Annotated in this window: 49 protein-coding genes and 2 pseudogenes (2 of these 51 only partly in view); 17 read left to right on the forward strand and 34 right to left on the reverse strand. The window is 47.4% G+C overall.

The genetic code is table 11. The features are described from left to right. Positions 1 to 172: the beginning of a signal recognition particle-docking protein FtsY gene (gene ftsY / locus CAP50_RS08345; RefSeq protein ID WP_241900723.1), read on the reverse strand. The gene continues 884 nt to the left of window position 1, outside the view; 172 of the gene's 1,056 nt are visible here — the first part of the coding sequence; it begins with the start codon at positions 170 to 172; its stop codon lies off the left edge, out of view. A gap of 725 nt (positions 173 to 897) precedes the next feature. On the opposite strand from ftsY, the gene CAP50_RS12725 reads away from it, so the two are divergent. The 3 genes from CAP50_RS12725 (at position 898) to CAP50_RS08355 (ending at position 4,283) form a co-directional block, all read left to right on the forward strand. Further along, entirely contained in the window at positions 898 to 1,059 is a 162-nt protein-coding gene (locus CAP50_RS12725) for a hypothetical protein (protein WP_172953096.1), read from the forward strand. A gap of 87 nt (positions 1,060 to 1,146) precedes the next feature. Then, a complete protein-coding gene (locus CAP50_RS08350; RefSeq protein WP_100749700.1) occupies positions 1,147 to 2,709 on the forward strand; it encodes a M16 family metallopeptidase in 1,563 nt (520 codons plus the stop codon). A gap of 47 nt (positions 2,710 to 2,756) precedes the next feature. Then, positions 2,757 to 4,283, forward strand: coding sequence for a M16 family metallopeptidase (locus CAP50_RS08355; RefSeq protein ID WP_241900715.1), 1,527 nt, complete (start codon positions 2,757 to 2,759; stop codon positions 4,281 to 4,283). 114 nt (positions 4,284 to 4,397) lie between these two features. Here the strand turns inward: CAP50_RS08355 and CAP50_RS08360 are convergent, their stop codons facing one another. Both CAP50_RS08360 and CAP50_RS08365 read right to left on the reverse strand, forming a co-directional pair. Next, positions 4,398 to 4,949 (reverse strand): hypothetical protein, encoded by a 552-nt coding sequence (locus CAP50_RS08360; RefSeq protein WP_153045437.1) that lies wholly within the window; start codon positions 4,947 to 4,949, stop codon positions 4,398 to 4,400. Positions 4,950 to 5,172: 223 nt separating this feature from the next. Then, the gene (locus CAP50_RS08365; RefSeq protein ID WP_241900716.1) at positions 5,173 to 6,063 is read right to left on the reverse strand and encodes a D-Ala-D-Ala carboxypeptidase family metallohydrolase; all 891 of its coding nucleotides are present in this window, start codon (positions 6,061 to 6,063) and stop codon (positions 5,173 to 5,175) included. A gap of 312 nt (positions 6,064 to 6,375) precedes the next feature. Here CAP50_RS08365 and rodA point away from each other — a divergent pair, with 312 nt between their 5' ends. Together rodA and CAP50_RS08375 are read left to right on the forward strand one after the other, a co-directional pair. Then, entirely contained in the window at positions 6,376 to 7,518 is a 1,143-nt protein-coding gene (gene rodA, locus CAP50_RS08370) for a rod shape-determining protein RodA (RefSeq protein ID WP_100749704.1), read from the forward strand. Between the two features lie 612 nt (positions 7,519 to 8,130). Beyond that, on the forward strand, positions 8,131 to 8,745 hold the full coding sequence (locus CAP50_RS08375) for a septal ring lytic transglycosylase RlpA family protein (RefSeq protein WP_075100948.1): 615 nt from the start codon (positions 8,131 to 8,133) through the stop codon (positions 8,743 to 8,745). Positions 8,746 to 8,856: 111 nt separating this feature from the next. On the opposite strand, the gene radA is transcribed toward CAP50_RS08375, so the two are convergent. The 13 genes and pseudogenes from radA to CAP50_RS08440 form a co-directional block, all read right to left on the reverse strand. Further along, complete coding sequence (radA, locus tag CAP50_RS08380; RefSeq protein ID WP_100749705.1) at positions 8,857 to 10,296, reverse strand: DNA repair protein RadA; 1,440 nt, start codon at positions 10,294 to 10,296, stop codon at positions 8,857 to 8,859. Positions 10,297 to 10,389: 93 nt separating this feature from the next. Continuing rightward, positions 10,390 to 11,169: an LPS export ABC transporter ATP-binding protein gene (lptB, locus tag CAP50_RS08385; RefSeq protein ID WP_100749706.1), complete on the reverse strand. Its 780-nt coding sequence runs from the start codon at positions 11,167 to 11,169 to the stop codon at positions 10,390 to 10,392. 54 nt (positions 11,170 to 11,223) lie between these two features. Further along, complete coding sequence (gene lptA, locus CAP50_RS08390; protein ID WP_100749759.1) at positions 11,224 to 11,751, reverse strand: lipopolysaccharide transport periplasmic protein LptA; 528 nt, start codon at positions 11,749 to 11,751, stop codon at positions 11,224 to 11,226. A 78-nt stretch (positions 11,752 to 11,829) separates the two neighbouring features. Continuing rightward, positions 11,830 to 12,411: an LPS export ABC transporter periplasmic protein LptC gene (gene lptC / locus CAP50_RS08395; protein WP_075100951.1), complete on the reverse strand. Its 582-nt coding sequence runs from the start codon at positions 12,409 to 12,411 to the stop codon at positions 11,830 to 11,832. Next, positions 12,408 to 12,974, reverse strand: coding sequence for a KdsC family phosphatase (locus CAP50_RS08400; RefSeq protein ID WP_100749707.1), 567 nt, complete (start codon positions 12,972 to 12,974; stop codon positions 12,408 to 12,410). The genes lptC and CAP50_RS08400 overlap by 4 nt, the downstream gene beginning before the upstream one ends. 141 nt (positions 12,975 to 13,115) lie before the next feature. After that, positions 13,116 to 13,766 (reverse strand): annotated as a pseudogene (locus CAP50_RS08405) (IS1595 family transposase). Positions 13,767 to 13,810: 44 nt separating this feature from the next. Next, positions 13,811 to 14,803 (reverse strand): KpsF/GutQ family sugar-phosphate isomerase, encoded by a 993-nt coding sequence (locus CAP50_RS08410; RefSeq protein WP_100749708.1) that lies wholly within the window; start codon positions 14,801 to 14,803, stop codon positions 13,811 to 13,813. A gap of 213 nt (positions 14,804 to 15,016) precedes the next feature. Next, positions 15,017 to 15,511 (reverse strand): RNA chaperone Hfq, encoded by a 495-nt coding sequence (gene hfq / locus CAP50_RS08415; RefSeq protein WP_075100954.1) that lies wholly within the window; start codon positions 15,509 to 15,511, stop codon positions 15,017 to 15,019. 373 nt (positions 15,512 to 15,884) lie between these two features. After that, complete coding sequence (gene miaA / locus CAP50_RS08420) at positions 15,885 to 17,036, reverse strand: tRNA (adenosine(37)-N6)-dimethylallyltransferase MiaA (protein WP_100749709.1); 1,152 nt, start codon at positions 17,034 to 17,036, stop codon at positions 15,885 to 15,887. A gap of 172 nt (positions 17,037 to 17,208) precedes the next feature. Beyond that, positions 17,209 to 19,131 (reverse strand): DNA mismatch repair endonuclease MutL, encoded by a 1,923-nt coding sequence (mutL, locus tag CAP50_RS08425; RefSeq protein WP_100749710.1) that lies wholly within the window; start codon positions 19,129 to 19,131, stop codon positions 17,209 to 17,211. Between the two features lie 45 nt (positions 19,132 to 19,176). Further along, entirely contained in the window at positions 19,177 to 19,707 is a 531-nt protein-coding gene (tsaE, locus tag CAP50_RS08430; protein WP_100749711.1) for a tRNA (adenosine(37)-N6)-threonylcarbamoyltransferase complex ATPase subunit type 1 TsaE, read from the reverse strand. Continuing rightward, on the reverse strand, positions 19,697 to 20,311 hold the full coding sequence (locus tag CAP50_RS08435; RefSeq protein ID WP_100749712.1) for a 6-pyruvoyl trahydropterin synthase family protein: 615 nt from the start codon (positions 20,309 to 20,311) through the stop codon (positions 19,697 to 19,699). The genes tsaE and CAP50_RS08435 overlap by 11 nt, the downstream gene beginning before the upstream one ends. 185 nt (positions 20,312 to 20,496) lie before the next feature. After that, a pseudogene (locus tag CAP50_RS08440) lies at positions 20,497 to 21,603 on the reverse strand (RNA-guided endonuclease InsQ/TnpB family protein). Positions 21,604 to 21,829: 226 nt separating this feature from the next. Between CAP50_RS08440 and CAP50_RS12755 the strand changes: the two are divergent. Together CAP50_RS12755 and htpX are read left to right on the forward strand one after the other, a co-directional pair. Continuing rightward, positions 21,830 to 22,060 carry a transposase gene (locus CAP50_RS12755; RefSeq protein WP_198411601.1) on the forward strand — a complete coding sequence of 77 codons (231 nt, stop codon included), beginning with the start codon at positions 21,830 to 21,832 and terminating at the stop codon, positions 22,058 to 22,060. 115 nt (positions 22,061 to 22,175) lie between these two features. Next, entirely contained in the window at positions 22,176 to 23,090 is a 915-nt protein-coding gene (gene htpX, locus CAP50_RS08450; RefSeq protein ID WP_100749713.1) for a protease HtpX, read from the forward strand. 125 nt (positions 23,091 to 23,215) lie between these two features. Here the strand turns inward: htpX and CAP50_RS08455 are convergent, their stop codons facing one another. Together CAP50_RS08455 and CAP50_RS08460 are read right to left on the reverse strand one after the other, a co-directional pair. Then, positions 23,216 to 24,487, reverse strand: a complete 1,272-nt coding sequence (locus CAP50_RS08455; protein ID WP_100749714.1) for a saccharopine dehydrogenase family protein — start codon at positions 24,485 to 24,487, stop codon at positions 23,216 to 23,218. A 282-nt stretch (positions 24,488 to 24,769) separates the two neighbouring features. Then, the gene (locus CAP50_RS08460; RefSeq protein ID WP_100749715.1) at positions 24,770 to 25,984 is read right to left on the reverse strand and encodes a carboxynorspermidine decarboxylase; all 1,215 of its coding nucleotides are present in this window, start codon (positions 25,982 to 25,984) and stop codon (positions 24,770 to 24,772) included. Between the two features lie 90 nt (positions 25,985 to 26,074). Between CAP50_RS08460 and CAP50_RS08465 the strand changes: the two genes are divergently transcribed. After that, on the forward strand, positions 26,075 to 26,740 hold the full coding sequence (locus CAP50_RS08465; RefSeq protein WP_100749716.1) for a DUF924 family protein: 666 nt from the start codon (positions 26,075 to 26,077) through the stop codon (positions 26,738 to 26,740). Between the two features lie 84 nt (positions 26,741 to 26,824). Here the strand turns inward: CAP50_RS08465 and CAP50_RS08470 are convergent, their stop codons facing one another. The 3 genes from CAP50_RS08470 to lpxB form a co-directional block, all read right to left on the reverse strand. Continuing rightward, positions 26,825 to 26,992: a hypothetical protein gene (locus CAP50_RS08470; protein ID WP_193833360.1), complete on the reverse strand. Its 168-nt coding sequence runs from the start codon at positions 26,990 to 26,992 to the stop codon at positions 26,825 to 26,827. Positions 26,993 to 27,149: 157 nt separating this feature from the next. Next, on the reverse strand, positions 27,150 to 28,001 hold the full coding sequence (locus tag CAP50_RS08475) for a ribonuclease HII (RefSeq protein WP_100749717.1): 852 nt from the start codon (positions 27,999 to 28,001) through the stop codon (positions 27,150 to 27,152). Positions 28,002 to 28,127: 126 nt separating this feature from the next. After that, positions 28,128 to 29,459, reverse strand: a complete 1,332-nt coding sequence (lpxB, locus tag CAP50_RS08480) for a lipid-A-disaccharide synthase (RefSeq protein ID WP_241900717.1) — start codon at positions 29,457 to 29,459, stop codon at positions 28,128 to 28,130. A gap of 326 nt (positions 29,460 to 29,785) precedes the next feature. Between lpxB and CAP50_RS08485 the strand changes: the two genes are divergently transcribed. Further along, on the forward strand, positions 29,786 to 30,868 hold the full coding sequence (locus CAP50_RS08485; protein ID WP_100749718.1) for a 3-deoxy-7-phosphoheptulonate synthase: 1,083 nt from the start codon (positions 29,786 to 29,788) through the stop codon (positions 30,866 to 30,868). A 157-nt stretch (positions 30,869 to 31,025) separates the two neighbouring features. Here CAP50_RS08485 and pepN read toward each other — a convergent pair whose 3' ends face one another. Further along, positions 31,026 to 33,668: an aminopeptidase N gene (gene pepN / locus CAP50_RS08490; protein WP_100749719.1), complete on the reverse strand. Its 2,643-nt coding sequence runs from the start codon at positions 33,666 to 33,668 to the stop codon at positions 31,026 to 31,028. A gap of 526 nt (positions 33,669 to 34,194) precedes the next feature. On the opposite strand from pepN, the gene CAP50_RS08495 reads away from it, so the two are divergent. From CAP50_RS08495 to CAP50_RS08505, 3 genes are all read left to right on the forward strand, one after another. Then, the gene (locus tag CAP50_RS08495; RefSeq protein ID WP_100749720.1) at positions 34,195 to 34,863 is read left to right on the forward strand and encodes a DUF6231 family protein; all 669 of its coding nucleotides are present in this window, start codon (positions 34,195 to 34,197) and stop codon (positions 34,861 to 34,863) included. 203 nt (positions 34,864 to 35,066) lie between these two features. Next, a complete protein-coding gene (gene pal, locus CAP50_RS08500) occupies positions 35,067 to 35,585 on the forward strand; it encodes a peptidoglycan-associated lipoprotein Pal (protein WP_100749721.1) in 519 nt (172 codons plus the stop codon). A 116-nt stretch (positions 35,586 to 35,701) separates the two neighbouring features. After that, complete coding sequence (locus tag CAP50_RS08505; RefSeq protein WP_100749722.1) at positions 35,702 to 36,469, forward strand: 4'-phosphopantetheinyl transferase family protein; 768 nt, start codon at positions 35,702 to 35,704, stop codon at positions 36,467 to 36,469. 152 nt (positions 36,470 to 36,621) lie between these two features. Here the strand turns inward: CAP50_RS08505 and CAP50_RS08510 are convergent, their stop codons facing one another. Then, entirely contained in the window at positions 36,622 to 37,506 is an 885-nt protein-coding gene (locus CAP50_RS08510; protein ID WP_100749723.1) for a hypothetical protein, read from the reverse strand. Positions 37,507 to 38,101: 595 nt separating this feature from the next. Between CAP50_RS08510 and CAP50_RS08515 the strand changes: the two genes are divergently transcribed. Next, on the forward strand, positions 38,102 to 38,860 hold the full coding sequence (locus tag CAP50_RS08515) for an IclR family transcriptional regulator (protein WP_100749724.1): 759 nt from the start codon (positions 38,102 to 38,104) through the stop codon (positions 38,858 to 38,860). A 185-nt stretch (positions 38,861 to 39,045) separates the two neighbouring features. On the opposite strand, the gene mmsB is transcribed toward CAP50_RS08515, so the two are convergent. From mmsB to CAP50_RS08555, 8 genes are all read right to left on the reverse strand, one after another. Next, positions 39,046 to 39,999, reverse strand: coding sequence for a 3-hydroxyisobutyrate dehydrogenase (gene mmsB, locus CAP50_RS08520; protein ID WP_100749725.1), 954 nt, complete (start codon positions 39,997 to 39,999; stop codon positions 39,046 to 39,048). A gap of 90 nt (positions 40,000 to 40,089) precedes the next feature. Further along, positions 40,090 to 41,358, reverse strand: coding sequence for an enoyl-CoA hydratase/isomerase family protein (locus CAP50_RS08525; protein WP_100749726.1), 1,269 nt, complete (start codon positions 41,356 to 41,358; stop codon positions 40,090 to 40,092). Positions 41,359 to 41,419: 61 nt separating this feature from the next. Next, positions 41,420 to 42,202: an enoyl-CoA hydratase gene (locus CAP50_RS08530; protein WP_100749727.1), complete on the reverse strand. Its 783-nt coding sequence runs from the start codon at positions 42,200 to 42,202 to the stop codon at positions 41,420 to 41,422. A gap of 66 nt (positions 42,203 to 42,268) precedes the next feature. Continuing rightward, on the reverse strand, positions 42,269 to 43,429 hold the full coding sequence (locus CAP50_RS08535) for an acyl-CoA dehydrogenase family protein (protein ID WP_100749728.1): 1,161 nt from the start codon (positions 43,427 to 43,429) through the stop codon (positions 42,269 to 42,271). A 222-nt stretch (positions 43,430 to 43,651) separates the two neighbouring features. Further along, entirely contained in the window at positions 43,652 to 45,136 is a 1,485-nt protein-coding gene (locus CAP50_RS08540) for a CoA-acylating methylmalonate-semialdehyde dehydrogenase (RefSeq protein ID WP_075100974.1), read from the reverse strand. 313 nt (positions 45,137 to 45,449) lie between these two features. Beyond that, on the reverse strand, positions 45,450 to 47,489 hold the full coding sequence (locus tag CAP50_RS08545; protein ID WP_241900718.1) for a propionate--CoA ligase: 2,040 nt from the start codon (positions 47,487 to 47,489) through the stop codon (positions 45,450 to 45,452). 230 nt (positions 47,490 to 47,719) lie between these two features. Beyond that, on the reverse strand, positions 47,720 to 49,390 hold the full coding sequence (locus tag CAP50_RS08550) for a fatty acid--CoA ligase (RefSeq protein WP_100749729.1): 1,671 nt from the start codon (positions 49,388 to 49,390) through the stop codon (positions 47,720 to 47,722). Between the two features lie 274 nt (positions 49,391 to 49,664). Then, a complete protein-coding gene (locus tag CAP50_RS08555) occupies positions 49,665 to 50,804 on the reverse strand; it encodes an MFS transporter (protein ID WP_274539912.1) in 1,140 nt (379 codons plus the stop codon). 606 nt (positions 50,805 to 51,410) lie between these two features. On the opposite strand from CAP50_RS08555, the gene CAP50_RS08560 reads away from it, so the two are divergent. Then, positions 51,411 to 52,157 (forward strand): hypothetical protein, encoded by a 747-nt coding sequence (locus tag CAP50_RS08560; protein ID WP_100749730.1) that lies wholly within the window; start codon positions 51,411 to 51,413, stop codon positions 52,155 to 52,157. A 283-nt stretch (positions 52,158 to 52,440) separates the two neighbouring features. Here CAP50_RS08560 and CAP50_RS08565 read toward each other — a convergent pair whose 3' ends face one another. Next, positions 52,441 to 52,959, reverse strand: a complete 519-nt coding sequence (locus CAP50_RS08565) for an RrF2 family transcriptional regulator (protein WP_075101039.1) — start codon at positions 52,957 to 52,959, stop codon at positions 52,441 to 52,443. Between the two features lie 71 nt (positions 52,960 to 53,030). After that, on the reverse strand, positions 53,031 to 54,284 hold the full coding sequence (locus CAP50_RS08570; RefSeq protein WP_100749731.1) for an NnrS family protein: 1,254 nt from the start codon (positions 54,282 to 54,284) through the stop codon (positions 53,031 to 53,033). 232 nt (positions 54,285 to 54,516) lie between these two features. On the opposite strand from CAP50_RS08570, the gene CAP50_RS08575 reads away from it, so the two are divergent. Then, a complete protein-coding gene (locus CAP50_RS08575) occupies positions 54,517 to 54,747 on the forward strand; it encodes a hypothetical protein (RefSeq protein WP_100749732.1) in 231 nt (76 codons plus the stop codon). Positions 54,748 to 54,863: 116 nt separating this feature from the next. Here the strand turns inward: CAP50_RS08575 and CAP50_RS08580 are convergent, their stop codons facing one another. Further along, positions 54,864 to 56,357, reverse strand: a complete 1,494-nt coding sequence (locus tag CAP50_RS08580) for an aldehyde dehydrogenase family protein (RefSeq protein ID WP_100749733.1) — start codon at positions 56,355 to 56,357, stop codon at positions 54,864 to 54,866. A gap of 308 nt (positions 56,358 to 56,665) precedes the next feature. Between CAP50_RS08580 and CAP50_RS08585 the strand changes: the two genes are divergently transcribed. Both CAP50_RS08585 and CAP50_RS08590 read left to right on the forward strand, forming a co-directional pair. Continuing rightward, positions 56,666 to 57,283 (forward strand): TetR/AcrR family transcriptional regulator, encoded by a 618-nt coding sequence (locus CAP50_RS08585; protein ID WP_100749734.1) that lies wholly within the window; start codon positions 56,666 to 56,668, stop codon positions 57,281 to 57,283. A 226-nt stretch (positions 57,284 to 57,509) separates the two neighbouring features. After that, positions 57,510 to 57,671 carry the start of an iron-containing alcohol dehydrogenase gene (locus tag CAP50_RS08590; protein WP_100749735.1) on the forward strand. 1,056 nt of this gene lie beyond the right edge of the window, so 162 of the gene's 1,218 nt are visible here — the first part of the coding sequence; the start codon lies at positions 57,510 to 57,512; its stop codon lies off the right edge, out of view.

Below are 57,671 nucleotides of genomic sequence, written 5' to 3' on the forward strand. Positions count from 1 at the left end.
TACGTGACTTACTTAGCCCCGTTTTCATACGGTTAAACCAGCTGCCTTTTTTCTTGTCTTCTACCTTTTTGTCTTCTGCCGCCTCTGCTGCTTCAGATGTAGGCTGACTGGCTGCTGACGTACGAGTCGCACTAACACTTTGGCTATCGCCTAGTTTTTCTTGCAATGGCATGGCCGGGATAGTGGAAACAGTACTGGGCTTAGGCTGCGGCGGTGCTGATACGGCGTGATCACTGGTGTTATTATCACTCTCTTTAGCATCATTGACCGCGTGCTCATCCGTTTCAGTATGCGTCGTCGATGTGTGACTGATGTCATTTTGCTCATCAAGCGTCACGATGGGCGCGCCTAAAGCGACATTATCTGCACTATCTGCCGCAGAGCCATTTGTAATCGCAGTTGTGTCCTTCTGCGCGGTGTGAGGCTCATCTTGATGTTCAGGCTCATCGATAATGGGCACCGATTGCGCTGGCAGACTGGGTAAGGTAATATCATCGTCATCTAAATCGTCTAGATCGCCATCTAGATTGATGACCACACGACTGCTATTATTTGGGTTGTTCATAAGCTTGCCCTAAAAGTTGTTGCTATCAATAATTTGATTATTTTAAATGGTTTGGTATGTAATCCGTTTTCGCTATCGACGAATCCCAGCGTGGCGGATTATTTTGGTCTAGTTTAGCATAATTACAAGTGCGCTCTGCCCTACCATATCGGACAATCGATAAATGCCTTGGGTATGAGGATTCAGGCGTGATGCCAAGTAAGTTTGGCTTAAGGTTTGGACACAAAAATCCGACCTTATATCTCCCAGACTTCGCCTACTCTACAGAGTCTTATTTAAAGATTGCCTTATCCAAACACAGTCATCTTTCATCATTATTTTTGGAAACAATTATGTCACTACATTCTTATCATAAACGCTTGAGCAAAAAAATCACCAGCATCGGTTCGGCATTATTATTGACGAGCATTGCCTTCTCGATGACTGGGTGTAGCACGACTCAAGAAATCAAGCCGACTGCCAGCGTCATGGTTGGGGCGCACAAGTCTATCTAACTGCGTGCTTTTTCGCCATGAATCATACGTCTGATTGATTGTTTTTGCCTGTTTATTTGCTGCCATTTTATATAAGTAGAAGCTACCATGTCACTGCCCTTTTTATCGTTTGTACCCTCTGCGCCTTTATCTGCTCTATCATTACGCATCGCGTGTGCGCTGGCGTTGGCAACAACCCTAAGTGCTTGCCAAACCAGTGCTATCAGCCCACCTTCATCAGCGGCGACACCGCTTAGCGAAGCGCAAAGCCAAGCAGGCCAAAAGACCGATAACGGCGCCCAACACGCTAATCGTTCTCAGAGTGCATCGGCCTTAAGTATGGACATGTCCGGCCGCCATGAGTACCAGTTAAAAAACGGTTTAAAAGTGGTGATTAGAGAAGACCACCGCGCTCCTGTCGTGATGACGCAGGTTTGGTATCGCGTTGGCTCAGCAGACGAGCCGGTCGATAAAGGGGGCATCTCGCACCTGCTTGAGCATATGATGTTTAAAGGCACAAGCGATGTATCAAGCGATGACTTTGAGCGCTTGATTGCCAAGTTTGGCGGGGTCAATAATGCCTTTACCAGCTACGACTACACCGGTTATTACGAGCTGTTCCCAGCCAACCGTTTTCCGCTAGCGCTTGAGCTAGAAGCTGACCGTATGAAAAACCTTATATTCAATGCAGATGAGTTTGCCAAAGAGCATCAGGTAGTGATGGAGGAGCGCCGTCAGCGTACTGATGACAACCCGCTTGCCAAAGCTTACGAATCATTTCGTTTGCTTGCGCTGCCTGATAGTCCAAAGGGCGAGTCGGTCATCGGCCCCATGGATGAGCTGGCGTCTATCACGTTGCCTGATTTAAAAGACTGGTACAAAACATGGTATGCACCAAACAACGCCACGTTAGTCATCGTCGGCGATGTACAGCCAAAAGATGTATTGACGCAGGTGCAGCGCTACTTTGGGCAGCTAGCGCCAAGTCATCTACCCAAACGCCCAGCCGTCAGACAACAAGGCTTTCGCAGCTACCAAAAAGTCGACTCTGAGCAAGCCGTACAAGTACCCGTTTTGCTGATGGGTTATAACGTCCCAAGCCTTGTGACTGTAGATAAAAACGATGAAAAACAAGCCTATGCGCTCTCGCTCGCTCAGGACGTCCTAGATGGTGGCCTCTCTGCCCGTCTAGAGAGCCGCTTGATACGTGAGCAGGGTCTACTGACCACAGTCGGCACGTCCTATGATCTGTTAGATCGCGGTGACGGGTTGTTTTTGATTCAGGCAACACCGCGCGAAGGCGTCAGCTTAGCACAAGCTCAGCAAGCCATTATCGATGAGATAGAAAAACTAAAAACCGACCCCATCGCCACCGATGAAATCAGTCGCGCTAAGACCAACACCGTCACAGGCCTTATCTACGCGCAAGATAGCATGGAGGGTCAAGCACGTATGATTGGCTCACTACAATCTATCGGGCTCGACGATCGGCTGCTGGCCGAGCTACCAAGCAAGCTTGACAACATCACAGTACAAGACATTCAGGCGGCGAGCAAAAAGTATCTGGTAAAAAACAACTTGACTGCGATGCATATCATACCGCCCAAAGAGACTGAGCGAGAAGAGTCCGTGCAAAAAAAGCTTGGACAACAAGACGCTACAGATAAATAAGCCTCAATCAGTCGCCTGCCAAATACATGATGAATAAGAAGAAAACCATGAGCCATACTAGTAATTTATTGCAAGTAATCAAAAGACCCTTCAGCTATAAACTGTCACAGCTTAGCAGCGGGGTATTATTGAGCCTGACCACACTGGTCATGCCAGCGCAAGCAGAGTCTACAGCCACAGAAGAAAATCGCAGTACTGCAATCGTCGATACCAGCGCGCCTATTGCCGCCTTATCTAAGCTCAGCAGTTTGGATAATGCTGCGCCTTTAACCGTCACTGTCCCAGCGATTGAGCAATTTACGACCAGCGCTGGTGTGCCCGTGCGCTTTGTCCAAACAACCGCGCTGCCCATCGTCGATATCGATCTACGCTTTAACGCCGGTAGCGCCCGCGATAGCAGCATACGCAAAGAAGGTTTTGGCATTGCCAATATGACCGCCACCATGCTGACACAAGGCGCCAAGCGCTTGGATGAAACAGCGTTTACACGAGCCGTTGAAACCTTAGGCATCAATCTGAGTAGCCGCGCCTACAAAGATATGTTTATTGTCTCGCTACGCAGCTTGTCAGATGATGCGCACTTATTGCCAGCTGCCGACTTGATGACGCAGATGCTCACCGAGCCTGCCTTCAATGATGAAGTATTGGCACGAAACAAAGCACGCTTGCTGGTCGGCCTACAGCAGCAAAAACAAGACCCAAGCAGCCTGGCGAGCATTGCGTTTAGTCAAGCACTATACGGCGATCATCCTTATGCGCACCCTTCAGTCGGTACCCTTGAAACCGTACCAAACATAGACAAGCAGCAGCTTATCGATTTTAAAAATCGCTATCTGGTCGCGGCCAATGCCTCTCTTGCTATCACGGGCAACCTAACCTTGGCGCAAGCGAAGAAACTGGCTGAGGACATTACCACCACGCTGCCCTCCGGTCAGCCTGCGCCTGAGCTTACCGAACCCAAGCCTCTTGCCCAAGCCAAGCATATTCATATCCCCTTTCCTAGCACACAAACCACAGTGCTAATGGGGCAACTGGGTAGCAAACGCGCAACCAACCCAAAAGAGCAGCAGCAGCAAACCAACTTTGCCATCGGTAATGACGTATTGGCAGGTGGTGATTTTAACGCTCGCCTGATGACTGAAATCAGACAAAACCTTGGCTACACCTACGGCATTTCAGGGGCTATGAATCCGATGCTGACACGCGGACCTTATCAGATTGGGTTTTCGACCCGCAATGATAAAGCGCGTGCAGCCATTGACGCAAGCTTAGCGGTTATTCAAGAGACTTTGGATAATGGTCTTACCCATGATGAGATACGTCTGACCAAAGACAACTTAAAAAACAGCTTTCCGATGAGCTTTGCCAGCAATGCAGGCATCAATGGTTTGCTGGGAATGATGAACTTTTATCAACTGCCAAACAGCTACCTAGACAATTATGTCAATCGTATCGATCAAGTACAGCTCGCTGACGTCAACCAGACCCTACGCGATACGTTGCAGCCTGATGATTTTTTGATTGTCACTGTCGGGCAGGTAGATCCTTGGCAAGACAAGCAGGCTAAAAAATAGCGCCAAACACCTCTCGGTGACAAAACCAACCGCCGTAAAAAATGGACGATACCACGTGGCATCGTCCATTTTTTATTTCATGTTTTGTGGCTTAGATTCTATGATTGAGCGCAATTAATGTACATCAGAGACAGTAACGGCAACATCATAAACCAGATTTTCAGGCTTATACGTCGCGCCATTGTAGCTTAAGCGAATCACATGCTTATCATAAGAGCCGACCTGATAATCACCGTTGGCGAAATTATGCAGTGTTGGGACGATAAGCAAAGCTTCTAGCTGACGATTGTCTGTTTGCACAGCAATCACTTGCCCCTCTCTTGCATACAAAAAATAATCGCAGTAATCATCGACCATGACTTCAGCGGTACGCTCGACTACCGGACTGCCTACCTTTGCTTGGATAAGCTTTGGGCAGACATCAGAGCGACCAGAGGCCAATCTGGCATAAGAGTTTCTGATATTATCTTTAATCTCTTGGGCATTTTGCTCAGCTTTGGCTTTATTGTCATTCATGACCGTTTCGTCTGCCCCTGCCGAGCCGTTTTCAGAGAAGCTTTCTGAACTACAAGCACTGATGGCCAAAAGCAATAAAAAGCTGACACCAAAAAACGTTAAATGTATATTACTTGACTGCCAAAACCCTGTCTTCGATTTATCAATCATGGCAGTTACCACTGTGGTTATATACCGCTTTTTCATAAACTCCGCTTGTCATAAACGCCCGTTGTTACCTTATTTATCCAACAATATTTACCCAATAATATGGCATGATCAATCAATCAAGCATGCGCCACTTATCGCTATTGTATCAGAACTATTATAACGGCTTTGACCGAAATTTATTAGGCTCTGTGCCCCCTTAGGCAAAACGGTCGTTTTTCTTGAGCTAATAGCGACATGATGAGCTACTACTGGCATGATTAAAGCCCCATTTTCGGTAGCCGTCGGTATCTAGGTGAATCGCCCCTGTGGCATATAGCCCTAACCCAAAGTTGTGCGCTTCTCCTTGATAGTGCCAAAACTGACACAGGCCATCTTGCATGGTGCTCAGTCGCCACAGATCGTCTTGGTATTCTGGCACCCAAATATCTATGGCGCTTGCATTCATGTGTTTACTACTCGCAGCACCGCCGGCACACTCATTGAGCCCGGGGCTGCGATATACCGACCGTATTTCACTGGTGGCAGGCAATACACCTTGATGCTTGAGCTCGCTATACAATCGCAACGTCGGTACGATATTTGCCCACAGCTCTTGCGGTGGCAACTGGTAGGGCTCATAGCCACACTTGCTCCAGCTGCGTGCTGTGGTGAGTAGCTGCGACAAAGGCGGTACGTTTTGGGCGCCAACGCGGGCGCTGAGATAACGCTGATAATCAGCCACTTGACGGGCGCGGTAGCTGTTGCTATTGAGCCATGCATGAAAATCCATACTAGAAAAATCACGATAGGCATTATCATAAGTATTGCGCGCGGTGTTATAGCGATTGTTGGGGGACGTATAGCTAGGTGGACGCTGCTTGATATTGACACGCTTGTTTTCTTGTATGGACAAGCTCGACTCAAAATCACGCTGTTTTTGAGCAATCAAGCTTTGCATACTGTCGCCCGATACGGCATTCGCGCCGCTGAGCATGGTCACGCCCGGACTATGATTAGAGTCACTGTTATTAACATAAGCATTTGCCGTACTGTTGCCGTGTCTGACTTGAATACGGCGCTCACTATCGTCACTTATAATAACGGCATGGGTGGTGATACTGCTGGCACCTAGCATGAGAGCCAGCATAGGCTGATAAATTTGCCTATAGAGAGATTTTTTTGTATGAGTCATCGCAAGAAACTGCCGCTAAAAACGTTTTGTCGATACTATCAAATTTTCAGCAAGCAGGCTAAACTATCGCTTCTAAATAGAGGTCAAAAATTTACAAATAACACTTATGCTTAATAGTTTTATAATTACGTGACTTTATTGCTTATGTGTTACCTTATATACGGTAGGCTATCGATACTAAGACAACATCGTTAGGTTTGATGTCTTATTTTTGGCTCCCCCATTTTTTATACCAATTGTCAGCCCCACTTGCCTATGTCTTCTAACCCGCAATACCGTTTTTCACGTCAAAGCCATCATTTAGGCCAAGGTCATGCACCGACGCTGTGGCAACGTATTCATATCGACCCCTGGCTGACCCTCTTGTTATTGACGGTCTGCTGTATTGGCTTGACGATTTTGTACAGCGCCGCCGGTCAGGACGTGGACATGGTCATCCGTCAAGTGGTCAGTTATGGTGTGGCGTTTGCTGTGATGTTTACCATGGCGCAGATCCCTCCTAGCGTTTATCGAACCTTTACGCCCATCTTTTATGTCTTAGGGCTTATCTTATTGGTGTTGGTTGATATCATTGGTGAAGTTCGGATGGGTGCTCAGCGCTGGATTAATTTACCAGGGTTCGGTAGCGTGCAGCCCTCAGAGTTTATGAAGCTTGGGATGCCGATGATGTGTGCTTGGTTTTTGTCCAAGCGTGACCTGCCGCCCTCTTTTGCAAGCATTATCGTTACCTTAGCCTTGATTATGGTTCCGGTGCTGTTGATCGCCAAAGAGCCAGACCTAGGCACATCGTTGTTGGTCGCGGCCAGTGGGATTTTTGTGTTGTTTTTAGCTGGTCTGTCTTGGCGGCTGATTTCCGCGGCTGCCATTCTTGCCGTACCTTTTGTGGCCATTGCATGGAATTTTTTGTTGCACGATTATCAGCGGACGCGTGTCATGACACTGCTAAACCCAGAGGCAGATGTCCAAGGCGCTGGTTGGAACATCATACAGTCCAAAACCGCTATCGGTTCAGGCGGACTCACTGGTAAAGGCTACCTAGAAGGTACGCAGTCACATCTGCATTTTTTGCCAGAAGGTCATACAGACTTTATCATTGCTGCATTTTCAGAAGAGTTTGGCTTGCTTGGTGTGTTGCTGCTGATGTTTATTTACTGCTGCCTACTGGCACGGGCGTTATATATCGCTTTTACGCATCCTGATGTCTATAGCCGGCTGCTGGCTGGTGCCATCGCCATGTCGTTTTTTGTGTATATATTCGTCAACGTTGGCATGGTTGGCGGCTTATTACCCGTGGTTGGGGTGCCGTTGCCATTCATTAGTTATGGCGGTACAGCCATTGTCACCTTGATGGCAGGCTTTGGCCTACTGATGTCTATTCATACGCATAGACCAAGCTAAGACTACGTTCACCTATCGCATAATCCAACATTTTTCTTCAGGTATCCTTTAGTACCAACCCATAATTGGTTGGTACGGATAGATATTAATCCTTGTTTTTTACAAATAATTGCGTTACCCTCTTTTTATTGCCCTATGATACATAACCCGTACATAGGTGCTAAAAAACTTTGCATTCAATTATATTTTGGTTGTAGCTCAGCCGTATAGTTAGCGACTTGTAGATTGCAGGCTTGCAAAGACACTACTTAATTAACGGTTTAATAACAAAGTTACACTTAACACTTCTCAAACCCTTGATTAAGTTAGCAATGTGCCTTATATATTTGGCATCGTCTTTTCTCCTAAGATCGTTATCGTTTAAATCAAGTATGTATCGTTAACCATCCTTTGAGCGTTTCATAAGTAGCTAGGTTTGAAAACCACTTATGATAATGACATAAAATTAACGTATATCAATACCTAGAAAGCCTTTGGTTGTCATCAATATATATCGTGATGAGAAGGCTTTGGAGTGCTCGATACCACTGGATTGGTCCAACGTTATAGCGCTCCATCTAAACCTCACAAAGAATAGAGTTAGGTTTTGATATATAAGTTATCGAGGTATCTATGAATAAGCGTTTATCTGGTTTACTGACTGTGTCAGCTGTGTTGTTCGCTGGCTCTGCAGCGGCGACTCATGCAAACGCTGCTGAAGCAAAAACCAATCTTGCCATGATTTCGCAAGACAACGCCGCCCATATCGATCGCGTTTTAAGTGAGCTTAGCCGTCAGCATGACGGCGCATCAAGCTTGGTCAAGTCAGCACGCAAGCCAACATCGTTGGCACTGAGCAGCTCACTACTGGCCAGTGATACCACAGAAGTCAGCAACGACGAAGATGTATTAGAGCGTCTCACTGCCGTGGCTTCTAACTCTGTGAGCAAATTTAAACAAACAGGGCTTGCCTCCTGGTATGGTCGTAAGTTTCATGGGCGCAAAACAGCCAGCGGCGAAACTTTTGACATGAATGGTTTGACAGCTGCTCACCGTTCTCTACCTTTGAACTGCTATGTCAAAGTAACCAATAAAACCAATGGCAAAAGTGTCGTGGTTAAGGTGAACGACCGTGGCCCATTCCATGGCAACCGAGTATTAGACTTATCTTATGGCGCTGCTAAGCGTTTAGGTATCACCAATAAAGGTGTCGGTAACGTATCAATCGAGCGCGTTGCAGGACCCTAATACTGGTTTGATATTTAAAGCATAGCGCTAAAAAAGCACCCAACTTGAATAAGTTAGGTGCTTTTTTTATCTTAAAGGTCACTCATAGTGTCTGCTTGAGCAAGAATCCCCTCATAACTCAAAAGCGCTTTCGATGGCATCATCTAGACGCTCCACCGCGATGACGTTAATTCCTTTAAACTGCGCCGCGCCTTTTGCAGGCGCATTGGCCTTAGGAATAATAGCATGCTTAAAGCCATGCTTCATGGCTTCTTTGAGCCGTTCTTGTCCATTGGGTACGGGACGGATTTCACCTGAAAGCCCTACCTCACCAAACACCGCTAGCGAAGATGGCAAAGCGCGCTCCTTGATACTTGACGCGCACGCAAGTAATACCGCCAGATCAGAGCCTGTCTCTATCACTTTGACCCCGCCGACGACGTTGACATAAACGTCTTGACCGCTGGTATGGATGCCACCATGACGATGCATCACTGCCAGCAGCATCGATAAACGCTGAAAATCTAACCCCAATGCCATGCGCCTAGGCGATCCTTGTGAATCGTCCACCAATGCCTGCACCTCGACCAATAGCGGTCTTGTGCCTTCGCGGCTGACCATCACCACTGAGCCTGCGACAGGTTTGTCGTAACGGCTCAAAAAAATCGCTGAAGGATTCGCCACTTCTTTGAGGCCTAAATCTGTCATACCAAAGATACCCAGCTCGTTGACTGCGCCAAAACGGTTTTTGACTGCGCGAATCATCCGAAAACGAGAGTCTGACTGCCCCTCAAAGTACAGTACCGTATCGACCATGTGCTCAAGTACGCGCGGGCCTGCAAGGGTACCCTCTTTGGTCACATGACCGACCAAAAATAACGCGGTACCTGTCTGTTTGGCATAACGGGTCAACATCGCGGCTGACTCTCGAATCTGACTGACGCCGCCTGGTGCCGAGCTAATGGCGTCGGTATAGATGGTCTGAATAGAGTCAATAATCGCAATCGCCGGTTGCTCTTGGGTCAATGCGGCACAGATGGTCTCTACATTGGTCTCCGCCAAGACTCGCAATCTATCGGCTGGCAACTCTAAGCGTTTGGCACGCATAGCAACCTGAGCCAATGATTCTTCGCCCGTCACGTACAGTGCACTACCTGCCAACGAATCGGCGCGCGCCATATTGGTCGCTGTCTGCAAAAGAATGGTTGACTTGCCGATACCCGGATCACCACCGATCAACACCACTGAGCCTGCGACCAAGCCGCCACCTAGCACGCGATCGAACTCGCTAATACCTGTCGGCAAGCGTGTATCCAATGTGACGCTCACCGCATTGAGTGGCATCACCGCACTATGTGTCCCTGAGTAATTGCCGGTCGCAGCAGTATTGGCCGTACGAGGAGTGCTACGGCTGGCCGCAGATTTGGCCGCGCTTTTGTTATGATGCGGCATGCTGACATTTGGGGCTTCGACCAAACTATTCCATTCACTACAATCGCTACACTGCCCTGCCCATTTACCAAAATGCGCACCGCAGCTTTGACAAACATAACTGCTCTTATTTTTTGCCATAATTTATGAGCCTATTTTAGGTGTTTGATTGATAATCCCAATAAACTGAGTACCTAGCCCCTACCATGGTAAAAAGTATGAAAGATGGTTGGTTTATACTTGAAAGTCTTTACCCAAGTACACTGACTTCACCAACTCATTTTCTAGCACTTCACAAGATGTACCTTCAGCGATAATGGCACCTTCTGAGACGATATAGGCTTTTTCGCAGATGGCCAGTGTGTCTCGCACATTATGGTCAGTAATCAGGACGCCGATACCGCGATTTTTTAGGGTCAAAATCACGTCTTTGATATCGCCGACAGAGATAGGATCTACCCCAGCAAACGGCTCATCTAACAAAATAAACTTCGGGTCAGCCGCTAGAGCACGGGCAATCTCACAGCGGCGGCGCTCACCACCAGAGACGCTCATGCCCAAAGATTTGCGCACATGCTCTAAATGGAACTCTCCGATGAGTTTTTCAAGCTCTTGGCGCTGCTGAGCGGCACTTAGTTCTGTCCGCGTCTGTAAGATCGCCAAAATATTGTCTTCGATAGAGAGTTTGCGAAATATTGAAGCCTCTTGCGGCAGATACCCAATACCTGCCCGCGCACGCTCATGCATGGCGTATTTGGACAGATCCATCTTACCGAGTGTCACGCGGCCTTTGTCCATATTGACCAGCCCGACCACCATATAAAAACTGGTGGTTTTACCAGCACCGTTTGGGCCTAGCAGTCCCACCACTTGTCCTTGTTCGACAGAAAACGAGACGTCCTTGACTACCCAGCGCTTTCCGTAGCGCTTACCCAAGTTTTGCATAGACAGTCGGGTGCTTGAGACCGAGGCTTGCGGGGCGACTACAGGGTCAATACTTTGATTATCACTCATAACTTACTCATGTTTTGCAAAATTCAGGCACGATGACAAAAGCTGCTTTGCCGTCTAACGTATACCACTTTGGCTGCTATTGGCATTGGGCGGAAATACCAGCTCTACGCGCTGATTACCACCGGCAGTGGCCTCAACATCGCCGGCTTTTAGACTATAACGAATGACATTACCTGCAAAACTTGCGCCGTTTTGCACCAGTCTGGCATTACCAGTCAGCGTGATGATGCCAGTGACGGCATTATAATCAATCTTATTGGCTTGACCTTTTGCTAGGCCTTTTTCTCGTGTCACGATTTGCTGCATCGTCGCTGGTCGGCCGGTCGCCACCGCTGAGTTGATACTGCGCTGCTGAGATAGGTTGACCGTGATATTATCTGCGGTCATCTTAAAAGTCCCTTGAGTAATAATCACGTTGCCTGCATAGCTGGTGACCCCTGTACGCTCGCTATACGTGGCCTTGTCTGCCAATAGTTTGATCGGCTGGTTGGCATCTGATGGCAGAGCGTGGCTATAAAGCGGCAGCGCAACCAGCATGAGCATCGGTAGCGCGCGCAGCGTAGACAAAAATTTAGGTTTCATAAACATCACTCGTCTTATAATAGGTAGAAGGACTTGCAGCTAACTGGGCACTGTAAACAGCCACTTTAAATGGACTCTTTAAAACAGAGCCTTGTCCTGACGCTGAGCTGGCGTAAAGGCGACCGCTACTTGCCCAAATTCATAATCACCAGTCTCGAGATTGGCTGTCATAGTGGCCGCTTCAAAACGGTTTGCCCCTTGCTCAATCTTCACAGGTGCTTCGCTATACACTTGTCCTGATTTGGTATTGCCCTTTAGCGTACTGCCCGTCACCTTGATAGGCTCGACCTCTTTGTCCGGATTGCCTTCACTGATGAGGGTAAAACCGCCAGACAAGCTAAGCTCCCCTGTCTGCTGGCTGATAGCGGCACTCCCAGCCTCAATACGATAGCGCTGCTCGGCAGATGGTTCCCAGTTCATGGTAATACCGGACATTTCATCGAGATTGGTCACAGGGTTGTGGGTCAATGATTCGGCGGTCAGCTCGTATTCTGTCTCGCCTTGCTCGTTGGTCTGCACAGCCTTGATGTCCGTTGCTTCATAGTCGACATCGGTCGCTTCCATACTGACCGGCGGGGTTATCTCGCCTTGTTGCTGAAAAAACCAACCAGCGATACCAGCGATAATCAATGCCAGAACGATTAATACACGTGTATTCACAGTCCCTCATCCCCAGTTTGCGTTTGCTCAAGTGTATAGTGCGCTATAAAATCCTGATAGTGCCCATGGCCCTTTAAAATCAAATCGCATATCTCGCGTACCGCACCTGTACCACCCGCTCGCGTCGTCACCATGTCGCTGCGTTTGATAACCTCGGCATGAGCATTAGGGACAGTGGCGGCAAACCCTACGGTCTGCATCGCTTTGATGTCCGGTAAATCATCGCCCATATAGGCACAGTCTGCTGCTGTGATGTTGAGCGCAGGATCCAGCATCGCTAATAACTCAGTCAATGCAATCAGTTTATCATCACGACCTTGTACGACATAATCTACACCCATCTCACGGGCGCGCTTGTCGACCATAGGACTACTGCGCCCTGTGATAATGGCGGTCAAAATACCATAGCGCGCCAACGACTTGACGCCGACGCCATCTTGTACAGAAAAAGCCTTGGTCTCGGTGCCATTGGCATCATAAATGATTTGACCGTTTGATAAGATACCATCGACATCCATCACCAAAAGTTTGACTCTTCCTGCTTTTTTGATTAAGTCTTGCATGATATCTCTCTTTTATTATGTTATAGATAGTGATTAAACTGCATGCCCTTTAGCGGCTAATGAGCTTGGTTCTTGTTTAGTGGTGCTTTGTTTTACCCACTGCACTTTTCGCAATAAAAGTTATGGGGCTGTCCTAGATAACTAGTTCAAACCCTTTTTAACCCATTGTTTTAATTGTAGTAATTGGGACTTTGGGTCACTGTGATTAAAACGCCACTCACATTCCTTTAAATAGAGRTGAAAATGYTCTTTTGGAACYCCGTTAAACTTACGTAGATGCCGTTTAGCTTGGTTCCARAAGTTCTCTATACCATTRATGTGATTCTTGTCATTAACAAAGGTTTTGGAGTGGTTGATACGATAATGAGTAAACTCACTGACATCTAATGCGTTATAGCTTTTAAATGAGTCGGTATAAACAATGCTATCAGGCATCACTTTTTCTCTTATGATGGGGATCAAAGTATCTGCTTTAGCATTGGGTATAATACAAGCGTAGACCTTATCATTACGCTTTAATAGGCCAAACACGGGCACTTTGCTACCAGCACCTCACCCTCGCTTGCCTTTACGAGTTCCACCAAAGTATGATTCGTCTACTTCGATTTCGCCTTCAAATAGACCAGGGTCTTGACTGTTCTCGTAAATAAGCACTCGTAGCCTATGAAAGTAATAACTGGCTGTGGTTTTATTAACACCAACTAAGCTTGCTGCTGTTCTCGCGGTAGAACCGGCAACAAATAACTCGATTAGTCTGCTTTGTTTATACCAACTTAGTTTACTCTTTCTCATAGTGCTATCCTAAATATTTTTGCTTATCTAGGACAGCCCCAAAGTTATTTTACACCAGCCTTTAGTAGGTCATGCAAGGTAATGATGGCCTCTAAACGGTCTTGCTCATCGATGATAAGTAGCTGACTGATGCCGTTTTCGTTCATCACGCTTAGCGCATCCGATGCTCGCATGGTTTTACTGACACGGCGAGGATTACTGACCATCACCTCATGCATCGGTGTTTGTAAATCGATGCCTTTTTCTAAGCCGCGGCGCAAGTCCCCGTCAGTGAAGACGCCAACTACCCTGTCGCTATCATCAATCACCACCGTCATACCCAAACGCCCAGCTGACATCGTAAAGAGGGCATCTTGTAAAGGCGATTGCTGATGAATAAGCGGCAAGTCTTCAGACTTGGTATGCATCAAGTCTTCCACGCGCGTCAGTAGCTGACGACCAAGCGCGCCTGCTGGATGCGACAACGCAAAATCTTCTGAGGTAAAATTACGCGCATGTACCAACGCCACTGCCAACGCATCACCTAATGCCAACGTCGCTGTGGTACTAGAAGTCGGCGCTAAATTCAGCGGGCAAGCTTCTTGCGACTTGCCGAGTGTCAATACGATGTCCGCTGAACGGGGCAACATGCCACGCTTATCACGGCTGATACTGATCAGCGGAATCTCTAGACGCTTGACCACGGGAAGTAGCATCTTGATCTCATCTGACTCGCCAGAGTTGGAGATGGCAAGCAGCACATCACCTTTGACCAGCATCCCTAAGTCGCCATGCCCTGCCTCGCCTGGGTGCATAAAAAACGCAGGCGTACCAGTCGAGGCAAAGGTCGCCGCTATCTTGCGCCCGATCAGTCCCGACTTACCCATCCCCGTCACCACCACACGACCCTGACAGGCCAAAATAATATCGCAGGCTTGGGCAAATCGATCATCTATTTGCTCTGTCAACAATGCCAGCGCAGAAATTTCCGTATTGATGGCTTCAATAGCAGTGCTGATAAATTGCTCGTGGGTGAGATTGCTTTGGGTATTACTCATGGATCGGCTCTATTGTTATCATGAATCAATTCACTATTTTACTATACTATCGTCAATATTAATAATATCTTCAAACGTACTGAGAGGCGCGGGTATTAGAGTATAAACGCCCCTGTAAAACCATAAAAAATCATATAAAAAAAACCCACTATAAAGCAGGTTTTAATTCAATCAGTCATATCGCATCACGGCGTTTATCCTGTACTAAGCCGCCTAGCCGTTATCGTCGTGAGACCCTTCATCTGCAGGCGATTCAAAGCCGCGGTCTTGACCAAATCCACCGCGCTCAAACCCACGATCTTGACCAAAGCTACCACGCTCAAACCCGCGATCTTGGCCTTGACCAAAGCCGCCACGGTTAAAACCGCTACGACTCGAAGCAAACCCACGCTCTTCAAAACCGCCGACACCCGCAGGGTTGCCGCCTCGTTCAAACCCGCCGCCTTGATAACCAGTTGGACTAACGCCTTGTGTTTGACTACCCGTGCCAGTAGTGCCGCTACGTGGGTTGCGTGCTGGCACTACTGTCGAGATGGCATGCTTGTAAACCATCTGGCTGACCGTGTTTTTGAGCAGTACCACGTATTGATCAAACGATTCGATTTGACCTTGCAGCTTGATACCATTAACCAAAAAGATAGAGACAGGAATGCGATCTTTGCGCAGCGAATTCAAGAACGGATCTTGTAAAGTTTGTCCTTTTGACATGAAGTCTCTCCTAAATATTATATAATTATGTTTTGAGTGCCAATTATTTTAAGTGTGGCTTTCATTATAATGGCTGAAGATAGATACAATGATACGCTTTCATCAAACGCATCCAAATAAACACGCATGCTATGTGAGTCATTCTACTTTATCGCGAATACGCTTTTCTTGTGAATACGCTTTTATTGTGAATAATTAAGTAACCACTTGTTGTTTCACAAAGACTTTCTATAAACAAAGGTCAGTCAATGCCCATAAAAACCGCAATAACTAGGTAATTCCCACTAGTTTACTAGGTTTAAATTATACCAGTTATCTACATTATATTTTGAAACTAATTGTCATTATTTTTTACATATTGATAAAACATGCGTTAATACAAGTAATCTCTGACGTGGGCCATGGTATCAAATGTCTGTAGCGTGATTGGATGAACGGCTTGTCGATCGTTAGGATGGGCAAGCGAGTGTGTGCTATCGACCCACGTATCAGACAGGGTTGGCAGCTGCGTGAGCTTGCGTAGCCATGTGTATTGACGCTTTGCCAGCTGCCGAGTGGCATATAATGCCTTATTTTGCATTTGCTGACAAGCAAGCCGCTGCCGCTCACTGGTAGAGACAGCCACTTGATCTTGCGATGACGGGGTTAAAAAAGTATCATAAAACAGCGCTTTGTCTAAGTGGCTGTGCTCAAAGACTGGGTGCTCAATCTGGACGAGATACTCTAACACTTGCCGATAGCCAACGCAGCGCATCGAAGGCATGTTAGGCGTTAACGAATGACGCTCAAGCAGGCCTAGGACTTCAGCAACCAGCCCTTCTTGCCACATGATATCCAAGCGCTGCTCGATGCGCTGATGTAACCACGAGCGCTCTGGCATGACGGCCAGCGCATGCCATTGTTGGTCTGTATTGTGCGCGAGGGCTTGTTTGGGCTGCTGCTGCCAATCACTGATCGCTGTATCCGTTTGCAGATACACCTCGACCGCGCGAGTGATACGCTGCGTGTCAGTGGCATTGAGACGCCGATGACTGATCGGATCCACCTTTTCCAAATAGCCATACAGCGCGTCGATACCGTCCTCTTGCCGCCACTGCTCTACACGCAGGCGTACTGCCTCATCACTATCCGGCACAGGTGAGAGCCCATCTAGCAGCGCCATGTAATACATCATTGTACCGCCGACCAGTAGTGGTATTTTGCCGTTTTGATGACAGGCTTCAATCAGCCGCGCCACATCACTGACAAACTCCGCGACGCTATAGCTTTGCACAGGATCGATAATATCGACCAAATGATGCGGATAACGCGCCAGCTCCTTTGTTGTGGGCTTGGCGGTTCCGATATTCATTTCACGATATATCAGTGCTGAGTCCACTGATATTAGTTCATAGCGTCCTGTGTCGTATAGCTCATACGCTAGCGCGGTCTTGCCACTGGCGGTAGGCGCCATCAAACACACCACGCTGTTGTCCGCCAAATTGGGATTTAAGCGATAAGACGAGCTATCAGAGGAGAGTTGCATAAAACGACCTTTATAAATGATTTTTATATAAATTATGAACCAACGCCACACTAACTGCCTTACACATGCTAAAGCACAATGGCTAATCGCAGAGTATATGATAATTATTGTAGGGTTTTTATGATAAGGCTGACGGGTGATTGGCTATAGAAGACGGGTACTGGTGATATGGTTATGATACTGACGGCGCGGCGGCTGATAGCATCCATGCGATTAACCGACTGCCCGCTACCGAATAAATGGCATGGTTACTTAGCAAAGCCTGTAAGTCAGCCTTGAATGCTAACGCATCTGGCATCGACATCCGCTGCCCTATCTCGCTTAGTTGCTGATTGATATCAGTGGCAATACAAGCTTGATCTGTATAAGTACTATCCGTCCACCGATTGGGCGCAAACAGCAAGCTAAGCTGCGACTGCCATACGGCGGCACTGACAACCGAGCATTGACTTTGATGGTAAAACAGTAACCACGGCAATGTATCTTTATCTATAAATGTATCTATATTTGTAGCAGCAGATTCCATGAGTGGCTTGATACTATGTAAGCTGTCCAAATGGATGACCTCTAAACAGACGAGATCTAAGTAAAGCGTCTTTAACCCATACTCTGTAGAGGCCACCTGCGGCGCGGCATCCCTTGACTCACCCGGCGTCTTAGTCAACGTCTTAGTCGGGGCCTTGCCTACTGGCGTCACCGTTGCCGTGCTATCTGGGTTTTTGGATAGCTCATAGGGCTGCTGGTATTCACTGACTCGTCTGCTGGACTGCGGATACTGCAACCGTGATGAGCTATTGTGATGATCATTGGTGGCTACTGCAGATGACAGCCATCGCTCAGCATCTGACCTATTGTCTGAGCGGCTATTGGTAGCATTGTAATTTGCTGATCGCTTATCTTTTTTGTGAGTAGGCTCATCTGGCAGCTGCGCAGGCATAATGGGCTTTAGCTTAGCACGAACCGCATGATTGAGATGCGCCATGATGTTGTTTAAAGGACTGATCTTAATACGCTGTTTGGTCGGGTGTACATTGATATTGAGCCACTCGGCTGGCAACTCAAAATATAGCGCATAACCCAGACCTGCCAGCCGCGCGCTTTGAGCCAATTGACGCAGCTGATTGCTGATAATCGGCTCTTTGACCAAACGGCCATTGACGTAGAGCAGCTTTGGCATACTCTGTGCCGACGACACTTGTGTCTCGACACTGGGCCACAGCCAGCCATGGACACGGGCTCTATCACCCCACCCCATCCCAACATCAGACACGAAAGACTGCTGTAGTAGACCCGACAGATCAAGCATAATCTCAAGCGCATTGGTCGTCAAAGCAACCCCCAATGCTTGCTCTAGCCGTGATAACGATAACGGGTTTGGACTGTTTTGATGGGCATTAGCACTGCAGTTGGTCGCCCAATCTGCCGCCTGATTACGCTCGGTTGGCATTCCATGAGAGGTCATCGGGTTGGATGAGAGTAATAGTCGTTTTTTATTATCATGAAACAGGCTCAGTGCTACGTCTGCGCGAGCCAAAGCCACATCACGAACAATCGCCTCAATATGACCAAACTCCGTGGCAATAGATTTAAGATTGCTGCGCCGAGCCGGAACATTAAAGTACAAATCTTTGACCGTAATCGTCGTCCCACGATGATGCACCACGGGCGTGAGCGTCGGTACATCAGCCAGCACGCCTGCAACCTGTAACTGACGGCCGACGCCGCTATCGTCAGGGCTACTGGTCAAGGTTAAGCGAGAAACCGCCGCCGTCGCAGCCAATGCTTCCCCGCGAAACCCCAACGTCGTAATCCCTTGTAGATTGGCCACATCTGCAATCTTACTGGTCGCATGACGGGTAATCGCCATCACCATATCATCAGGATGAATGCCAGTACCGTTATCTATCACCTCGATCATGCCCATGCCGCCTTGGGTCACCCGTATCTCAATGTCGCTTGCGCCAGCATCAATGGCGTTTTCTAGCAACTCCTTTACCACGGCAGCCGGGCGCGTCACCACTTCACCTGCGGCCAATTGATTGACCAGCAGCGGTGGTAGTTTTTTGATACGGGTCTGAGGAGGAGTCTCTGGCATTTAAAAGGTATCGTTATGGCATTAAAAAAGCAAAGTAGACAAAAGCTAAATATGTAAAGCAGACAGATCTATGCCTTGCGCCTGCCCTACTCTGGATAGACGCAGCTCAACATGCCGATGCTCTGTGTCGTTATCACAGTCATCGCTGGTGGCTTGCGTGATGTCGATAAATACGCTGGGCGGCGGCAAGTAGCTGTCTGCTCGGCTGGCCCACTCTATAATAACCAGCGCGTTTGGCTCATCTAGATACTCATCAAAGCCGATAAAAGACAGCTCTTCTGGATCTTGTAGCCTATAAAGATCGGCGTGATAGACCGGTTTTATTGAGCCATCGCTTTGTGCAATAGTATACGGCTCTACCAATGTATAAGTCGGGCTTTTGACTGCGCCTGCATGACCAAGCGCTTGTAACCAGTAGCGGGTCAAGGTCGTCTTGCCCGCGCCCAAGTCACCTGCCAGCCACACACTACCACTTAGCGATAGCGCTGCTAACTGCGCCGCCAAACGCTGGGTGTCATCTTCTGTACGCAGCGTCAACGTTTTGGTGTTTTTGGCTGCTTCTGTATTACTCGACATCACGATTATCTGCCTGTACTTGCATGGTGACTGAAGGATTGGTAAAGCGCTCACCGCGGATGAGCTTGGCATAAAGCTCAGGATCATGCCATTCGCTTCGTACTTGCTCACTAAACTCAAAGTCTTCTAAAACAAGCTTACCCATTTGCACGTTTGCCACATCATCAGAAAAGCACTGAGCGTAACCTGTGGCTGTTTCGTGGGCTATCACCGAGTACACACTGACGTCTGCCTCGCCGTTTTGCATTTGCGTCTGCGCGAGGATTTCTTGCGCCCAAAGAAATATCACACGCGAAAACTGCTCAGCTGAGGGTGACACTGGCAAACTGATCCAGCGCGCGCTGAATTTTTTGCAAGCAGCGATATACTCAGGATCGTCTTTGTTCCAAAAACAAATGGCATGATCAAAGCTGTCAATGATGTCTTTGATCGAGGATTTTAATAAACCAAAATCATAGACCATCTGCCCGTGATCCAAACGCGTGGCCTCAAGTATCAGCTCAATCTGATAGCTATGACCATGAATAGAGTGTTTGCAACGCTCTGAGCTGCAGTTACGCACAATATGAGCGTTTTCAAATTTAAACAGTTTACGAATACGCATGATAATCAACCAAAAAAGTAAGCATCTTCGTGCCAACTATGAATACTATAAATCGTTTGCCGTGCTGACTTATCAGCCTGTGGCCCATTATAGCAAATCAAGATGACTCCGTAAGTAAGCACTGACGAATACATGCATTATTGCCTGCCATATTATATTTAGCAGGTTTTGACTTCCTCCCCTCCCTAAAGTGAGGGGATTCCTTCTGCAAGACGGTCAAGCCCGACCGCAAGGATGTTCTTGGCGGCATTGATATTTCTATCATGCCATGTGCCACACTCAGCACACCTCCATCCTCTGATTCCAAGACCTGCTCTACCTTTCGGACTACTATCGCTTATTTTGCGACAGTGCGAACAGGTTTGGGTAGTGTAACTCTCATTTACTATCTCAAGCTGACAACTTGCATACTTGCATTTATAGTCCAGTTGTCTTTTGAGTTCAAACCATCCTGCATCGTAAGTTGATTTAGCCAGTTTAGTTCTCTTATTTGTGAATGAGTGTGATTTAACATCACCAACCACAATTAAGGCGTTATCCTTAACAAGCTTGGTGGTGAATTTATGAATTGCATCTAATCTTGAATTTTTGATTTTAGCGTGTATTGCTGTGACACGCTGTTTGTTTTTCGCTCGTTGAGCTATTGCAAGCTTTTTAGCCCATTTTTGCGTTTGTTTGGTTGTCAGCTTGTCACCGTTTGAGGTGGTAGCAGACTCTTTTAAGCCTAAATCTATGCCTACACTACCTTTGCCGCTTATCTGCTTAGGAAAGTCTTTAACGGTGATGCAGGCATACCAACGATTGCGGCTGTCTTGCACTATCTCAAGCGTGTTGATTTGATATAGATTTAGGTTGTAGCTATCAAAGACATCTATGATTAGCTTTTGACCTTTAGAGAGCGATAGCTGAATGGTTGATTTAAGTGCTTTCTTTCCCGTTTGTCTGGTGTGCAGGTGTTTGATTGCTGACTTTTTAAAAGGAATCCAACCTAAACTTTTTCGCTTGGCACCGGGTCGGTTGGTTCGCCAATTTAGTTTGGCTTTTTTAAACTGCTTGCGAGATTTGGCATGAGTTTCGTTGATGGCTTGCAGAGTTTGTGAGTGTAAGCCTAATAGTTCGCCACTACCTTTGGTGTATTCACTAAGGTCGTAGGCACTAAAGAATTTACCTGTTCGCTTTAGGTGTTTGTAACTTAAGTCATTAACATAGTTCTACGCATAGTTAACACTCCCAGCGAGTTTGTTTAGCTGGTTTACGTGTTTGTCTTTAATGCGTAACTTGAGTGTTTTCATGAGGTTATAGTTAGCTGAATGTAAAACTGTTATGGATTTAAACGCGCTACTGGTATAAATTTTACTTGCGTGCTGCGTTCCCAGAGGCTGCGCAAAATTCATCCCAGTAGCACTATGACATTTTTAGAGTGTATCGACTATAGTTTATACTGATATTCTCTTTTATTCCATATTGGTCCACTTAGTAGAAAATGACTTAAGACGTGGTAGATACGTTGTCTTTAATTTGCATGTGCAGTTGCTCTTTGTCGCTAAGTATCGACGAGCAGTTTTCACCAAACAAGCTCTTGATGACCTTGAAGTTATCTTTGCTGATGTGTGCAACAAGTTTGAAGCCGAGCTTGTGGCGTTTGATGGTAAATTATCCGCCAGTATATCGAACAGCAAAATATGCCACACTAAACAGCTTTCTTTGCGTAAGCATAACTACTTAAGTTGCCTTATAGCCACCCCCTGAAGTGGGTGGTTTTACGGCAACGCTGGATAATTGTCTGCTGTTTGTTTTAGCTGTTATCGCAGTCGCAGGGTCGCGCCTAAGACTGTGGTCGAATTTTTATGAGGAAGTTAGCGTCATGATGCGTATTGGATTGTTTTTATTAACCAACTTAGCGGTGATCGTAGTATTTAGCATCGTGTTTGGGATTTTGTCCCGATTTTTTGGGGTTGGTGGCGTACATAGCGCAGGCGGGATAAACTATGCCAGCCTAGCCATTATGTGCGGTGTCTACGGCATGGTCGGGTCGATGGTGTCGCTATTTATCTCCAAATGGATGGCAAAAAGATCAACGGGAACGGTGGTCATTGAGGCACCAAGCAATGCCACTGAGCAATGGCTGATAGATACGGTCGCCAAACAAGCGCGCGCGGTCAATATCGATATGCCTGAAGTGGGTATTTTTAACAACTCGCAGCCCAATGCGTTTGCCACAGGCTGGAATAAAAATAAAGCGCTGGTTGCCGTCTCATCGGGTCTACTCCAGAGTATGACTGCAGATGAAGTAGAAGCGGTATTGGCGCATGAGATTGGTCATGTGGCCAATGGTGATATGGTCACACTTGCGCTCATTCAAGGGGTGATAAACGCCTTTGTGATGTTCTTTGCGCGTATTATCGGTAATTTCGTCGATCGCACTGTGTTTAAAAACGAAGGCGATGGCCCTGGTATTGGCTACTTTGTCACCAGTATTGTGATGGATATCTTGCTAGGATTTTTGGCATCTGCCATCGTGATGTGGTTCTCACGCCTGCGCGAGTTTCGTGCTGATGAGATGGGCGCCAAACTTGCCAGCCGTGACAAGATGATCCGCGCACTGGATGCCCTGCGTCCTGCTGAGCAGCGTCCAGACCAGATGCCTGAGAGCATGAAAGCCTTTGCTATCGCGTCTGGGCAGTCTACAGGCTTTAGTATTGCAAACCTTTTCCGCTCACACCCAACACTGGATGATCGTATTGCGGCGCTGAGAAAGTACAATCCTAGTGAAGCGTAAGCCATTGCTCTAAAACGACTGATAATAGTAGATATCAGTATCAGCGCTGCTATTATCTTGTAAAATCAAGCATAAAAAAAGCCTATCTTTAAAAGATAGGCTTTTTTATGACATAAACTTACTGACTAAATATCGAACTCTAATGCTCTATCACCATTGGAGTCTTGAATACGCGTTGGCAAGCCAATCTTATTGAGTAGATTGATAAATGGCTTGGCATCCAGCTCTTCGACATTGACCATCTTGCCCGCGTCCCATTCGCCAGTTGCGACGAGCATGGCAGCAGCGACAGGTGGTACGCCTGCGGTATAAGAGATACCTTGGCTACCAACTTCATTGTAGGCGTCTTTATGGTCTGAGACATTATAAATAAACACCTCAGTATCGACGCCATTGATCTTACCTTTAACCTTATCACCGATGCAAGTCTTGCCGGTATAATTTGGCGCAAGCGAGCTTGGGTCTGGTAATACTGCTTTGACCACCTTTAGCGGAATTACTTCTTGGCCTTCAGCGGTCGTGACTGGCTGCTCAGACAATAGACCTAGGTTTTGGAGCACGGTAAAGACATTGATATAGTGCTCGCCAAAGCCCATCCAAAAACGAATGTTTGGCACGTCTAGGTTGGCTGATAAAGAATGAATCTCGTCATGTCCACTCAAGTAGCTGTTTTGCTCGCCAACGACTGGCAAATCGTCGGTACGCTTGACTTCAAACATCTTATTCGACTGCCATTTGCTGTCCTGCCAAGAGTACACCGTACCGGTAAACTCACGGAAATTAATCTCAGGGTCGAAGTTGGTGGCAAAGTACTTACCGTGGCTACCCGCATTGATATCGATAATGTCGATATCGGTCACTGAACCTTTATCCATCATGTCATAGCCCAGACGCGCGTAGGCATTGACCATACCTGGATCAAACCCTGCACCCAAAATCGCCGTGATATTATTGTCGGCACAGCGCTGCTTACGCTTCCATTCGTAGTTGTCATACCATGGCGGCGTCTCACAAATCTTGCGTGGATCTTCATGGATAGCGGTGTCAATATAAGCCGCGCCCGTCTCAATACAAGCTTCTAACACCGTCATATTGATAAATGCCGAGCCGACATTGATTAGGATTTGAATACCGGTATCGTTGATAAGATCAACGACAGCCTGGCTGTCCATGGCATCGACTTGATGGGTATGCAAGACTGCCGCTTGCTTAAAGCTGCCTTTGTCCTCGACGCTTTTAGCGATAGCATCACACTTATCTTTGGTACGTGAAGCAATATGAATCTCGCCCAGCACATCGTTATGCATCGCACATTTATGCGCGACCACTTGCGCGACACCGCCTGCGCCAATGATGAGTACGTTTTTTTTACTAGCTTTGGTTTGATTTGTGTTCAATGAACAATCCTCCTTTGTGTCCCTGCCGATACCATCGATACTGGCTATGCAAAACAGAAACGAGTGAATGATATGCGTGAATTAAAAAGGAAGACCGAGGAAAACCCACGCACCCGTCGAACAAACCGCCCTTTTTGTAGGCGCTTTGTTCGACGGGATTATAACAATTTTTATTCGGTTGTCGATAAAAATAATGTAGAAAGAACCAATGAACTTTAAGTTTAAACCCTTACCTTTAAGTCTTTGTTTTTGATAACTTAACTTTAACAACGAAGCCTGCTACTAAGACAAGCTGGCTTTGTAATCTTGATAATCAAATTCGCGCTGCACATCAATACTGCCATCTAGACGTCGAATCACAATCGCTGGCATATTAACACCATTAAACCAGTTTTTCTTAACCATGGTATAGCCTGCCGCATTACCAAACGCAACGGTGTCGCCCACTTGCAGCTCATGCGCCAAAGCATACTCGCCAAAGATATCGCCTGCCAAACAGGAGCGTCCATAGATAATAGTATTGTCAACAGCCTCTTGTTGCGCCTGATCGACAGCCATCACCTCCACTGACTCTGCATTGACAGAAGTGATTGACGCAGACTCGCGATAAATCAGCAAATCAAGCATATGCGCCTCGATCGAGGCGTCGACGACGGCGAGGTTTTTGTCATTGTGCATGGTATCCAGCACTGTCGTAACCAGCGTGCCAGCGCCATGAATACTCGCCTCACCTGGCTCAAGATAGACTTGGACGCCGTATTTTTCACTAAAGCCTTTTAGTCTGTCGGCTAATTTTTCTAGCGGATAACTAGGTGCGATAAAGTGAATACCGCCGCCCAAACTCACCCACTCTAGCTGCGCTAAAATATCACCAAACCTGTCTTCGATATCAGCCAAGCTTGCGCTAAACGCCTCAAAGCAATCGTTTTCACAGTTGTTATGAATCATGACCCCTGTGATATCACCAAGCACCGCTGCAATCTTATCTTTATCATGCTCACCAAGACGGCTAAAAGGACGGGCAGGATCAGCGATGATAAACGACGAATTACTGGTTTTTGGGTTTAAGCGTAGCCCGACTGGAATGTCCTGTGCATGCGCTTTATCTTTAAAGGCATGCAACTGCGAGATGGAGTTAAAAATAATCTTGTCCGCGTAGCTTAATACTTCGTCAATTTCATCCAAGCTATAGGCGACACTATAGGCATGGGTTTCTTTTTTATCACTGTTATTGGCATCACGGTTATTACCAAAAGTCTCATAGCCCAAACGCACTTCATTGAGTGACGATGAAGTCGTACCATGCAAATAAGGCTGCATCACATCAAACACGCCCCACGTGGCAAAACACTTGAGCGCAAGCAAAGCCTTGGCACCAGACAACTCACACAGACGTGCGATAGTTTGCATATTGGCAACGATTGCCGCTTCATCAAGCAAATAATAAGGCGTAGGCGGTAATGAAGAAGTGGTTTTTTCAGGATTTTTAACATTCATAAGTGGTTACCTAATCGCTGCGGTTGGCATCATGACAGATATAAATAATTGCGCTATAGTAGACTAAATTCACTATAATTAGAATATCTTATGTCATTATCAACCGATTATTCCAGTGCAGCGAGCCAAGCCAATTTATCTCAGCTTGAACCAAAAAATATCAATTTAGCGCATCTTGATGCCGATGCGCGGGCGGTTTTAGACTTTTGGTTTGATAAAGACAATGAGGCGTATTGGTTTGAAAAAAACGATGCCTTTGATCAAAAAATAAGAGAAAAATTTGGTAAGATTTGGCAAGCCGCCAAACAAGGTGAATGTGTCACCTGGCGTATCGCCAACGCCGCAGCAGATAGCAACAGCTCCATCACTGCTCTAGCAGGACGCTTGGCTGAGATTATTGTGCTCGATCAGTTTTCGCGCAATCTGTGCCGCGGGCAAGCCAATGCCTTTGCACAAGATGGCATGGCACTGGTATTGGCGCAAGAAGCCATTCAACAACCACATTTCGATACCCTCCCCGCGCAGTGGCGAAAATTTATGATTATGCCATTTATGCACTCTGAATCTTTGATGATTCATGAGCGCTACTTGCCGCTCTTTGAGCAGTTAGATGACGCGATGACACTCGACTTTGAGCACCGTCATAAAGATATTATCGAGCAGTTTGGCCGCTATCCGCACCGTAACGACATATTGGACCGAGAGTCGACAGCGGCAGAAGAAGCCTTTTTAGAACAACCAAACTCATCGTTCTAAGTCTTTTCGCCTCTTAGAAGAAGGGCTGGATCAGCAATCTGATTCAGCCTTCCCTTTATGGCGCGGCGTTCGACAAAGCATCTCCTAGTAGTTCACTTCACCTGTGGTAAAACTAAACGACTGCTGCTGTAAGGTTTTATTATCAATCAACACCTCATAGCTGACACGATATTCAGTATTGCCATAGAGTCCACACTGCTGGCTTTGATCTTGCCGGCGTGCAATCTCACAGCTTTTTAAATCATCGGTCATTGGCAATGATAAAAATAAAAAAGCATACCTCATCAAATAAGTTCATTAAAGCTTACAAAACGTAAATTAATTACCTTAGAATCGCCTAAAAAACACTCGCTGTCAGTGCCATGGTTGAATGTGCAACACGCCCTAACATAACCAGCATAGTCGACGTTTAGCATTCGCTCTCCAGCGCCTTTCTTATAGGGGCAAAGCTGCGGCGATGCTCTGGTAACACGCCAAGCGTCGCAACGGCTGCCATATGAGCGCGCGTTGGATAGCCTTTGTGTTTAGCGATGCCATACTCAGGATACTGTGCATCTAATTCATACATGGCCTTATCACGGCTCACCTTTGCCAATATACTGGCCGCGGCGATACTGGTATGACGGCCATCGCCCTTGACCCATGCTTGACAGTCGAGCATAGCGGGCGCTATACCTGCCTTGGCAAGCTTACCACTGTCTAAATCAGGGCAGCGATTGCCATCAATTAGCACTTCGATAAAGCGATGACCGACAGCAGTTAAATGGGCGGCAACTGCTTGTAGCAGCTCCTCGGTACACAAACGCATACCGAGCATCGTCGCCTGCAAAATATTGATTTGGTCGATGACGGCGGCCGGTATCTCCGCGATGATATACCCGACCGCATACTGCTGCACCAAGGGATAAAGCCTGTCACGCTTTTTTTCACTCAACTGCTTGGAGTCGATCAATACAGACAGCGGGGTATCCTTTAGCGGCTGCGCTTCTATGAGCCCCGACCACGCGGCAGGTAATAGCGCCGCGGCGACATTGACAGAGCCTAGCAAAGGGCCGCGGCCAGCTTCATCGACACCTATTTGTAGTGGCAAGGCCGCGTCCTTTGTCGCCTGCCCATATTGGCTTTGTAGCTCCGAGGTATGTAGTTGACCAGACAAATGAATGGGCGCTGCTAGTTGAATATACTGCCCTTTGATATCGACTTGCTCAATACGTATATCAATTGGTATCAAAGGCTGGGCACTACTAGATGGGTTACTCATAACACTGTTATATCTTTTTTTGAGGGGTGAAAGTTGGACTTGGTGACATTGTCTTTAGCATTGTTCTTAGTATGGTTTTTAGCATTCTGTCATAACAATGCTGCCATACGGCACAGATGACATGTGTTATTGCTGATGGTTTTGCTTATACCATTGCTCGATGACGCTGTTTGCCGGCTCATGGTTGCTCTGCTGCTGTAATAGCTGTTTGGTGGTAAGCAGATCGCTCATTTGCTCGGCATAGGCGCGTGGCTGTAATAAACGCATCACCGTACGGCAGATATTGTCCCCACTCGCCTGCTCTTGTATCAGTTCAGGCACTATCGCGGCATCTGCTAGGATATTGGGCAACGCCACATAAGGCACTTTTACCAGACGCTTGGCGATCTGATAGGTCAGCTGATTTAACTGATAAATCACCACCATCGGTCGCTCAAGCAGCATCGCCTCTAGTGTCGCGGTGCCTGAGGCTAGCATCACCACATCGGCTGCTGCCATCGCTTGCTGACTAAAGGTTGGCTGACTATCATCGTAAACCACCACGATAGCGGCGCGCAGCTGTTCTGAGCGTTTATCGATGACATCTTGCACGATATATTGATGGTTTTGATCCACAGTAGGGATGATAAAACACAGTTTTGGGTCCAGTAATATCAATTTTTGAATACCATCGAGCATCAAAGGCAAGATGGCGGTAATCTCCCCGCGCCGCGACCCTGGCATCACGCAAATGAGCTGACTGACTTCATCAAAACGATCAATAAAAAACTGCTGCAAGCCATCATTATGCCAGACCAGCTCACTGCGGCGCTGATTGATAGGTGTCGCCATTAGCCCTTGATCTATGGTGCGTAACAGCGGATGACCGACACAGATTGCTGGGTGGTTATGACGCTCATAGACTGGTAGCTCAAACGGAAACAAGCACAGCACCAAATCGGTGGCTGCTTTGATATTATGGATACGCGACTCACGCCATGCCCAAATAGAGGGGCTGACATACTGAACACAAAACACCCCTTTGGGCTTTAGTTTTTTTGCGACCCGCAGATTAAAATCAGGCGCATCGATACCAATAAACCAGTCGATAGCAGCGTTTTGAAACGCTACTAATAACTCACGGCGTGCCTTTAGCAAATCTGGCAGTTGTGCCATGACCTCAACCAGACCCATGACAGCCAATCGCTCTAATGCAAAGATGCTTTGTAATCCTTGTGCTTGCATCTTAGCGCCGCCGACCCCGACCCAAACAATATCATCGCGCAGATTGTTCATCTGCTGCATAAAGTCGGCACCCAAGCTATCACCTGACACCTCGCCTGCGACAATACCGATGACCAGTGGGCCCGCGTTTGACTCAGGTACCAAAAGCTCAGCCGTGCTTTGACTTTTAAGCGTCTGTACCGCTGCGTCTGGCGTCACATCAAGGGAGTGGTTAAGGGTAGCAAAATCTGTCATGACAAGCTCTCGATATGAAGATGATAAAGGTACGATAAAAACAATTATAAAATATAACACATGTCAGTGGCCATAAGGCCTGATAACGCTAATAACGATGCTCATTGACGCTGCCATCATACGTGACGACGGCCAAAATAGCTAAATTGACTCACAAAAACCACGCGCCGCCTGTTTTTATATCCAACGCAGGCGTCACAATGATAACTGGATTTTGGCTTCCTCATTCCAGTTATCAGTTAATTAACTGTATGACTGCCCTTGTCAACCAGCGCTTTTGTCCGCATAATGAATATCCCTATAAATCAGCTAGACGATATATAACCATGACAACACCAGTTACCCATAATGCAGATATTGACGACGTGAATATTGAAAAATTCATTCCTTTGATCACTCCCGCTGAGCTAAAAGCTGAGCTGCCTTTGTCAGACAAAGCTTATAATACCGTCCTAAAAGGTCGCAACACTATCCAAGATATCTTGGACGGTAAAGACAAGCGCTTGTTTGTGGTCATCGGCCCCTGCTCTATTCACGATATTAAAGCCGCTCACGAATACGCCGATCGTTTGGCGGTATTGGCAAAAGAGATCGAAGATAGCATATTTGTGGTGATGCGTGTCTATTTTGAAAAACCCCGTACAACGGTGGGCTGGAAAGGCATGATCAATGACCCTGACATGAATGACAGCTTTGATATCGAAAAAGGCTTGCGTACGGCGCGTAAGCTTTTGTTAGACCTCAACGAAAAAGGCTTGCCGTGTGCCACCGAGGCCTTGGACCCAAATACGCCGCAATACATGCAGGATTTGATCAGCTGGTCAGCCATTGGTGCGCGCACCACTGAAAGCCAGACGCACCGTGAGATGAGCTCAGGTTTGTCTTGTCCAGTGGGCTTCAAAAACGGCACCGACGGCGGCATGACAGTCGCGGTCAACGCCATGCAAGCGGTCAAAGAAGGCCATAGTTTCTTAGGTCTATCAGCAGATGGCAAAGTCTCTATCATCAAATCAAAAGGCAACCCTTACGCTCACGTGGTATTGCGCGGTGGTAATGGCAAACCAAACTATGATGAAACGGCGGTAGCACAAGCCGAAAACGCACTGGCCAAAGGTAAAACCAATGGCAAAATCATGATTGACTCAAGCCATGCCAATTCAGGTAAAGACCCATATCTACAACCAATGGTCATCACGAACGTCGCCGAACAAATCCAAAACGGCAACAAATCCATCATCGGTATGATGATCGAAAGTCACCTTAAAGGCGGCAATCAAAAGCTGACGGCTGACTTAAGCCAGCTTGAGTATGGCAAATCTATCACCGACGGCTGCTTGGATTGGGACAGTACGGTCACAGCTCTATACAAGCTGCGTGATATGGTCAAAGACGTCTTGCCAAATCGCTAACTCTCAATGCAAAGAGCTATCGTCTAGCTAGCACGCCCAGCATTGATACTGTGATACGCTAAAAAAAGCCCGCCCGATACGCATATCGGGCGGGCTTTTTATGACTGTCTTTATTTAACTCTTTTTAATCTGATGACTTTTATTCAGCCATCCTATCCTACTCGCCTGTAGATCCAAGCACACTCTCTAAACTCTCAAGTACATGCTTAGACGATACCTGCTTTTGTAAATCAAGCAGCTGCTCATGCGCCATCTGACGGCGCGGCTCAGCCAAAGTGTTCCAGCGCGCCAGCACTTGTAATAAGCGCGATGCCAATACTGGATTGGCAGTATCCAGCTTTTTGATGACACCAGTATAGATATCCAGTCCATCAGCTGTCCAGAGTACGGTAGGCTGCGAGGCAAAGGCACCGACGACCGAGCGGACACGGTTGGGCGTATTCCAATCAAAGTCCTTGTGGGTAAGCAATGCAGTGATATCGTCAGGGGTGACCGTATCGGCAGACGCCTGCACACTAAACCACAAGTCAATGACCAAATCATTGTCTTGGAAGCGCTCATAAAAATCTGCTAGATAGTCATCAGCTTTTGCCAGTTGATGATTGACCATGACCTTTAACGCGCCAAAACGCTCTGTCATACAGCTGGCATTATCATACTGCCGCTGTGCCCATTCAGCAGCCCCAGCAACGTTGGCGGTCACTGTCATATCGAGTACCACATTACGCAGCGCACGTCTGCCGCGAGCATCGGCACTGTCTTGATACGCCTGTATGAGTAGCTGCTTATAAAGCTTTGCCCACTCATCTTTTAATACCAAAGCCAGCTGTTGATATAAACCTTCACGCTGCGCTTTGATCACCTCTGGGTCATAGTCCTGCGGAATGGCAGATGCCAGCTCCTGCGCGGATGGAATATCCAGTAAGCGTGCCGCCAGCATCGCATCCTCGGCGGCAAGCACAGGCAATGTCTGCGCCAGTGCATGCAGATAAATATCTGGGCTGCTTTTCTCGCTTTTGTTTTGTAGCAAGATACGATTGACCAGCATCTGCGTCACTTGCCAGCGGTTAAAACCATTGGTCTCGTGCTCAAGTAAAAACGCCAAATCAGCATCTTGATAAGCATAGTTGAGCTGCACAGGGGCACTAAAATCACGTAATAGCGATACCACAGGCTCGCTGGTCACATTTTCAAAGACGAAGGCTTGTGTTTGTTGATCAAGCAGCAACATACGCTCAGCGACGATATTGCCAGTATTTCGCTCAAACAGTGCCGTCGCTACAGGTATCGGCAGAGGCTTTGGCGCATCAAAACCTGCGACATGACGGTTTTTTTGACTCAACGTTATGGTCAACGTCTGCGTGTCGCTGTCATAGTCTTGATGACCTGTCACCACAGGCGTACCAGGCTGGCGATACCAGTCGATAAAGTCCTCAATTTTGCTATCGGTAATACTGAGCGCAGATAAGAAGTCCTCCACCGTCACCGCTTGCCCATCATAACGGCGAAAATACTCATCTGTCCCTTTTCGGAAGTTGACTGGCCCTAGCGTATTGGCAATCATACGCACGATTTCAGCGCCTTTTTCATAGACAGTCGTCGTATAAAAATTATTAATCTCAACAAAACTCTCAGGGCGCACAGGATGCGCAAGCGGCCCTGCATCCTCAGCAAACTGATGCGCGCGTAAGGTGGCCACATCATCGATACGCTGTACCGCGCTTGATTGCTGATCGGCAGAAAACGACTGATCACGGTACACCGTAAGGCCTTCTTTTAGACACAGCTGAAACCAATCACGGCAGGTAATGCGGTTGCCCGTCCAGTTATGAAAATACTCGTGGGCGATGATAGATTTGACACTAAAACTGCGCGCATCTGTAGTCGTCTCAGGACTAGATAGCACACAAGCGGTATTAAAGATATTTAGGCCTTTGTTTTCCATCGCGCCCATATTAAATTGACTGACAGCGACGATCATATAACGGTCTAAATCATAAGCGCGGCCATAGTTGACCTCGTCCCAGCGCATGGCGTCTTTTAGCGCCTGCATACCGACATCACACTTATCGATATCGGCAGACTTAGCATAAAGCTCAAGCGTCACCTCGCGCCCTTCACTGGTGGTGTATGAATCCGTCAGCACATCCAAATCAGCGATGACGCAAGCAAACAAATAGCTTGGCTTGTTGGTTGGGTCATGCCAGATGGCATAATGACGGTCTGGTGTACCACTGACGTCGCCCGCCTCTACCAAATTACCATTGGCCAGCAGCGTTGGATAACGTTTATCCGCCTCCAAGCGCGTGGTAAATACCGCCAGCACATCAGGACGATCTGGATAAAACGTGATCTTACGAAACCCCTCAGGCTCGCACTGAGTGACAAACATGGTATCGTCGCCACTGCCCGCCATATATAACCCCTCAAGCGCTGTGTTGGTCTGCGGACAGATGCGCACTTGTATCTCTAAAGTAACGTCATCAGGGGCATCTGCTATCGTCAGTTTGCCCGCCCTATGTTGATAGCGCTCGGAGGGCAATGACTCGCCGTTCATAGTGATTGCCAGTAGCGCCAAATCCTCACCAAATAGCACAAGATCCCCTGCACTTTGGCGCACCATCTGTAGCGTGCTAACTACCTGCGCGTGGTCTTCATATAGCTTGATATCCAAATCGACCGTTTCGACAGCAAAGCTTGGCTTTTGATAGTCTTTTAGATTGATTTTGCTGGGTGCTTGCGGTGGCACATCAGGCATTTCAGGGTTGATAATTTGGGTATCTGTTTCAGCAGTAGACATGGGGGTTCCTATTGTTATTTATAAAAAATACGTGTGATTAAAATTCCTAGCGCTTCCTAGGGCGTGTCTTTATTTCAAAAATGGTGATAAAAATGAGATAAATTGCGGTCAAACAAGGAAAATAGCGCCGTTAATATCGGGATATAAACCCGCTATTTGACGATGTTTGGCAAAATTTGGCCATTTTTAGCCCATTTAGATAACTATCGAGTGAATTGAAGACACGCCCTAACCTTAACACCTAAAAGCCCTGTGTTAGATTTTAAGTTTTTTAGGTTTTTTACGTGGTTTAGCTGTTTATTTTTTAGCTACATTGGCCTAAATCACCAAATTTCAAGAGCAGCTCCCTAGATTGTGGCGCTGATAATCCGTGGCTTATAGTCAAATTTAAATAAGTCAGTCAGATAGCTGGCTTTGGTAAAAATAGTAAGTTTAGTGGTCAGGCCTCAATTTTACATTGGATAATGCATACCAAAATGATTTAATAAAGGCACTGACGATTACCATTTGAGAAACGGCCTATCATATGACAAAGCAATCCACGCGTCGCGCAGAGGTGACGCTACCTTTATTAATAGCTTATATCGATGCGCTATTGCCCACTCTAGCACAGGCAACTGATGCGCAGACAAACACTCAATCAGACAGCAAAAGCACCAAACATAAAACTGACGATAAGCCCGAGCTACTGTGGGTAACCGAAGACAAAGACACGCTAGCGTTATTACATACAGCGCTTACCAACCATGCTGCTTTTCAAGCCGGCGATACCACACAGTCAGCTGACAAACTTGCCTCATCGACCCTACTGGCGCTCAACCAACAGCCAGTATCTGAGCGGTATGAGCTGGTGTGCTTCTGGCTGCCGACGCTATCAGCAGAGCAGCTACAGCAGTATATCCCATTACTCATGCGCTATCGCGACCTATATGCCGCCCATCTACTCATCGCCCTTGAGCACAATATCGATTTGCAACCCTACGGATTTACCCCGTTTGATATATTACAGACTTCTACCTTGACAGGGGATACCGACCTATCAGGTGCCGATATGACCCAGATGCCTGCCGCCGCCCATGCTCTTGGATCAGCGACACTGTGGCAATTTAATCTGTATGACTACAAACAGCTGCCTAACTGGCTCAATGCCGACTACTGGGCAAACCCTGAAAACTGGGGCAAGCACCGCTGGTAGTTCGTTTTATGCCTTGATATCAGAGCATTTGTCAAAACAGCTGTATATAACAAAACGAGCATATCTGATTGTAAATTCTCGAGTTATTTACAGTAATACTACTTACATAAAGTAACACTGAATATATGATAAATGGTAATTGCCTGAGTTTTATCGAAGCAGTTTACAACAACAACGTTAATTAAAAATTTTAGGAGCTCACCATGTCAATTCGTTTTTCTAAGCTTGCGGTTCTCGCTGTATTGTCAAGCGCTGTCGCAATCACTACAGGCTGTGCGACCAAACGCGCCACCTCTGAAGTTGTGGTTGCCCCACTAGGTATCCCAGGCGGTCAAACGGGCTACAACGGTGCCGTCATCGTAGACAACACTAGTACCGTCGTCACTGATGCAGACAACCTACAAGCCGTCGTTTACTTTGCTTTCGATAGTAGCGAAATCACCGCACAAGCGGCCAATGTCCTCAATCAACACGCAAGCTTGCTACGCTCAAACCCAACCGCTGGCGTAGTGATTGCTGGTCATACCGATGAGCGTGGTAGCCGCGAGTATAACATGGCGCTAGGCGAGCGCCGCGCCCAAGCAGCGCGTGACTATCTGGCCGCCCAAGGTGTCGCGGTCAACAATATCCGTATCATCAGCTACGGTGAAGAGCGCCCTGCCGCCGCTGGCACCACCGAGGCCGCCTATGCGCAAAACCGCCGCGCGGAGCTGTCTTATTAAGACAAGCCCCATACGCTCGTATTACCAATCGTCAGCGTAATACTAAAAAGGCCCAGCAATATCACGTTGCTGGGCTTTATATTTCCTACTCCTACATAAAACCTGCGGCTACACCTATGCCCTTATACTTGACACAAACTCATAATGTGAGGCTTGGGCCTACGACATGGTGTGCCACCGCGCATGTCAACGCCCTTGCCCATAAGCATATCAATAAGCTGCCTTATCTAAGCAGATACGACCTAAACATCCATATAGACGATACCCAGCAATGGCAGTATTGCCGTGCGCCTGCAGATATATCAGCACCTGATCGGGCGCAGCAGCAGCGCCAACTACAGCGGCAAGGCGTACGGCTGTTGTTACAACAGCTACTCACCAAGCTACAGATATACGATACTTTAGATGAATCAGCCTTTCCTTATCGGCTTGCTCGTAGCAAATACTACGTATGCTTTAGCCATACAGGCGCAAAAAATACAGACGATACTGATAATAGCAGCACTCAACCAACGAGCTGTCTAGTCAATCAGGTGGCCGTCATTCTCAGCCAGCATCGTCCTGCTGGCATCGATATAGAAGCAAATGAGGTAGCTTGGCAGGTGGTTCGGCGTTTTTATGCTGATAAAGAAAAGGCGGTATTGCAACGACTGCCTGCATGGCAGCGTGACGCAATCGCAAAGCGGCTATGGCAAATAAAAGAAAGCTATATCAAGGTATATCAATACACCCTCGCGCAAGGGCTGGGTATCGACTACGCTTATCTGATAGGGGATTTGATAGACAGCGTGATAGACGACCATCATCTGATGACTGTGATGGATAAAAAAACAGGGTACCGTATCGCTATCATTCCTAAGCAGCATATTGTACTGGTGTTTTGATGAGGATATCCAGCCAACATCTAAGGCGTGGCATGTCCTCTATTTAATCGCTAGTCATCTTACTACTTGTTACTACTCAGCGCAAAAAAACGACCCTAATAAATAGGATCGTTTTTTATTTATCTAATAACAGCCAGTAGACTGTGATTAAATTAGAAGCGGTAAGTTGCACCAACTTTTACGATTGGCATCCACTCTAAGTAGTCTTTATCTTCAAGCTCTTGTGCTGCCATGTTAGCAACACCCTGAGCAGTTTCGCCCGCTACTTCAACTCTATCACCCTTACCATCTTGGATAAAAATCGGGCCACCGCTAGTATTACTTGCAGTTACAGTTGCATCAGTTTTACCCATGTATGCAGCACCGATTTCACCGAATAGGCCAAAGTTATTGGTAATATTTGGGCGGAAACCAATAGTCGCATAAGGGGCTAATTTGTTACGATGCTCTACAGTACCTTGTAATGCTCCAACAGATTCTGCATCATATTTTGTATCGTTGATTTTATAAAAGCCGCCTTCTGGATTAGCAGTTACGTCGATATCGTTATCCGGTACGATGATACCTGCGCCCATAGTGAACCAATTGCCAGTAGGACGTAGTTGTACGCCTAGGTATGGGTTACTAAAGTCAGAGTCTACATCGTAGTTTACGTCGTTTGCATCAAAATCGCCGCCAAATAGCTCGGCAACATCACCACCTGCCCAACCGGCTTGTAGTTCAGTGTTTTCGTTCAAACCCCAAGCGATATTGGCACCATAACCTAGTGTACCAACTTCAGCACTGACAGCGGCTGGGTTGATAGCGGTTTGGAAAAAAGTCTTAGTACCACCAACGACAGCGCCAGTGGTGTTACGTACCACACCAGCATCAGCATTGTATGCATAAGCAGGTTCGGCTTCATAAGCGACAGCGACTGGCTCTGCCTCATATGCGACAGCTTTGTTGTCATCAACAACGACAACTGGCTCAGCCGCTAGTGCAGCAGTTGAAGCCAAAACGGCAGCAGAAATTGCTGTTAGTTTAATAAGTTTCATAAATACTCTCCTAAAGTGTGGAATAACTCGCCCAAAAAAAATGACAATTTAGTTCTTTTTAAATCCATCATTTTGTTGAGCAGATTAAAACAATTTTGGCTCAAAAAGTCACCCCTACAGACGCGCTTTTTATTTGCCATTATGTAAAGATTGCATAGGTATTGTAATAATTGCTACATCAACCGGCAAAACTTCGACTTTCTGTTACACAACGCTCTCAAAGTGATCCAACAGCGTAGACATGATTTTTAAGTGACTTAATACTCATGTAAGGATATTACAAAATATGTCATTATCATCGCCTACTGACGTCTCAGCTTCAATAACAGTTATATAGCTTATTACTACAGATTGTTGTATTTTGTGAGTTGACGTATCTAAGGGTGTTTTTGGACAAAAAAATCAGTTAGGAAAATAAGCGACATAAATGTCCTAATATAGCGCGACTAACGTTTGTCTAAGCGTTATATTGTGCTAAATTAGAGACAGTAATAATCCAGTTACAAAGCCTCAGGTTTATGATTTTTTGTTATAATTATTAACGCGTTGCAAGCGACTGCGCTTTCTCCTTTTTTATTATTATCGAGCCATTTATATGCCTAAAGTATCGTCGATTACCCGTGTGTTAGAGATTATAGAAGCGGTGTCTTATGCTTCTAAGCCGCTCTCTCCACTTGAGCTATCGCAAGAGCTGGACATTCCAAAACCGACCATCCATCGTTTGATTCAAAATCTGGTGGATGAGGGGTTTGTCACCGTTGATATCGGCGGCGGCATCATACCTGGCAAGCGAGTGCGAAATTTGAGCGTTGAGCTGTGGCAGCAGCGCCAGTTTTTTAATGAGCGGCAGATGATTTTGCATAAGCTGGTCGAGGAGATCGAAGAGACTTGCGGGATTGCGATTCCTTATCATATGAATATGCTCTATACCAACCGCGCACAGACCTCACTACCCTTGCAGATTTATCTGCCTGTGGGCGTCAAGTCTCCGATGTGGTGTACGGCAACGGGTAAGCTGTATCTGAGCCAGCTCTCCACCACCAGCCGTAACAAGATATTGAAAGGCTTGCCTTTGGATAAGTTTACCAAAAACACCATCACAGATATCGATGCGCTCAATCAAGAGCTGGATAAAATCGCTGAGACAGGGGTCGGTATCGACAACGAAGAGTTTATTTCGGAGATGGTGGCGGTGTCTGTGCCTGTATTAGATAAGAAGTCACGTTATCTGGCCTCTTTGTACCTGCATGCGCCGACTATACGCGTGTCATTAGACGAGCTGATGACGCATGTGCCACGCCTGCAGACAGCCGCTCAGGATATTCAGGCTTTGGTCTATGAGCTACAAAACTAAGTAGGATTTTATAACCAAAAGTTCTGCACTATCACAGATAGCGCAGAACTTTTTTGCTTTAAGACGAGTATCTTTAGTAGCTTTGTGCGTTCGAGACAGATACTTCAAAGACTAGATATTTCAAAGACTAAGCAATTCAAAAACTAAGCAATTCAAAAAACTAAGCAATTCAAGAATTAGGCACTTTAAGACAACACCGAATGGTCATGACGCCCCATGATACTAGAAAAATCTTTGTCGCCATTTTCGCGCGCGTGATCGTCATAGAGCTCTGTCGCCTTGGCGCCCATCGGTGTCTCGACCGCAGTATCCTTGGCAGTTTGCATGGCAAGGTTGAGGTCTTTTTGCATCAGCTTACTCATAAAGCCGCCTTTGTAGCCCTTGCTCGATGGCACGTTTTCTAACACCTGAGGATAAGGGTTATAAACCTCCAGCGTCCAGTTGCGCCCAGAGCTTTGTAGCATGATGTCAGACAATACTTTGGCATCGAGGCCGTTTTTTACGCCTAGATTAATGGCCTCTGCCGTCCCTGCCATCAAGATACCTAAGAGCATATTGTTACAAATTTTGGCGACCTGCCCTGCTCCATGCTCACCTGCATGAAAGATGTTTTTGCCCATTACCGCCAGTATCGGCTCTGCTTTGGCAAATGCGTCGGCACTACCGCCAACGATGAAAGTCAAACTACCAGCGATGGCACCGCCTGTACCGCCAGAGACGGGCGCATCTAAAAAGTCTATACCAAGACCAGTTGCGGCGTCTGCTACCAATCTGGCGTCAGCGGCAGCGATGGTACTACTATCGATGACCAGTGTGCCCTTGGGCAGCTCTGCTAGCAAGCCATCAGATCCATTCTCACCTAGATAGACAGAATGAACGTGCTTGCCCGCTGGCAACATACTAATCACAACATTCGCATTGCTCGCCGCCTCTTTTGGGCTGGTAGCGACGCTGGCACCTGCTTGCTGCAGGCGCTCGCATGCTTCTGCAGATAAATCATATACTGATAGCGGATAGCCTGCCTTTAATAGGTTTTCTGCCATCGGTGCGCCCATATTACCAAGACCAATAAAGGCAATCGTTGGTTTTGCCGCGGCACTCTTTGTCGTATTTTTGGTATTTGTATCCTTTATACCCATCTCATCGCTCCTTGATGATTGATTTTTATGTTATTGCCAGTAGCACCTGCTCGCTGCCTAGGCAGATCTGCTTTTATTTTTAGTAGGTTGTTAGTGATTGATAATCTGACTCCCCAAAGCCTCACTGCCCAGCCAGCCTTCCAATGGGTGCTCGCCTGCCGCATAGGGATTGGTGAAATGCTGATAAATGTATGCCTGTCCATCGGCACTGAGACAGTCTGCCAATGAACGCGACCAATTGGGGTTGCGGTCTTTATCAATCAGCAGCGCCCGTACGCCTTCTTTGAAGTCAGGATTGGCAGCGCAGTGTACAGCGACATTGGCTTCTAGGTACAAGACCTGCTCAAGCGATAGGTCTGCAACTTGATGATACAGTGCATAAGTCAACGCCACTGTCACAGGGCAGCCTGCTCGATAAGTGGCAACAGCGCGCTGCGTCCAGCTGTCTTGCGCAAAGTCAGCATCTAACTTCTCCAACGCCGCGTCGCTTTGCAAGATGGCATCAATATCACCCAATCCACCGCTATTCATTAACTGTCCAATGGCATGCCAATAGGTGGCCAATTTACTAGCAGGCAACTCAGTGACAGGCTGCGCCGCCAGTGCGCGGCTGACGATATCGTGCGCGCTGTTATGCTGGCGCTGATGACTTATGTCTGTACGGTGAGCGGCTTGCTGCCAATCGCTTTGTTTGAGACGTTGTAAGATGGCATCATAATCGCTGCTGCTCACGGCGTACTCAGCTAGATTGGACAAGATAGCATCGTTGCCATTACACATCGCCCCAGTCAGGCCTAAAAACAATCCCATCTTGGCGGGTATACGCTGCAAAAACCAACTACCAGAGGCATCAGGGAACAGCCCAATGGTCACCTCAGGCATGGCAAATCGGGTGCGCTCAGTGACCACACGGTGACTACACCCTGCCATCAGCCCCATACCGCCGCCCATAATGATGCCATCGCCCCAGAGTATCAGCGGCTTGGAATAAAAATGCATCTGCCGATAGAGACGGTACTCATGACCAAAAAACTCTGTCGCATAAGGGTTAGGTAGTGGTGCAGACTCTGACATGCTGTCATATAGCTTGCGAATATCACCACCTGCACAAAACGCCTTGTCGCCTGCGCCCTTGAGCACCAACGCCACTACCTGCTCGTCACGCTCCCACTGCTCTAATTGCGCAGCCAACAATTGACACATCTCGACACTTAGGGCATTGAGAGATTTTGGTGTGTTAAGCGTCATAATGCCAATGAGATGACCACATTCTGTCTGTTCAGTATCAAACAATACTGGCGCAGCGGGCGCGGCTTGCGCAGCAGCGTTTTGATTGTTGTTATCTGTTGAGGTTGTCATACAAAGACCTACAAAAAGTAAAATGAATATTAGGGCGTTTTATCAAGATAGTCTTGGGCGCTTATTTATTTTGCCAAGTTGGCTGACGTTTTTCTAAAAACGCTTGCACGCCTTCGCGCTGATCGTTGGTATCAAACAGCTTTACAAATGCTTCGCGCTCATGGATGAGGTTTTGCGCAGGCGGGTTATGTCTAGCTGCTTGGATAAGCGCTTTAGAATAACTAACGGCAACAGGAGACTGTTTGGCGGCTTTTTTTGCCAACGCTTGTGCAGCTTGTAGTCCTGCACCTTTGTCCACAACTTCCTCAACCAAGCCGATACGCAAGGCCGTCTCGGCATCGACGCGTTCGCCGCACAATATCATACGCTTGGCCCAGCCTTCACCCACTAGCATCGGCAGATTTTGTGTACCACCAGCACAAGGCAATAACCCCACACCCGTCTCTGGTAGTGCCATCTGGGCGTGTGCTTCTGCGATACGGATATCACAGGCCAGCGCGCACTCAAGCCCGCCGCCCATCGCGTAGCCGTTGATGACTGCAATACTAACGCCGCGATAAGCAGATAAGGCTTCAAACGCTTCGCCAAAAGCAATGGCCATGCTGATGGCTCGGCCTTTGTCACCGTCTGAGAAATTATTTAGGTCCGCCCCTGCTGAAAAGAACTTTTCACCATCGCCATGAATGATTAGGGCATATACCTCATCATTGGAATTAAGATCCGTCACCAACTGCTTGAGCGCGGGCAGACTATCCATCGTCCACGTATGAGCAGGTGGATTATTTAGTGTCACGGTGGCGATGTGACCATCAATAGCTAGGTTGAGATTGGTATAATCCGTCATAAGTAATCCTTTATTTTTATCACTATTTTTGAAATGAAGACACGCCATAAACACTGAATACCAAGATTAGCGTAGCTGGCTCAGCGCATCGTCTTGCATCAGCTGACGCGAGACGATCACGCGCATGATCTCATTGGTGCCTTCTAATATCTGATGGACGCGCAAGTCTCGCACGTGACGCTCAAGCGGATACTCATTGAGATAGCCATAGCCGCCATGCAGTTGTAGTGCTTGGTTGGCCACATCAAAGCAAAGATCGGTAGACAGACGCTTTGCCATCGCACAATAGGTCGATGCTTGGCTGTCTTGATTGTCGACTTTGTTGGCCGCCAGATACAGCATTTGCCGTGCGGTAATGGTCTGGGTCAACATATCAGCAAGCTTGAATTGCACCGACTGCAGACTGGCAATCGGGCTACCAAATTGACTGCGCTCTTGCACATAATTGGTCGCGGTCTCAAGCGCCGACTGCGCTGTACCGACCGCACAGATACCGATATTGATACGTCCACCATCCAAGCCTTTCATCGCAATACGAAAACCTTGGCCTTCCTCGCCGATTAGATTTTCGGCTGGGACTTTGACATCTTTAAAACTGATGGTGCGTGTGGGCTGTGCTTTCCAGCCCATTTTGTGCTCGTTTTTGCCGTACTCAATGCCATCGCTATGAGCATCGACGACAAACGCCGATATGCCTTTTGGACCGGCACCCCCTGTTCGTGCCATGACGACCAGTACATCGGTCGCGCCTGCGCCCGAGATAAAGGTCTTTTCGCCATTTAACACATAATAGTCGCCCTGCTTGTCGGCTTTACTGCGTAGTGAGGCCGCATCCGAGCCGGCATTGGGCTCGGTCAAGCAATAACTGCCAAGCCACTCACCACTGACCATCTTTGGTAGATATTTTTTGCACAGAGTATCGCTGCCATACTCACCGATCATCCAACCTACCATATTATGAATACTCATATAAGCGGCGACCGCGGTATCGCCCCATGCCAGCTCTTCAAACACCATGGCGGAGTCTAAGCGCGGTAGCCCAAGGCCGTCATACTCTGGATTGGTATACAGCCCCAAAAAACCAAGCTCGCCGGTTTTTTTGATGACATCGACGGGGAAGTGTGAGGTGCGGTCCCACTCAGCGGCGTTTGGTTTGAGCTCTTTTTGGGCAAACTGTTTGGCGGTTTGGCGAAAGGCGATCTGGTCGTCGGTCAATGAAAAATCCATGGGGTCATCCTTGTGCATGCATTACAAATAGAGTAAAAATGGGTCAGCCGTTCCTGTTTTAACGTCGGTTAACGGTATGATTGATACCGTATCGGTCATACAGTATCAAGTTATACAGTATAACAGCGGTATAACGTCATCGACACATACTTGCATGGCAAAAACACACATGGCGACAACCAGCAAGATAGACACTATACCGCAATGACACAGACTAAGGCCTTATATCGAAATAGTGGTATTGACCCCGCGGCTGGCCTCGTCATCAAACCAGCGCGCTGTGACCGTCTTGGTTTGGGTATAAAACTGCACTGCTTGTTTGCCATAAGGACCCAAATCACCGAGCTTACTGGCGCGTGAGCCTGAGAATGAGAACATCGGTAGTGGCACAGGAATTGGCAAGTTAATGCCGATCTGTCCGACTTGCACGTCTTGCTGGAACTTATGTGCTGCGGCCCCTGATTGGGTAAAGATAGCGGTGCCGTTGCCATGCGGGTTGGCATTGAGTAGCTCAATCGCCTCATCTAAGCTATCGGCGCGCATGATACACAGCACAGGGCCAAAGATCTCTTCTTTGTAGATTTGCATGTCGCTTGTGACATTATCAAAGATAGTCGGCCCTACAAAGTTGCCTTTTTCAAACCCTTCAACCGTGATACCACGACCATCAAGCAGCAAGCTCGCCCCTTCTTCTACCCCTGTACCGATGAGATGCTCAACGCGTGCTTTTGCTGCAGGAGAAATCAGTGGCCCCAAATCCTTATCGTTTTTACCAGCAGATACCACTAAGCTCTCGGCTTTGGCCTTTATGTCATCGATCCACTCGCCTGCCGCACCGACCAGCACCACGACAGATAGCGCCATACAGCGTTGACCTGCTGCCCCAAAGGCTGCGCCCGCTAGCTGATTGAGCGTTTGCTCTTTATTGGCATCTGGCAAGATAACGCCGTGGTTTTTTGCGCCCATCATACACTGGGCACGTTTGCCTGATTGGCTAGCTCGCTCATAGACATGCTTACCCACAGCGCTAGAGCCGACAAACGACACCGCTTTGATATCTGGATGATCACAGATGGCATCAACTGTGGCTTTGCCACCATGTACGACGTTTAGCACCCCTTCAGGTACGCCCGCTTCGACGGCCAGCTCAACCAAACGCATGGTCACCATCGGGTCTTGCTCAGATGGCTTTAGGATAAAAGTATTGCCCGTGGCAATCGCCATCGGAAACATCCATAACGGAATCATCGCTGGGAAGTTAAATGGCGTGATACCCGCGCAAACCCCGAGCGGCTGCCAGATACTATAAGTGTCAACACCTGAAGCGACATTTTCGACAAAATCACCGATTTGTAGGTTGGCAATACCTGCAGCATGCTCGACCACTTCTAAACCGCGGAACACATCCCCGCGCGCATCAGCGATGGTTTTGCCCTGCTCTGCTGTCAAAGTCTCTGCCAGCTCATCCATATGCTCGCGAATCAATTGCTGGTATTTTAAAAAGATACGTGCGCGCGTGGTGATGGGTGTTTTACGCCATGTTTGAAAGGCTGTTTGAGCCGCGGCGACGGCTTGATTGATTTCATCATCTGTGGTCTGCGGCACTTTGGCGATGACCTCTTGGGTAGCAGGATCGGTGATATCGATCCACTCGTTGGTAGTAGAGTCTACAAACTGGCCATTGATGAGCTGCTGAACGTGGTGCATAAGATATCCTTATCTTGTCTGCGAGACGACCATGTTGAGGTGTCTAGTTATACTTAAAAGGGATAAAAAACCAGAAGTTTTTATTAGATTAGCAAATAATTTAAAATGATTTATTTCGTATCGTTATTGACTATAGCAATAAAACAAATTTAGGGTCAAGGGCTTTATCAAACTTTTATCTAAGATTTTTGCCTATCTGCATTTTCTTATCATCAAAAACCAAAAAGCCCATGAGCGTGCATGAGCTTTTTGGTTTTTAGATTGTACTTTGACTTATTGGGCAAGCCACCATAAGACAAGATTCGGGCGTGTCCTAATAATCCTGCATAGATTGTTTGACTGCATCGATTGCAGCTGGGTTATCGAGTGTCGACATATCGCCGGTGGGTTTGTTTTCTGCTAAGGCACGAATAGCGCGGCGCAAGATTTTGCCAGAGCGGGTCTTTGGCAGTGCTTGCGGAAAATAAATAGCTGCCGGTCTTGCGATACCGCCAAGCGATTTTACCACCGCGCCGATGACCTGCTGCTCAATGCGAAAGCGGTTTTCGGTCGTTTTCACTTGTTCATGATCTTTTAACACACAAAAAGCGATCGGCAGCTCGCCTTTTAACTCATCTGCAATACCGACAACCGCGCACTCCGCCATTTCAGGATGGGTGCTGATGGCCTCTTCCAGCTCTTGGGTGCCGATACGATGACCGGCGACATTGATCACATCATCGGTACGCCCTAAGATATAAAAATAGCCGTCTTCATCAGTGACTGCATAGTCTGATGTTGAGTACTGCTGACCATCAAACAAGCCAAAATAGCTACTCATAAAGCGCTCATCGTTGCGCCATACGGTGGTGAGACAGCCAGGCGGTAGTGGTGCACTGATCGCCAGCAAGCCTTTTTCGCCTGCCGCGCATGGCTCGCCCGTCTCTTCGTTGAGAACGCGAGCATCATAGCCATACATGGGATAACCAGGTGAGCCTTGCTTGTGCGGTTTGTGATTGAACTTGGGCGTGTTGCTCAAAATCGGCCAGCCGGACTCTGTTTGCCAATAGTGGTCTAAGATCGGAACGCCTAAATGCTTGGTCAGCCAATTGGCTGTTGACTCATCAAGTGGCTCACCTGCTAAGAAAAACGACTTGACGCTTGAGACATCATAGCGCGTCATCCATGTCTCATCTTGCTTTTTGAGCATACGCACACCCGTCGGTGCGGTAAATAAGATATTGACTTTATTGGCCTCGACGATGCGCCACCAGATACCTGGGTTTGGGCGATGCGGCAGACCCTCATACATCACACTGGTCATTCCAGCGAGCAATGGTGCATAGATGGTATAAGAATGCCCGACCGCCCAGCCGATATCTGATATCGCCCAAAAGGTCTCGCCTGCCTTGCCATCATAGATATAATCCATCGAAGTGGTCAGGGCGACTGCATGACCGCCGGTATCGCGCTGCACACCCTTGGGTGTACCGGTCGTACCTGAGGTATAAAGCAAATAAGATGGCGTGTTGGACTCTAGCCACACAGGCTCAACAATGGCATTGGCTTCGCAGCTAATGCGGCGCTGCTCGGCATAGTCGACATCGACGGCTTGCGGCTCAAATGGTAGCACCCCGCGATTGACCACCAATACATGCTCGGGCTTGACCGTGGCTTGCGTCACGCCTTGATTGACCAAACTCTTATAATTAACCACTTTACCGCCGCGTAGACCTGCATCGACAGTGATGACCATTTTTGCCTCAGCATCATCCATACGAATGGCGAGGTTATGCGCGGCGAAGCCACCAAATACCACCGAATGCACCGCACCGATACGAGCGCAGGCTAGCATGGCATAAGCGGCTTCTAAAATCATCGGCATATAGATGATGACGCGGTCGCCCTTGCCGATACCATGACGCTGTAGTACATCGGCAAAATAATTGACTTCTTTATAAAGGTCATTGTAGGTCAGGCGGCGCTTGGCATAATCGGTATATAGCTCGACATGATTACCCAAGTCCTTGAACGCATCAACAATGGTAGGAAAGGTCTCTATCAGCTCTTGGTTAATCTCAGAAGACAGCCAAATAAAAGCATCTTGCTCGGCGCGCTCTGCTAGATGACGATCAACACAGTTATAGCATAGGTTGGTTTCGCCGCCGACATACCATTTGGCAAAGGGCAGATTACTGTCATCGAGGATTTGCTCAGGCTCTTTGTGCCAATAGATACGCTTTGCTTGCTCCGCCCAAAATTGCTCTCGATCATGAATTGAGGCGTGGTAGATATCTGCAAATTGAGAGGCGCTGTCGGCCATATTGGTGGCTGACTCTTGATTGGCAATAGGAGTTTGAATGGTGTCGCTCATAATAGCTGTCCTTAGCGTGACGATAGGTGGGGCAATAAGGCCTTATCAGACATTATCATAACAACATGTCTAAATGAGGTACTGGTCATCCTTACCAGAACTAAAAAACCGATACGTTATGTATCGGTTTAAAATGTAGCAGAGCAATCGATAAAGGTCAACTATTATGCCTATATTCTCATCGATATTTTAACACAGGCAGGGGCATCATGGGTGCCCATTTTTGTCTATCAAACCTCTGTTTGATCGGCGTACATCTCTCGCATGACTTTTTTATCGTGTTTTCCGACTGAGGTCTTTGGCAAATCATCAACAAACTTAAACTGACTTGGGACGCCATATTTGGGAATGATACCACGCTCGACTGCTTTTTCTGCGATGGCTTTGATATCTTCGACTTTAGTATCTTGGCAGGCAGGTTTTAGGACGACCAGCGCCAGCGGACGCTCGCCCCACTGCTTATCACGCACCCCAATCACCGAGACATCAGCCACCGCTGGATGTAGCGACAAAATCGTCTCAATCTCTAATGATGATATCCACTCACCACCTGATTTGATCACATCTTTTAGACGATCAGTGATACGGATATAGCCATCAGGGCGTATGTATGCGATATCTTGAGTGTGCATATAGCCATTTTCCCACAGCTCTTTGCCAGCATCGTCATTTTTTAGATAGCTTTGGGTTAGCCACGGCGCTCGTAGTACCAGCTCGCCTGTCTTATCTTTGCCTGTGCCTACTGGCTGGTTGTTTTCGCCCCATATCTGCGCATCGACCATCAGTACTTGCTTACCGGTCATACAGCGGCGCGCAACATCCTCTTCTTCGCTCATTTCAGGCTCATCAAGGCTAAACTCCGTCAGGCTAATCAAAGGCGCTGTCTCTGACATACCGTAGCCGGTATAGACCTCAATGCCTTGTGCTAACGCAGCCTTTGCCAGACCCTCTGTTAATCGCGAGCCGCCGATGATCATTTTTAGACCATTGAAACTGGCCTCGCGTTCTTGTGCTTCTTTTAGCACCATTTGCAAAATCGTCGGCACACAATGAGTGATACTGACTTTTTCGTTGATTATCAAATCCAGCAGACTGTCGGGGGCATAGCGACCTGGATAAACTTGCTTTAGGCCGACCATGGTGGCGGTAAACGGAAAACCCCACGCATGTACATGGAACATCGGCGTCATGGGCATATAGACGTCGCCGTAGCTGACGCCTTGCTTGTTGGGCAACATACCCAAAGTCGCTGCTTCTGTGAGCGTATGCAGCACCAGTTGACGATGGCTAAAAAACACGCCTTTTGGATCGCCTGTCGTACCTGAGGTATAAAAAGTCGTGGCGATGGTGTCTTCATCAAAATCTGGAAAATCAAACTCACTATCAGCCGCTGCCAGCAGTGCCTCATACTCTCCTGTGACGCGGTTTTGATTGCCGCCAAACACGCCCTCGTACGACACTCCATTGTCATCTAGCCAAATAATATGCTCGATACTGGAGTTTTCAAACTGATAGTCTTTGACCAACGGCGCAAACTCAGAGTTGAGCAACAGCACTTTGGGCTTGGCGTGGTTGATGGTATAGAGGATTTTTTCTGGTGATAGGCGGATATTGACCGTTTGTAAGATATACTCTGACATCGGAATCGCAAAATAAGACTCAAGATAGCGGTGGCTGTCCCAGTCCATGACCGCAATCACGTCGCCTGCATCTAAGTGGAGGTCTGCCAGCACATTGGCTAAGCGATTGATACGCGTAAACAACTCTTGATAAGTAAAGCGCTGTTTATCTGCATACACGATTTCTTGCTCGAGCGAGACTGTCTTAGCACGATTAAGAAGCTGTTTGACAAGCAATGGATAGTCATAAGCAGCAGGTGCACTGTGATAGATATTTGACATAAATGTAACGTCCTTGTCTTTCGTTTTTGTGGATAACAGATGCTTATAAGTAAAGCATGAAACATCCAGATTGTTATTATTTTTTCTTACTGAAAAGTCAATGCCAAACCTTTGTCAGCCAAGTGCCTGTTTTAAATAAGCACCTATTTTAAAATAGTAAGAAAAAAGCCATGCCATGTAAAGCGGTCTCATGTAAAGAGGACCAACCGTAGGGCTGCATACCTCGCCTATCTACTTTACCGATATTGTACTTTGCCGCTATTCGACAAGAGATTTACGCGGCGTGCGGCTTGGTCTTAATCATCCCCATACTGGCGACCAATAACGCCAAAACCTGCACAAACAATAATAGCCACACCGTCAGCGACCACTGCCCGCGCGCATAGGCGATGCCGCCCAGCCATGCACCCAGCGTGCCGCCTGCATAGTAACCCATATAATATAGACCCGACGCCAAAGAGCGGCCTTTTTTGACATTGACCGCGATATAACTGATGGTCGCCGACTGGGTAATAAACACTCCAGACGACATCACCGCCAGCCCTACCACCACGCCCCAAAGCGGCGCGACCAATGTCAGCAGTACGCCAAGCATAGAGACCACCACAGCCACGCGTACCGTACGCGCTGAGCCAAAGCGGCGCAGCAATGTGGTAGAAAGCGGCGTGATGATCACCCCCAGTAAATACACGGCAAAAATATTGGCAAGCGCCCCAGTGCTCAGCTCATAAGGCGTATCTGCAAGGTGCAAATTGATAAAGGTAAAACAGCCAACCAACGAAAACAGCACGCAAGCGCCCAATAAGCAAGAAGTCACCACGTAACGATTGACTAAGTGCTCGCCGAGCGTCTGTATCGCCGAGCGAAAGTTTGGATTGGCCACAAACTGCCGCGACGCAGGCAGCATCTTCGTAACCCATAAAGCGCCAAGTAGCGTCATCGCCGCCATCACATAATAGCCTGCACGCCAGCCGATCAGCTCATGCAAATGCCCCAGCAAAAACCGGCCCATAAAGCCGCCGAGTACAGAGCCTGATACATAAAACGACATCAGCTCTGTGACCGCACGCCCCTCAAACTCCTCGCCGATATAAGCAATCGTCACCACCGTGATACCGGGTACAGACAACCCCTGCAAAAACCGCCACCCCCCCATCCAACCGATGCTCGGGCTTTGAGCGATAAGCGCCGTTGGTATCGCCAAAAACAATAAAGCCCCAACAATAAACACCTTACGACCGACAGCATCAGACAGCATGCCCAAAAAAGGCGACATAATCGCAATCGCCAGTATCGTTGCGCCAACCACCATACCTGCCTGTACTTCCGTAGCAGCAAAGTCTGTGATGAGCACTGGCAAGATAGCCTGCACAGAATAAACCTGCAAAAAAGCAAACATGCCGATAAGCCCCATGGTCAGCTTCAATACCCACGAAGGCGAATGGTGTGGCGTGTTTGCGTGATATGCTCTCGCGCCGCTTGAGTGGTGAGCATCGGCGACATTGCGACTTGTTGTATGACGTATTGGTTTCAAAATAGTGCTAACTGTATTGGACGCCGCTGAGACAAGCCAGACGTCGGTGGTAGATAAGATAGACGATTTACTTGACAACTTGCAGTATCGACGACATACATAGCAAGCTTTGAGCAATTTTGAACAATGGAGTACTTATAAGGCCATTCCTACAAGACAACATTTAAAAACCATGTTTATGAAGCAATGCTTAGAAAACTTGTCAGTTGAAGATTTTAGCACAGCGGCGCGCCACTTCATGATAAAAAGAGTTTAATCACAAAATCTAGAGCGTGTCCTTATTTTTACATATCTACATTGCTGCTATCTTTTTTATAACAGACTTTGGGCGGCAAAGACCTAATACTTGTTAAGTCGCGTTGAGCACTCTTGTAGACCTTGATGCTTTTTTTACCGCTGGTTTTGATGTTTTTATTAGAGGCGACATTTTAGCTATTTTTTACGTTTATCGCTTTTTTACATCATTTTCATTATAAGGAAGACCATATGTCAGATAAAATTCATGATTTGGGTGCAGGGTTTTGGAACATACGCGGCACCTTTCGTTTGGGCGGCGTGCTCAATATCGGTACGCAGTGCTCACTGGTGCAATTAGACTCAGGCAAATTTATTTTTTTAGACAGCTATGGGCTGACAGGCGACGTGCGCGATGAAGTGATGGCCTTGACCAATCAGGGGCAAGATGTTGAAGCCGTCCTAAACGTCCATCCGTTTCATACCGTCAGCTGCGCGCAAATGGCCAAAGACTTTCCGCAGGCGACTTTTTATGGCAGTCGCCGCCATCACAAACAAGTCCCCGACGTACAGTGGGCTGATGATTTGGTCGAAAGCGAGGCAGTCGCCAAGCGCTATCCTGAGTTACAGTTTTCTCTCTCACAAGGCATCCATTACATCTCACCTAATGAGATGATACATGCAGGCTCACTGCTCGCCTATCATCCGGCCAGTAAAAGCTTGCACGTCGATGATACTTTTATGAGCCCTCCCGTCAAGCTGCTGGAAAAAGTGCTTCCTGAGTTACTGCTGCACCCAACCACCAAAAAAGCGCTCAAAAATGAGACGAACGCTGGCAAAACATACTGCGACTGGGCGACCAATCTGGCTCAAGAATGGCGCGATGTACGCAACTTTTGTGCCGCGCACTCTTATTTGGTGAGGTTTAATGAGGGCGAGTTTGAAAAGGCACTACTAACAGCCATCGATAAAGCACGACCAAAGCTAGAACAGGCTTAGTTTGAAATTAGGCTCAGTTTGAAATATAAGTAGGATATAGTCAGTTGAAAACAAAACTGTCATAAGCTCCAAAGCGCTGCTGGGATGAATTTTGCGCAGCCTCTGTGTATACAGCACGCAAGGAAAATTTATACCAGTAGCGCTATAACATTTTCAAATTAAATCTACTATACAATAAAAGGGAGCCGCATTAAGCCCGCTCCCTTTTTGGTGCACTCTTTTTGAATAAAACAGTGCTTCATAGAAGATAATATCAACAAAACCGCTTTTTATGAAACCGCGTTTAATGAAACAGAACAGTCGCCAGCTCGTCTTTATTGTCGATGATATCAGCCAGCGTATATCTCTCCAACACCCCGACAAACGCCGTCAACGCCTCAAAAAACACGCTTTTAAGCTGGCATACAGGCGTAATCACACAGCCTACCGGTTTAGAGCTGTCCGCGCCTTCTGCATCGATAAGGGTAATCGGCAATCCTGCTGAGCGCGGCTGGCGCGCTTCACTAGGTGCCGGCGTGGCAAAACACTCAACCAAATCAAAATCAGGCTCTATCTGTTTGATCAGTACACCCAAATTAATGTCCTTTGGCGCGACAGCCAGTCGAATGCCGCCGCCCTTACCGCGCACACTCTCTATATAACCAAGCTGACCCAATTGATGAATAATCTTGGTCAAGTGACTCTTTGAAATATGATAGCTACTGGCAATATCGCTGATGTTTGCCAATGTCTCAGGCGTGGGTCTCACCGCCAGATAAATCAACGAGCGCAGCGCATAATCACTATAATTGGTCAATCGCATCTTATCGTTCACTTATTCTCATAAAGTTGTTAGCCCGTTGGCATTATTCTAATGTCAGTAGCTAAGCAGCATCATCCAAACAGGCCATCGGGTCTTGGGCGTGCCAGCATCGGCAGATAACTCAGGCAAAATAATACAAAGCAAGCTATCCACGCCCCTTGAGCAACCATAATCCATAGCAGATAATGACTCATATCAACCAGCGGTAACAACACACGGCTAATAAACACCAGCACCATCAGCACATACATGACAGTGACAGACCTCGGCGGCTGATGGATATTGCGTCCTGTATGTCCAAGTGATACCCGCGTCATCATCGCTACTGTCATCATACCGATACCTGCAATCGCCAATCCATGCATGGCAATACTATGAGTATAACCGAGCCATGGCTGCAGTGCATACAGTAAAAAACTCAGACACATACCCAAAAACGCAATATACAACGACCATAATAACGGCTTTTGCCAGATGCCGCGATGATACCAGCCCACTAGACGTATGATATTGACCACTGCCACTCCAAGCGCCGTCACAGTCAGCAAATACTTATTAGGATAAAACAAATCCACGACAAAAAACGCCAGAAAGAATAAAAGGCTCGCGATATCTTGGCTTTTACTATTGCGCAAGCTCACAGTTTGTTTGACGCCATCGGCATCCGCCACGCTCAAACCGCGCTCGATAAAGAATGGTACCACGCGCCGACCAATGGTCAACACCAAGCCGATAATTAAGTAAAATCCCAGATAGATACCGAGTTTCGTCATACTCATATCGGCACTGATAATGCCCCAATAGCACAGCCCATTACCCAACGTTAGCAATGCCAGTTTGGCTAAAATACCCATCTGCTTGTACTGCTTGACCTGTAATACCGCGCGAAAGACTGCCAAGGCCATCAGCCCCACAAACAATAAATCAAACGCGGCCGCCGCGTACAGCCACACGGCACTACTACCAGCAACCGTCACACCCAGCCCAAATACCAGCCAGCTCAAACGTGCCAGTAGCCAACACATAAAGATACCCAGCAGCCGATAACCATAAGGCATCATCACCCCGGTCCACGTCTTCACTGCTGTCAACAAAAACCCTGCCACTACCGCCAGCGCATACCCATAGACCATCTCGTGGCCATGCCAGTACAGCGGGTTTAACACCTGCGCATCAATATCGGTATGGCCTGTAAACACCAACGCCCACAACGCCATGATGATGACAGCAAACAATGCCGCCCCACTAAAGAAAATACGAAAGCTCAAATTGAGTATGGGGTGCGGCGAGCTTGGCGGCTTGCTGGGTAGATTGATAGTGTGCATAACTGTCTTCTTAATATAAAGTTAAAAGATAGCGCTATAACATTCATATTAAATGAATGTTATAGCTTATACAATACCATTGTTAAAAAGTCATTTATCCATTGTCATAACAGAGGTTATAACAGATATAGAGGTTGTGATAGATATAGTGATAGTGACAGCGACTATTACACTCCTGTTATTGACTCTCATATCCCCGACTGCTTAAATGGTTCTCTTCTAGGAGACTATTATGACTGAAGAACATGCAGCGGACGAAAAACGCAAAATCATCAACAGATTTTTGACCACCCTTACCAAAGAACAACCTCAAATGTACTATGCGACGACCTCTGAGATTTCGCGTAGCATTTATACAATGATCAAAGAGCATACCAACCGTCTATCGGTAGAAGAGCAGGCACTTGTCAGACAAATGACGGTCGAAGAGATTGAAGCGTTACTCGGCTTTCACTCTCGCTAATCTCAGCTATCATACCTCTCGCTTATTATACCTTTCATTTATCCTAAACAAAAAAAGACCGCACTGATGGCGGTCTTTTTTTTGCGCTCATTGAGCAAGCACGGCGCATGAAGCAATTAAAATGGGTACTGACGCGGCTCATTTTGCATAGAGATCCAGTGCGTTCTGGTAAATTCTTCGAGCACCCATTCACCATTAAAGCGGCCGATACCTGAGTTCTTTTCACCGCCAAAGGGTACATTACTCTCATCGTTGACCGAGATGTCATTGATATGTGTCATACCTGCGCGAATACCCCGCGCAAAGCGCAGGCCTTTTTGCATGTCTGCTGTAAAGACGGCGCTAGACAACCCATACATCGAGTCATTGGCAATAGACAGCGCATCTGCTTCATCTTTGGCGCGAATGATACCGACCAGTGGCCCAAACACTTCATTGCGCGACAAGTCCATCTCGCGGGTGACTTCGGTGAAGATGTGCGGCGGCACCACCTGTCCTTTAATCTCGCCGCTTAATAGCATTTTGGCGCCTTGTTGCTGGGCTTTGGCGATTTTTTCTTTTAACGACTTGACTTGTTTTTCATTGATAATAGGCCCAACTGCCGTATCTTCTTGGCTTGGATCTCCGACATTTAGTGTCTTAACATGCGCCAAAAAACGCGCCACAAAATCATCATAAATGTCATCTTCGACGATTATACGGTTGATAGCGATACAGATTTGACCTTGATGTAAAAACTTACCAAAGACAGCCGCTTTTGCCGCTTGCTCGATATCAGCATCTTTTAGGACCACAAACGGACTGTTACCGCCCAGCTCTAGCGCAACTTGCTTGATATAGTCGCCGCCATTGGCCAGCTCACCGATATGCTTACCGACCGAGGTCGAGCCTGTAAATGACACAAAACTTGGAATATCATGGGTGACGATGGCATCACCGATCTCTTCGCCTGCACCGACGACGACGTTCAGCAAGCCTTCTGGCAGTCCTGCTTCTTCAAAAACCTTGGCGAGCAGCAAGCCACCAGTGATCGGCGTGTCGCTGGCAGGCTTGAGCACCACGGCATTACCCAGTGCTAATGCAGGAGCGATAGAGCGCTGAGTCAAATGGAGCGGAAAATTCCACGGGCTAATCACCGCCACGACACCGATTGGCTCACGGTATACAAAGTTTTCTTTACCAGCGGTGTTGGATGGGCGTATCTGGCCATGGACACGATTGGGAAAAGTAGCTGACTCTAGCGTAATCGCTCGTGCGCTACCCAACTCTACCATCGCCTTGATACGGGTGCTGCCCGACTCTTTGATAAGCCAATCTACGATTTCTTCTTGGCGCTGGTCCAAAATATTGACCACTCTGTACAAGACAGCGGCTCGCTCGGCTGGGGTTTGCTGCGCCCAGCGCTTTTGTGCCGCGTGCGCTGCTTGATAGGCGGTGTCGAGCTGCTCTTTGGTGGCCTGCTGAATCTCCACCAGTGTATCACCACTGTAGGGGTTGATATCGGCATTGACACTATCATCTTGGCCGCTTTGCCATTCGCCTGCGATGTATTGTAGATGAAAATCCTCATACGGGTTTTGGCCGATTTGATTATTGGTATTGGTTGACATAATTATCCTTATTTATCTTATATAATAAAGTAGTAAAAATAGTAGCAACTTGCTAGACGACTGGTCTAATGCTACCATAGCCAATATAGTGACGAAACGTATTTTGCCATCTGCTGTGTTGAACAAACGTAACGAGCCTATCCCTGATAGTGTCACAACATATATCAATAAAACGTATAATATATAATAAAGGGAAGCCCCCTATCGTAGCATGACGGCTACAAGACTCACCGTCATATAATCACTGACTGATGTAGCCAATGTTTACCCTAATTCTTTCAAACCCTATAATAAGAGGACATCTCCCTATGTCTATCAACTTAACGTCTGCCAACGCAACGACCATTCCCCCTGATACTAAAACTCACCTGCTAGATGTCGGCTACCAGCTCATCGCCAAAAAAGGCTTTACCGCCGTGGGTATCAAACAAATACTAGACACCGCTGGCGTCCCGAAAGGCTCGTTTTATCATTACTTTACGTCAAAAGAAGCCTTCGGTGAAGCCATCATCAGTCACTATTTTGTTAACTATAAAACGCGTTTGGATACCATTGGTCGTCGTCACAGTAACGCACAGCAAAAGCTTTATGATTATTTTCAAAACTGGTATGACACCCAGCAAAACGGCTGCGATCACGAAAAGTGCCTTGTGGTCAAGCTCAGTGCCGAGGTCGCTGATTTGTCTGAGCCGATGCGTATTGCCCTAAACGCCGGCTATCAACAAACCATTAGTTGGCTGGCTGAGCAAATCAAAGCTGGCTGGGCAGATCAGTCGGTGCCCCGCCCTGAGAATATCGCTGCTGAGAGTATGGCAAAACGCTGGTATTTTGCGTGGCTTGGTGCCAGCTTAATCGCCAAAACCAGTCAAACCAACACACCACTGGCAGAAGTATGGCAAATGACCACCTCACAAATGGGACGCTAAGCCCACCGCTTATCGTCGTCTTTGTTTGAATAGATATCGATATCGCCCGACGGCCTGCCTGCACTGAGTAAGTTGAATAAATAAGATTTCTGAGTTATAAGTGTTTTTTGTAAACACCCCTAGATGACCGGTCTAATTGATGTACAATGTGCGCCATCGTAAAAGATAAGTGATTTTATTTTTGCTGTCTTTTTTATCAGACAAACAACATTAACTGAGGAACCTTATGAATAACTTTCAATACTACAATCCCGTACGCATCGTCTTTGGTGAAGGGCAAATCAAAGAACTATCAGAGCTTGTCCCGCAAGATGCTCGCGTACTCATCACTTATGGCGGCGGCTCAGCTGAGCGCACGGGCACCTTGGATGAAGTCAGAACAGCGCTC

The sequence above is a fragment of the Psychrobacter sp. L7 genome, from assembly GCF_002810365.1.
Lineage (GTDB): Bacteria > Pseudomonadota > Gammaproteobacteria > Pseudomonadales > Moraxellaceae > Psychrobacter > Psychrobacter celer.

Coding starts and splice junctions, on each gene's coding strand:
- CAP50_RS12725 (WP_172953096.1), top strand. CDS start 898: ATGTCACTACATTCTTATCATAAACGCTTGAGCAAAAAAATCACCAGC.
- CAP50_RS08350 (WP_100749700.1), top strand. CDS start 1,147: ATGTCACTGCCCTTTTTATCGTTTGTACCCTCTGCGCCTTTATCTGCT.
- CAP50_RS08355 (WP_241900715.1), top strand. CDS start 2,757: ATGAGCCATACTAGTAATTTATTGCAAGTAATCAAAAGACCCTTCAGC.
- CAP50_RS08360 (WP_153045437.1), bottom strand. CDS start 4,949: ATGATTGATAAATCGAAGACAGGGTTTTGGCAGTCAAGTAATATACAT.
- CAP50_RS08365 (WP_241900716.1), bottom strand. CDS start 6,063: ATGCTAGGTGCCAGCAGTATCACCACCCATGCCGTTATTATAAGTGAC.
- rodA (WP_100749704.1), top strand. CDS start 6,376: ATGTCTTCTAACCCGCAATACCGTTTTTCACGTCAAAGCCATCATTTA.
- CAP50_RS08375 (WP_075100948.1), top strand. CDS start 8,131: ATGAATAAGCGTTTATCTGGTTTACTGACTGTGTCAGCTGTGTTGTTC.
- radA (WP_100749705.1), bottom strand. CDS start 10,296: ATGGCAAAAAATAAGAGCAGTTATGTTTGTCAAAGCTGCGGTGCGCAT.
- lptB (WP_100749706.1), bottom strand. CDS start 11,169: ATGAGTGATAATCAAAGTATTGACCCTGTAGTCGCCCCGCAAGCCTCG.
- lptA (WP_100749759.1), bottom strand. CDS start 11,751: ATGAAACCTAAATTTTTGTCTACGCTGCGCGCGCTACCGATGCTCATG.
- CAP50_RS08400 (WP_100749707.1), bottom strand. CDS start 12,974: ATGCAAGACTTAATCAAAAAAGCAGGAAGAGTCAAACTTTTGGTGATG.
- CAP50_RS08410 (WP_100749708.1), bottom strand. CDS start 14,803: ATGAGTAATACCCAAAGCAATCTCACCCACGAGCAATTTATCAGCACT.
- hfq (WP_075100954.1), bottom strand. CDS start 15,511: ATGTCAAAAGGACAAACTTTACAAGATCCGTTCTTGAATTCGCTGCGC.
- miaA (WP_100749709.1), bottom strand. CDS start 17,036: ATGCAACTCTCCTCTGATAGCTCGTCTTATCGCTTAAATCCCAATTTG.
- mutL (WP_100749710.1), bottom strand. CDS start 19,131: ATGCCAGAGACTCCTCCTCAGACCCGTATCAAAAAACTACCACCGCTG.
- tsaE (WP_100749711.1), bottom strand. CDS start 19,707: ATGTCGAGTAATACAGAAGCAGCCAAAAACACCAAAACGTTGACGCTG.
- CAP50_RS08435 (WP_100749712.1), bottom strand. CDS start 20,311: ATGCGTATTCGTAAACTGTTTAAATTTGAAAACGCTCATATTGTGCGT.
- htpX (WP_100749713.1), top strand. CDS start 22,176: ATGATGCGTATTGGATTGTTTTTATTAACCAACTTAGCGGTGATCGTA.
- CAP50_RS08460 (WP_100749715.1), bottom strand. CDS start 25,984: ATGAATGTTAAAAATCCTGAAAAAACCACTTCTTCATTACCGCCTACG.
- CAP50_RS08465 (WP_100749716.1), top strand. CDS start 26,075: ATGTCATTATCAACCGATTATTCCAGTGCAGCGAGCCAAGCCAATTTA.
- CAP50_RS08470 (WP_193833360.1), bottom strand. CDS start 26,992: ATGACCGATGATTTAAAAAGCTGTGAGATTGCACGCCGGCAAGATCAA.
- CAP50_RS08475 (WP_100749717.1), bottom strand. CDS start 28,001: ATGAGTAACCCATCTAGTAGTGCCCAGCCTTTGATACCAATTGATATA.
- lpxB (WP_241900717.1), bottom strand. CDS start 29,459: ATGACAGATTTTGCTACCCTTAACCACTCCCTTGATGTGACGCCAGAC.
- CAP50_RS08485 (WP_100749718.1), top strand. CDS start 29,786: ATGACAACACCAGTTACCCATAATGCAGATATTGACGACGTGAATATT.
- pepN (WP_100749719.1), bottom strand. CDS start 33,668: ATGTCTACTGCTGAAACAGATACCCAAATTATCAACCCTGAAATGCCT.
- CAP50_RS08495 (WP_100749720.1), top strand. CDS start 34,195: ATGACAAAGCAATCCACGCGTCGCGCAGAGGTGACGCTACCTTTATTA.
- pal (WP_100749721.1), top strand. CDS start 35,067: ATGTCAATTCGTTTTTCTAAGCTTGCGGTTCTCGCTGTATTGTCAAGC.
- CAP50_RS08505 (WP_100749722.1), top strand. CDS start 35,702: ATGCCCTTATACTTGACACAAACTCATAATGTGAGGCTTGGGCCTACG.
- CAP50_RS08510 (WP_100749723.1), bottom strand. CDS start 37,506: ATGAAACTTATTAAACTAACAGCAATTTCTGCTGCCGTTTTGGCTTCA.
- CAP50_RS08515 (WP_100749724.1), top strand. CDS start 38,102: ATGCCTAAAGTATCGTCGATTACCCGTGTGTTAGAGATTATAGAAGCG.
- mmsB (WP_100749725.1), bottom strand. CDS start 39,999: ATGGGTATAAAGGATACAAATACCAAAAATACGACAAAGAGTGCCGCG.
- CAP50_RS08525 (WP_100749726.1), bottom strand. CDS start 41,358: ATGACAACCTCAACAGATAACAACAATCAAAACGCTGCTGCGCAAGCC.
- CAP50_RS08530 (WP_100749727.1), bottom strand. CDS start 42,202: ATGACGGATTATACCAATCTCAACCTAGCTATTGATGGTCACATCGCC.
- CAP50_RS08535 (WP_100749728.1), bottom strand. CDS start 43,429: ATGGATTTTTCATTGACCGACGACCAGATCGCCTTTCGCCAAACCGCC.
- CAP50_RS08540 (WP_075100974.1), bottom strand. CDS start 45,136: ATGCACCACGTTCAGCAGCTCATCAATGGCCAGTTTGTAGACTCTACT.
- CAP50_RS08545 (WP_241900718.1), bottom strand. CDS start 47,489: ATGAGCGACACCATTCAAACTCCTATTGCCAATCAAGAGTCAGCCACC.
- CAP50_RS08550 (WP_100749729.1), bottom strand. CDS start 49,390: ATGTCAAATATCTATCACAGTGCACCTGCTGCTTATGACTATCCATTG.
- CAP50_RS08555 (WP_274539912.1), bottom strand. CDS start 50,804: ATGGGGCTTATCGGCATGTTTGCTTTTTTGCAGGTTTATTCTGTGCAG.
- CAP50_RS08560 (WP_100749730.1), top strand. CDS start 51,411: ATGTCAGATAAAATTCATGATTTGGGTGCAGGGTTTTGGAACATACGC.
- CAP50_RS08565 (WP_075101039.1), bottom strand. CDS start 52,959: ATGCGATTGACCAATTATAGTGATTATGCGCTGCGCTCGTTGATTTAT.
- CAP50_RS08570 (WP_100749731.1), bottom strand. CDS start 54,284: ATGCACACTATCAATCTACCCAGCAAGCCGCCAAGCTCGCCGCACCCC.
- CAP50_RS08575 (WP_100749732.1), top strand. CDS start 54,517: ATGACTGAAGAACATGCAGCGGACGAAAAACGCAAAATCATCAACAGA.
- CAP50_RS08580 (WP_100749733.1), bottom strand. CDS start 56,357: ATGTCAACCAATACCAATAATCAAATCGGCCAAAACCCGTATGAGGAT.
- CAP50_RS08585 (WP_100749734.1), top strand. CDS start 56,666: ATGTCTATCAACTTAACGTCTGCCAACGCAACGACCATTCCCCCTGAT.